Below are 57,435 nucleotides of genomic sequence, written 5' to 3'. Positions count from 1 at the left end.
GCCCGGTCGCCTGGGGCGAGATCTATGGTACTTGGGGCGAGACGGACGGCGACGGCAATGCGGCAAAGCTCGACCGCGCGTCCGGCGGTTTTCTGACGGGCATCGACGGCGCGATCACCCAAAACATCCGGCTGGGGCTTGTCGCCGGCTACGGGCATAGCGCCTTCGATGTCGACGAACGGGCCGCTTCTGGCTCGAGCGACAATGTCCACCTTGGCCTTTACGGCGGCGGTCGGTGGGATGCGCTGCGTCTGTCTGGCGGGCTCGCCTATACTTGGCATGCCATCGAGACGAATCGCGCGGCCGCTTTTTCCGGTTTCGCCGACAACCTGTCGGCCGACTATACCGCAGCTACCTTCCAGGCTTTCGGTGAGGCAGGTTACCGCATCGAAACCGCTGCCACGACCGTCGAACCCTTCGCCGGCCTTGCGCATGTAAGCCTGCGCACGAACGCTTTTGCCGAGGAAGGCGGCGCGGCCGCGCTGTTGGCGGCCGACCGGACCACGGCCACCACCTTTGCGACGCTCGGCGTTCACGCCTCGAGGGATTTTGACCTCCGCGGCATGAGTGCTACGGCGCATAGCACGCTCGTTTGGCGCCAGGCCTTCGGCGACACGGTACCGCTATCCACGCACGCCTTTGCTGGTGGCGACACCTTCACGATCGCCGGCGTGCCGATCGCCAAGGATGCCGCCATCATCGAAGCCGGGCTCGAACTCGACATGACGGACAACGCCACGCTCGGCGTTTCCTATTCCGGGCAGATCGCACGCGATGCCCAGGATCACGGGTTCGGCGCCAATCTGGCCGTGCGGTTTTGACGATCTGTGCAGCATCCATGACCGCTTCGATGGATAAGCTCCCTCTCGCCTGTGTCCATCTTCCGGTGTGCTTCAGTAAGTGAATAGCCCCTAGATTCGTAGACGCCTTCTTTCCTAATTTTGAGGCAAGGAGGCCATGATGGGCAAAGCCAATTTCAGCGATGAGTTCAAACGGGACGCGGTGGCGCAGACCACCGAGCGAGGCCATCCGGTCGCGGAGGTCTCGAAGCGACTGGGCGTCAGTCCGCATTCGCTCTACGCATGGAAGAAGAAGTTCTCACAGCCACCAGGCGGTGATGACATGGACGCCGAGATCAGACGGTTGAAGCGCGAACTGGCAAGGGTCACCGAGGAGCGCGACATCCTAAAAAAGCCACCGCGTATTTCGCCAAGGATGCAAAGTGAGATACGCGTTCGTTGCCGAGCATCGTCAACTGTTCTCGGTGCGGACGATGTGTCGTTGCCTGCGCATCCATCCAAGCGGCTTCTACGCCTGGCTGAAGAACCCGCTGAGCAAGCGGGCGAAGGAAGACGTCCGCCAGACCGAACTGATCAAGAAGGCCTGGAAGGAAAGCGGCAAGATGTATGGCTATCGCAAGCTTCACGATGATCTGCTGGACCAGGGTGAGACGTGTTGCCCGAACCGCGTTGCACGTCTCGCCGGTTTGACAGGCATCAAGGCTCAGATCGGCTGCAAGCGCCGGCCGGGAAGCTATGGCGGCAAGCCGTCACTGGTCGTCGACAATACATTGGACCGGCAGTTCGACGTGGACGCGCCGGATCGGATCTGGGGCACGGACATTACCTATATCCGGACGCTGGAAGGCTTTGCCTATCTGGCGGTCGTGATCGACCTCTACTCCCGCCGCGTCGTCGGCTGGTCGATACAGAGCCGGCAGACGACGGACGTGGTCCTGCAGGCCCTGCACATGGAGGTGTGGAGACGGAAGCCGAAGCACAAGGTACTGATCCACTCGGATAGTCATACGATTGGTGCCAGTTCTCGGGTGGTTTGACTCAAACACCGATCGACCATTCGCTGGGTTGGTGCCGCATGGCTTTCCGGTGTGATCTGCCTCTCACTCCGATCGACCTGACACGTGTCTTTCCCTGGACCTGTCGATCATCCGGGAACGCCCTGCGGCGAGCTTGTCTCAAAGGTGCGCCGTGACCCAAGAAGGGCCTGACCATCCGGTCTCGTGACTGTCCTGTCCCTGCATTCTTCTGAGCGATGCTCGTTCACGTGCCGCAGGAAAGGATCATAGGATGGCCGAACACTCAGAAGCATCTCACGTCGTCGTCGGCGTCGATACCCACAAGGACTTGCACGTGGCTGCGGTCGTAGATCACCAGGACCGCGTCGAAGCCAGGCAGGATGTGTTCGACTACATCGAGATGTTCTACAACCCGAAACGCAAGCATGTCAGGAACGGGATGCTGTCACCCGTCGACTTCGAACGGCAGCAGGAAATGAGGGCCGAGGTCGTCTAGAATACTAGGGCTATTCAGTCTGCTTTCGGATAGGACATGCAACGATCAGTCGTTTCGTTTATTCCGTGATCAATTTTAGGATTTGGCACAAGTTCGACCGTCAGATGAGGGGTCCTTACCTCCGCCGGTTGATCAAACCGCGCCTTATGGCGTAACAAACGGTCGAGGCTCTATCCCAACTGGAGGAAATTACTCGTTGCAGGTCAGTTGAGAGCGGCGGTGTAGGATTCGACCACGGTCGGCGGACAGGGGGGACGATGCGGGGGAAATCCAACGCCTATGCACTCGGTGTGCTGACTGCAGTGTTTGCAGTTAATCAGCTTGACCGCAACATCCTGGCCATCACGCTCGATCAGATCGGCACAGAATTTGCGCTGACGGACACGCAACTCGGCCTGCTGTCCGGTCCTGTATTCGTCGTCGTCTACGTCCTGTTCGGATTTCCGGTCGCCGCACTGGCTGCGCGCGGAAACCGTCGCAACATTGTATCCGCCGCCACCGCCATTTGGAGTTCGCTCACGATTGCGATGGCCCTTGCACAGAATTTCGCGCAACTGGCGATGGCCCGTCTCGGCGTCGGGATCGGCGAGGCGGGCGCCGTGTCCCCTGCCCATTCGATGATTTCCGACCTCTATCCGCCCGAAAGGCGGACGTCAGCGATGGCGACCTTCGCGGCTGGCGCCAATATCGGCGTGTTGCTCGCCTTTCTGGTCGGCGGCATCGCGGGTCAGGCGTTCGGCTGGCGATGGGCCTTCGTGATCGCCGGCCTGCCGGGATTGCTGCTGGCGCTCCTGCTGCGTTTCACGGTGGCGGAACCGCAGCGGACAGACAAAACCACGGCGGTCAGGCGCGGATCGCTTTTCCTCATCACATGGCGAACCATCCGGAACGATCGGGGACTGTTCCACGCCCTGTGCGGACTGGCCGTCACCGGCATCGTCACCTTCGGCGCACTCGCCTGGAACGCCGCCTTCATCATGCGCGCACACGGGCTGAGCCAGTCGCAGACCGGCATCTATCTGGCGCTCGGCGTCGGCGTCCTCGGCGGACTCGGCACATGGGCCGGCGGCGCGATCGCCGACCGGCTAGGCGCGGACAATCCGAGCTGGCGCCTCGGCGTCGTCATCGCGGCGATCCTGATCGCCAAGCCCTTCTCCATCGGTTTCCTCCTGTTTCCGTCGGCCGGGCCGGCGCTCGCCTGTCTGGCGGTGTCGGGCAGCCTCGCCGCCGTGTTCTGGGGGCCGACCTATGCTTTCCTCCATGCGCGCGTCGAGCCGCATATGCGTCCCATGGCGACGGCGATTTACATGTGCGCCTTCAATATCGTGGGCGTCGGCGTCGGGCCGACCGTCATCGGCCTGGCCAGCGACATGCTGTTTGCCGGCCAGGGCGCTCGCTCGCTGGCCTACGCCATCCTCCTCGTCCAGATTGCTGGCGTCTGGGGCGCTTGGCACTACTGGCGGGCAATGCGTACTATTGCGCAGGTTCCGGAGCCTGCGCCGCAGCCTGCCTGACCGCGCTGGCGATCTCCTCGCGCAGCCAACGGTGGCCGGGATCGTTGGTGCGGCTGGTTTTCCAGGTCATGTAGATCTGTTCCTCGGGATAGGCGAAGGGCAGATCGTACAGCGCCAGCGGATGGTTGCGCGAAATCACTTTCGCGAATGCCGTCGGCAGGATCGCTACCAGATCCGTCGTCATCAGGATGTGCGGGAAGGACCAGAACTTGGTCACCGAATAGGCCACGTGCCGCTGGATATCGAGCCTGCGCAGCACTTCCAGCATCCGCGACAGCGCCTGCACGCGCGGCACCAGCGCGACATGCCCGAGCGTCTGGAAGTGATCGAGCGAAAACTCTCCACTGATCGCCGGGTGGTCGTTACGCGCGACCACCGACAGGTGAACCGGGGCCAGGGCTTCGCAATGCGTGTCCCGGCTTTCCGCCAGAAAATTGGCGATCACCAGATCGAGAGAACCGTCGTTCAGCCGGTCGCTCATCGGCGTGTCCACGACTGCCAGATTTTCGATTGTTACCGACCTGTAGGCCTGTATCTGGCGAATCACGTGCGGCATGACGATGGGCTCCATCGCGTCCAGCACCACCACGCGGAAATGACGGGTCGACGTTGCAGGATCGAAGTGAACGTCCGGGGCGACCCCGCTCTCGATCATCTGCAGCGCCTCGCGCACCGGCCCGATCATCTGTATCGCCCGCGGGGTCGGGTGCACGCCGCGTCCCGCACGCACGAAGAGCGGATCGTCCAGACCGTCGCGGAGGCGTCGCAATGCGTTCGAAATCGTCGGCTGGCTCATTCCCAGCCGCCGGGCTGCCTGGGAAATATTGCCGGCCGAATAGACCGCCTCGAAGACCACCAGCAAGTTGAGATCCAGATTTTTCAGCCCGGACATTCGATCACCCGCACCAAATTATTCCCAGTATGAATATATTGCATTCGGATTATTTGGCTATCGATGATTTCCAAGTTTGTAAAGGATTGCGCGCAGCGTCACGCGCCTTGCCGAAGCTCGGATAGCGGCGGTCTGGTGCTGGACGGCCGGAGCGGGAGCATGGGCAAGTAGGAATATGAAAAATCGCGAGATTGTGAAACCGGGCGGCACGAAGCCGTTTTCCGGAGCGTTAGAGTTTCTTGCCCCCGCAATGCGTGCACCCCTGGCCGCATCGCGCCTGCTGGCGCTGACTGCCCTCGGCCTGGGCGCAATGGTGGGGGGCGCGCAAGCCGGCTGGAGCGATCCCTCCGTCAGCCTGTCCTTCCAGTCCGACGGCGCCTGCATCGCAGGCCCTTATGCCAACAATACTGGGACACAGGTACGAATCCAGTGGACGGCCTATAACAATGATGCCAATCCCGGCCGTACGCTACAGCTCATTGTGTGGGACGATTCAGACACTTCGGCGGGGTTTGCCGCCTCCGCGACAAACGTGCCGACCGGGCAGTTGCCACAGCAGACCAACACCTCTTCCGTACATGTGAGCTATCTGGCGAACGGCACCGATATGTATTTTGGTCTCTACGACAGCTGGGATACGGGTAGCATCTGGTCCACGAGCCAGGCACCCTACAATGGGTCGAACGTATCGGCCCCGGGAAACGGAGTGTCCGGCTATAAGATGATCGACATGACGACCGACCCGGACTGCACCGGCGCGCCCGAGATCGCGGTCTCCGGCAACGGCACCGACATCGCCGACGGGGACGCTTCGCCGGACGCTGCCGATCACACAGACTTCGGCGCGAGCGATGTCGGCGGCGGCACTGTCAGCCGCACCTTCACCATCGCCAATTCGGGGACCGACACGCTGACGCTGGGCAGCAATGCGGCCAGCCTCTCGGGGGCCCATGCCGCCGACTTCGCCATCACCGCGCAGCCGGCGGCGAGTGTCGCGTCCGGCGGCACCACGAGCGTGACGGTCCAGTTCGATCCTTCGGCGCTGGGGACGCGGGGCGCCACCCTGTCGATCGCCAACGATGACGCCGACGAGGCGCCGTTCGACTTCGCCATCCAGGGCACGGGCACCGGTGCGCCCGAGATCGCGGTCTCCGGCAACGGCACCGACATCGCCGATGGGGACGGTTCGCCGGACGCTGCCGACCACACAGACTTCGGCGCGAGCGATGTCGGCGGCGGCACTGTCAGCCGCACCTTCACCATCGCCAATTCGGGGACCGACACGCTGACGCTGGGCAGCAATGCGGCCAGCCTCTCGGGGGCCCATGCCGCCGACTTCGCCATCACCGCGCAGCCGGCGGCGAGTGTCGCGTCCGGCGGCACCACGAGCGTGACGGTCCAGTTCGATCCTTCGGCGCTGGGGACGCGGGGCGCCACCCTGTCGATCGCCAACGATGACGCCGACGAGGCGCCGTTCGACTTCGCCCTTTCTGGCGATGGCGTTGCCAGTGCCGAAATCACAATCGTGCAGAACATCACCGGCACTGATACTACGGTTGGTTTTACCTCTCCGACCGGGCCTCTCAATTTTTCGCTGTCAACGGTTTCCGGTACGGCCCAGCGCACGGTCACGGGTGTTCCCCCCGGAACCCACGCCATTGCCGCGCAGGATATGACTGCAGCCGGATATGGCTTGGTGTCGGTCAGTTGTGATGACGGCAATTCGTCCGGTGATATCGAGATCCGCACCGCAACAGTGATGCTCGCCGCCGGGGAGAGCGTTATCTGCAGATTTGAATTGATCGAAACGCGTAGTGTCACCAGTCAGATGATCGCCGATTATCTCGGAGCCAGAAACGCCATGATCCTCAACAACCAGCCCGATGTGGGGCGCCGCCTGGACCGGCTGAGCGGCGGTACACCGGGCGACGGATCGGCGGGCCTGGAAATGTTCGGTCTATTACCCTGGTTTCCTTCGCCCCTCAGCATGCGGATGAGCGACCAACGGTTTGCCTATAGCGCCAGCGCCCGGGAGATGCGTTCCTTCTTCGACAAGCGCTCCGACCAGGGCATCAACATTCCTGATATCGGCAAATGGGACATCTGGTCGCAGGGCAGCTTTGCCCTGTTCAGCGACAATACAAGCCAGAACGGCAATTTCGGCATTGTCCATGCCGGTATCGATTACCTTGCAACGCCCGATGCGCTCATCGGCGTCAAGCTGGAAGTCGACTGGATGGACCAGTATTTTGCCGCGACATCCGGCATGGTGAGCGGCGTCGGCTGGATGGTCGGTCCCTATGGCACCTTCCGGCTGGACGACAATTTCTATATCGACCTCGGCGCATCATGGGGCCGGTCGCGCAACACGATTTCACCCTTCGGGACCTATACCGACCACTTCGACACGACACGCTGGATGGCGTATGGCGCGCTGATCGGCGAGTTCAAGATCGACAGCCTGACGGTCAGTCCGAAACTTGCTGTCGAATATATCTCGGAACACCAGCACGCCTACACTGATAGTCTCTCCGTGGCGATACCTGCACAGACCATTGCCCAGGGTCGGGTCGATTTCACACCGCGCCTTGCCTATGCGTTTGATTTCGAAGATGGCAACGTCGTGTCACCCTGGGTCGAAGCGGGTCTCGTCTTTGCTTTCGGTGACGAGGGCGCCTTTTCAGCCGGCTCATACGCCGCCAATTCGCGCGGATTGTCGGGCAATCTCAAGGCGGGCCTCGGCTGGCGCGTGCCAAGCGGCGCCCAGTTGGACCTTTCGGCGCAATACGACGGAATTGGCTCGACCAATGACAGTTACGGCTGGCGCGTCGGCTTCTCAGTGCCTCTAAACTGACACCAGGAAGCCCACGCCTGGGTTCACCGCTACGCAGGGTCGAACAGTTCAATGGCTATCTCAGGCGCTGCGTGAAGAACCTCGGCAACGAGCCTTGTGACTAAACACCCAGATCGATCAGAGGTTCAGTTTCGACCGCGTGCTGAGGCCTCACGAAAAAGAAACCGCTCGGGAAGCATGCCGAACACATCGCTTCTCGCCGGCAAACTTCGTGATGAGACCGGCGATCGCTTGACGGCGAGCCATGCCGAGAAGAAGGGAAGACGATATCGCTACTATGTCTCGAGCCGGCTGATCTCGGGCAAGGGGCAAACTGCCGAAAGCGTGTCCAATGGCTGGCGGCTGCCGGCCAAGGCACTGGAAGACCAACTCGGCAAGGTCGTTCTTGCGCATCTGCGGAAACATGTTGTGGCCGATCTGTTGCAGCAGCCGTCCACAGACGAGATCGCCCGGATTCTGAGGATACTCGACTGCGATGATGCAACAGGAACTTCCCGCCAGGAGTTGGCGCTGATCCTAGATGGCATCGAGCAGGCGAGGGTAACTCCAGGGGAGATAAAGATCGTGTTGCAGGCAGATGCTGTGGCTGCGATTTTGAATGTTCCGGCCGACAGGCTCAATGCTGAAAGGCTGTGTTTTGCCACCGCCTTCCAGTTCCGCAAGCGCGGTGTCGAGATGAAGCTGGTGGTTGCACATACCGAGCAAAAAGCTGTCGATCAGGTTCTGATCCGCAACATTGCACGCGCGCATCGGTATCATGATGCGGTCAAGGAAGGCTTCACGATCGATGAGATCGCGGCGAGAGAAAACCTCTCCAGAACACGCATCGTGCAATTGATCGATCTCGCTTTCCTCGCACCCGCTGTCCTGCAGTCCATCATTTGGGGTGAACAACCGGTCGGGCTGACATCGGAATGGCTGCAGCGCAACGACCTGCCCATCGACTGGCGGGCGCAACGTCGCCTCATCGCTGCACTCTGAAAAACGCCATCATCAATACGGCGGTGCGTGAATAAGCTTCTGGTGTCTCCGATGCACCGGCTCGACCGATGGTTCCTTGATGCACCCGCTAGCAAACTCTCAGCGTCCAATGAGTCTGGTGAGACTGCGGGCCATTCCAGCCTTGATCTGGACCGGGAACACCGTCTCCGTCTGCCCGACGGCCACGCAAGCCGCTGAAATGTCGCGCAAAATTGCGCGAGAAAGCGGTGCCTATCAATGTTTGGAAAGGAATGGCTGGGGAACCTGGATTCGAACCAGGACTAACGGAGTCAGAGTCCGTGGGTCTACCGTTAACCTATTCCCCAGCAGGCGGCGCAGGCCGCGTTCGCCACGCTATTTAGCGATATGAGTCTTATAGTCAAGGCCGGACGCGGATTCAATTCGGGCAACGGCAATTTTATCGATGGCACACGATCGTCGTGTTTCCGGCAATACCGCTCTTGGTGAAACCGACATGGGCTGTTACTCTGGAGCCAACTAAACGAGATGAGCCGCCTGCTGCGCCCAAAAAAGGCTTGCGCGGCGGCGAAGGAACAGCGGTGGAAAACCACGACCACGGCGAGGTTTCGCCGGTAGAGAAGGTCGTCCGGGATGCCGCGTCGGATGGGGGAACTACCCTCGGCTTCGACGATCGGTCGGCCGGACCCTCTGCCCGCACGGGTGAAGCATCCGCTTCTTCCGCGGGAGCTTCTTTGCGGCCGGAAGCGGGGGCATTCCCGGATGATCCCGCGCCACGGGAAGAATCATCATCTCAGGACGGACCTGCGCGCAAACGAAAGCGCAGAAAACGGCGCAAGCGCCGGGCTTTCGTGCGCGGAGCGGTGGACGAGGCCGCAGGCGCGCAGGAGGCGGTGGCGCAACAGGACGCGACGAAACCGCAACGGCCGCAGCAGGCGCGTCGTCGCGAAGCGCCGCAGGAGAGCCAGCGGGCATCCTATGCCGCGCTCGATCTGGGCACCAACAATTGTCGGCTTCTGGTGGCGGTGCCCACGCGTCCGGGGCATTTTCGCGTGGTCGACGCGTTTTCTCGGATCGTTCGCCTGGGCGAGGGGCTTTCGCTTGAAGGTCGGCTGAGCGACGCGGCGATGGATCGGGCCGTTGCCGCGCTCGGGGTCTGTGCCGACAAGCTGGGGCACCGAAAGCCTAAGCGCATGCGGCTGATCGCGACGGAAGCCTGTCGCTCAGCCCAGAACGGCGCGGCCTTCATCGAGCGCGTGAAACGCGAAACCGGATTGACGCTGGAGATCATCGACAGGCAGACGGAGGCACGGCTCGCGGTTGCCGGCTGCAGCACGCTGGTGGAGCGCGGTACCGAGGGCGTCGTTCTGTTCGATATAGGTGGCGGGTCGTCGGAGATCGCGCTGGTGGACATCTCCCGTCATCGCACGCCGCGGCTGGCGGATCATATCGTTGCCTGGACCTCTTTGCCGGTGGGGGTGGTGTCCCTTGCCGAGCGCTTCGGTGGCCATCATGTAACCCGTGAAAGTTTTTCGGCCATGGTGGACGCGGTGAGCGAGATGCTCGACCGATTCGATGATGGCGGCCGGCTTTCTAAAATCGCCGCCAATGGGCGCTTTCACCTCATCGGCACGTCGGGAACGGTGACGACGCTTGCCGGCGTTCATCTCGGTCTGGCGCGCTACGACCGCCGACAGGTCGACGGACTTTGGATGGAGCGGGACAATGTGGACCGCATGATCGATACATTGCTTTCCTGGGATTTCGAGCAGCGCAAAGCCAACCCCTGTATCGGCGCGGACAGGGCCGATTTGGTATTGGGCGGCTGCGCGATTCTGGAAGCCATACGCCGCCGTTGGCCTTCGCAGCGGTTGCGCGTGGCAGACCGCGGCCTGCGCGAAGGCATGTTGAACGAAATGATGGCCGCCGACGGCGCCTGGCGTCGCCGGCGGCGGACGGGACGGGGTGTATGAGCAAGAAACCGGCAACGAGCAAGGGCGGCGCGCGCGCGCTGAAGACACGCGTCAAGAAGAAGAGCAAGCTGAAAAATTCGTCGCGCCGCTGGCTCGAACGGCACCTCAACGATCCGTATGTGCACAAGGCGCAGGCCGAGGGCATGCGTTCGCGCGCCGCCTACAAGCTGGCCGAGATCGACGATCGTCACAAGCTTCTGTCTCCCGGCGCGCGGGTGATCGATCTGGGTGCGGCTCCCGGCGGCTGGTGCCAGGTGGCGGCGGAACGGGTGAAATCGACGCCCGAGAACCCCCTGGTCGTCGGCATCGATTATCTTGGGATGGACCCGGTGCCGGGTGCAGTGGTGCTGGAAATGGACTTTCTCGACGACGATGCGCCCGAGCGCCTTCTCGAGACGCTCGGCGAGGCACCGGACCTGGTGATTTCGGACATGGCCGCGCCAACCACCGGGCATCGCCGGACCGATCATTTGCGCACCATGCATCTGTGCGAGACGGCAGCGGATTTCGCCCTTTCGGTGCTCAAGCCCGGCGGGCATTTTCTGGCGAAAACCTTTCAGGGGGGGGCAGAAGCCGGTCTGCTCGATCTGCTGAAGCGAAATTTCAAGACGATCCATCACGTGAAGCCGCAGGCCTCGCGCGCTGAATCGGTCGAGCTCTATCTGCTCGCCAAGGGTTTCAAGGGCCGCACGGAAAACGTTTCCCAGGACGACGGGTAAGAGCCTTGAAACGGTCGCCTTACTCGCCCGCCGGGGCGGGTTCTGCAAGTGTGCCCGCCTTGCGCTGCCTGTGACCGGAGACCCGGCTTCCGGCTTCCGGCGGCAGGGTGAGGAAGGGGACGGCTGCCAGCGCCGAGAGGCCCGCGACGATGAGGAAGGCATTGACAAAGGCGTCGATGCCAAGCTCGTTGCCGGTGATGAACGCGGTGGCTTCGAGGATGCCTCCGCCGACGGCGACGCCGAGCGCGATGCTGACCTGTTGCGTTGCGGCCGACATGGTGGACGCCTGACTTGCCTCACGGTCGCTGAGCTCCGCGAACACGAGGGCATTGGCCGAGGTGAAGAACAACGAGCGCAGCAGGCCCGAGGCGACAAGCACGGCAATGATCACCCCATGCGGCGTGAACGGCGTGAAGAAGGCGTTGACGGCAATGCTTGCCGCGCCAAGCAGGGATGCGGCAACCAGGACGACACGAAAACCGCCGAGCCGCAATGCGGTGCTGGCGATGAATTTCATGGCGATGGCGCCGAAGGCCGAAGCGAAGGTCAAAAGACCCGACTGGAACGGCGTCAGGCCGAACACGACCTGAAACATGAGTGGCAGCAGGAACGGGACGGCGCCGACGCCTATGCGAAACAGCGAGCCGCCGATGATCGCCGAGCGGAAGGCACGGTTGGCAAAAAGGTTGAGGTTGAGGATGGGCCGTGGCGCGCGGCGGGAATGACGTACATAGAGCCCCGTTGCGACGAGGCCGACAAACACCGTGCAGATGCCGACGACAGGCGGCAATGCAGGCAGGCTGATGACCGACAGGCCGAACACCAGGCCGGATGCGGCGACGCTGCACAGCAGGAAGCCCGACAGGTCCAGCCGGCCGGTTTCCTCTTTGGCAAAATCGGGCATTACGCGGCCTGAAATGACAATGCCCAACAGGCCGATGGGCACGTTGATGAGAAAAATCCAGTGCCAGGAAAAATAGGTGGTGATGAAGCCGCCAAGCGGTGGACCGGCGATGGGTCCGATCAGGGCCGGGGCGGCAAGCCAGGCCATTGCCGTGACAAGCTGTTCGCGCGGCACGGCGCGCACGAGAACCAGTCGGCCGACGGGCGTCATCATCGCGCCGCCCATGCCTTGCAGGAAACGGGAAAGCACGAACGCGCCGAGCGAATTGGAGAAGGCGCAGGCGATGGAGCCGATCACGAAGACGCCGATGGCGATGCGAAACACGCGTTTGGCGCCGTAGCGATCCGCCATAAAGCCACTGACGGGGATGAAAATGGCCAGGGAGACGAGATAGCTCGTCAGCGCCAGTTTCAGGGTAACGGGGCTTGTGCCGATGTCGGCGGCGATGGCCGGCAGGGAGGTGGCGATGACGGTCGAGTCCATCTGCTCCATGAAGAGCGCGACGGCGAGTATGAGCGGCAATGTGCGGTTCAAGGCTTCTTGTTCCTGTGCCGGTCTGCCGTGCTGGAGGTGCGGGGAGGGAGGAGTGGACAGGCCGGATCAGCATGCGGGCTTTAGCACGGGCAGGCGGGTTTGTCCTGTGGCAGAGGCGGGCTGGTGTTGGTGCTGTCATGTCGTGTGGACGAAACAATCGTCGCGCATGGAATGCACCACCTTTTCAAGCTGGCGCTGACGTGGTACCAGCCAGCGCCAATCCTGAAAGGGAATCAAACAAGCGGGGCCGTGCCATTTCGTGGTGGGGTCGCGCGTCCTCTCATTCCAAAGGGTCGGCCATGGCAAAAATCATCGAGACAGCAACCGGCGCCGAGGCGCTTACTTTCGACGACGTCCTCCTGCAGCCCGGCCATTCCGAAGTGATGCCCGGCCAGACGGATGTGCGCACGCGCATTGCCGGCGACATCGATCTCAACATCCCGATCCTCTCGGCGGCAATGGATACGGTGACGGAAGCGCGGCTTGCCATTGCCATGGCACAGGCCGGCGGCATCGGCGTCATCCATCGCAACCTGTCGCCGGCCGAGCAGGCCGAGGAAGTGCGCCAGGTGAAAAAGTTCGAATCCGGCATGGTGGTGAACCCGATCACGATCGGTCCGGACGCGACGCTGGCCGAGGCGCAGGCGCTGATGCGGGCGCACGGCATTTCAGGCATTCCGGTGGTGGAGAATGGCGGCGCCGGCGGTCACACGACCGGACGTCTTGCCGGCATCCTCACCAATCGCGATGTGCGTTTCGCTTCCGACCCCGACCAGCATGTGCGCGAACTGATGACACATCAGGGTCTGGTTACGGTGAAGGACGGTGTGGCACAGGATGAAGCCAAGCGACTTCTTCATCAACACCGTATCGAGAAGCTTCTGGTTGTCGACGACGCGGGCAATTGCGTCGGCCTGATCACGGTCAAGGACATTGAGAAGTCGCAACTCAACCCCCACGCTTCCAAGGATGCGCAGGGGCGTCTTCGCGCCGCTGCGGCGACCAGTGTCGGCGACGACGGTTTCGAACGTGCCGAACGTCTCATCGATGCCGGCGTCGATCTTCTGGTGATCGATACAGCGCACGGGCATTCGCAGCGTGTGCTCGACGCGGTGGCGCGCGCCAAGAAACTTTCCAGCACCGTGCGCATCGTGGCCGGCAATGTGGCGACCGCGGACGGCACCAAGGCGCTGATCGATGCGGGCGCGGATGGCGTCAAGATCGGCATCGGACCGGGCTCCATCTGCACCACCCGCATCGTTGCCGGCGTGGGTGTGCCGCAGCTTTCGGCGATCATGTCGGCGGTGGAGGTCGCGGACAAGGCGGGTGTCTCTCTGATCGCCGACGGCGGCATCAAGTTTTCCGGCGATCTCGCCAAGGCGCTGGCCGCAGGCGCATCCGCCGCGATGGTTGGCTCGCTGCTCGCCGGCACGGACGAAAGTCCGGGCGAGGTGTATCTGCACCAGGGACGCTCCTTTAAAGCCTATCGCGGCATGGGATCGGTCGGTGCGATGGCGCGCGGATCGGCGGACCGTTATTTCCAGGCTGAAGTGCGCGACACGCTGAAGCTCGTGCCCGAGGGCATCGAAGGGCAGGTGCCTTACAAGGGACCGGCGGGCGGTGTGCTGCACCAGCTTGCCGGCGGCCTCAAGGCAGCCATGGGCTATGTGGGCGCGGCCAACCTTGGAGAGTTCCGCGACAAGGCCACCTTTGTGCGCATTTCCGGCGCCGGTCTTCGCGAGAGCCACGCTCACGATGTGTCGATCACCCGTGAGAGCCCCAACTATCCGGGCGGCGCCTGAGAGAAAGCGCGCATCGCTGTGTTCCGAAGAAGGGCCGTCAGGCCCTTTTTCTTTGCCTCAGGTTCGTTCCAGAAGAGCGGTCCTGGCGACAAGGCCGGCGAGGGAAGCGCCGGCGAGGGGTGCGACGATAAAGAGCCAGAGCTGGTTCATTTCGCGCGCGCCTGAAAAAAGAGCGGGGCCGATCGAGCGGGCAGGATTGACCGATGTGCCGGTGACCGGAATCAGACACAGGTGTATCGCCGTAAGCGTTAGCCCGATGACCACACCGGCCAACGGCGTGCGGTGCTTCTTCGCCGTCACGCCAAGGATCACAATCACGAAGATGAAAGTGCCGAGAGCCTCGAAGGCAAATGCGGTGGGCATGGGGTAGAGGCCCGCAGCATCCCAACCATTTGCGGCGCGGGAGACCGGCGCGACGGCACTCGCACCGCGCGCGAGGCTCCAGAGCGCCGCGGCCGCGATAACGGCGCCAGTTATTTGAGCGACCATATAGGGCACAACGTCTTTTGCCGGCATTCGCCCGGACAAGAAAACGCCGGCCGTGACGGCCGGGTTGAGATGCGCGCCGGAAACGGGACCGATGGCATAGGCCATGGCAACCATCGCGACGCCGAACGATATCGCGATTCCGAGACCGCCAAGCGGCAGGAGATTGCCGTATCCTCCGGCAATCACGCTCGCACAACCCAAAAACACCAGGCAGAACGTGCCGAAACATTCAGCGACGTAGGCTTTCATGATTTCATCCTTGCGATAGGGGCACCCTTGCAAAGCGTCCGTTTTTCATCGCTGATGGGGAAATCAGGATTCAGAGACTATGAGGGAGGCGCCGGCCATGTCCCAAAACGTTATTTTCTGGCCGATGATCGCGCATGTGGCACTCGTTTACGGGGTATATGTCTTGATCGCCATGCGGCGGAAGAGGGCTGTTGCGAGCGGTAGCGCGAGAGTTTCCCAGTTCAGGGAGAACCAGGACGAGCCGGCCGAAAGCCTGTTTGTGCGCAACAATCTCGCCAACCAGTTCGAATTGCCGGTGCTCTTCCACGCCGCTTGCCTTGCGCTGTTTGCGACGGGCGGCGTGGGACAGGCGGCAGTGTGGCTTGCCTGGATCTTCGCCCTGTCGCGTTATGCCCATACCTATGTGCATGTCACCTCGAACCGCATCCGCTATCGCCAGCCGATTTTCACACTGGGTTTTCTGGCTCTGGGCGTTATGTGGGTGCTGCTTGCCATCAATCTCCTGATCGGCGGCTAAATCTCCACCAAGGGGTCAGGCGCGAGCGAGCAGGTTTTCATGCGCTTGCAAGATCGTTTCGCGCAGGGCCGCAAAATCGGCATTGCGCGGGTTGGACTTGCGGCCGGCGAGGCATATGTTGCGGGAAGGGCTGGGGTCGAGAAACGGCAGCACGCTGACGGACGGCAGTCGCTTTGCCGAGGCGCGCGCCATTTGCGGTATGAGGGTGACGCCCATCCCATGCGACACCATATGCAAAAGCGTCGTCAGGCTCGTTGCGCCGAAGGTCTCCATCGTCACCGGTTTGACCCGGCCACAGATTTCGAGCGCCTGGCCGCGCATGCAATGACCGTCTTCCAGGAGCATCAGCCGCTCCAGCGCCATGCTCTCCTGCGCCACGGGCGGAGCGAGGCGTTCGGCATCCCCGCTTGGAACCGCCAGGAAGAATGGATCCGCGAACAGGGTTTCCTGGGCAAGCCGGCTGTCGTCCATCGGTTCGGCAACGATCATCGCGTCGAGGCGCCCGGTTGCGGTGTCTTCAGCCAGCGCATCGGTCACGGCCTCACGCACCTCCAGCCGCAATTGCGGGAAGCGCTGTTTCAAAAGCGGCAAAAGTTCGGGCAGAAGATAGGGGGCGATGGTGGGAATCACCCCGAGGCGGAAGCGGCCTTCAAGCGCCTTGCGTTCTCGCTGCGCCTCGCCTTCAAGCGCGCGAACCTCCGCAAGGATACGCACGACACGGGGCAAAAGTGTCTGAGCCTCCGCGGTGAGGCGAACGGCTCCGCTGCCGCGCTCGAACAGTTTGAAGCCAAGCTGCGCTTCCATTTCGGAAATCTGGGACGACAATGCCGGCTGGGTGACGCCACAACTCAAGGCCGCACGTCCGAAATGAAGCGTTTCGGCGAGCCGCTCGAAATACTGCATCTGTCTGATGGTCAGTCGTATCATAAGCCAAAGTTATCGCATCGAATATGAAAGACAATTGGAATTTATCGAGTGGCGTGACTACCTTAGAATTGTTCCAAGCCACGCCGCGGTTCAGACCGGCAACCGGGCAAGCCCCGGAGAGCAAGCAAGGGAGTATCTTTCATGGCAGACAAACGCACGATGACCACGTCCGCTGGCGCCCCCGTCAGCGACAACCAGAATTCCGTGACTGCGGGTGAGAAGGGACCGGTTCTTCTTCAGGACTATCAGCTCATCGAGAAGCTTGCGCACCAGAACCGCGAACGCATTCCCGAGCGTGTGGTTCACGCAAAAGGGTGGGGCGCGCACGGCGTGCTCAAGATTACCGGCGATATTTCGAAATATACCATCGCCAAGGCGTTGCAGCCGGGCGCGGAGACGCCGATGCTCGCGCGCTTCTCCACCGTTGCCGGAGAGCAAGGCGCGGCCGACGCCGAGCGCGACGTGCGCGGTTTCGCACTGAAATTCTACACCGAGGACGGCAACTGGGATCTGGTGGGCAACAACACACCGGTTTTCTTCGTCCGGGATCCGCTCAAGTTTCCGGATTTCATCCACACACAGAAGCGCCATCCGCGCACCAATATGCGTTCGCCGACGGCCATGTGGGATTTCTGGTCGCTGTCGCCCGAAAGCCTGCATCAGGTCACCATTCTCATGTCCGATCGCGGCCTGCCGGTCGCGCCGATGTATATGAACGGCTACGGCTCACACACCTATTCGCTCTGGAACGACAAGGGCGAGCGCTTCTGGGTCAAATTTCACTTCAAGACCGTGCAGGGCCACAAACATCACACCAATGCAGAAGCCGAGGAGGTGGTGGGCAAGACCCGCGAGAGCTACCAGGAAGAGCTCTACGGCACGATAGAGCGCGGCGAGTTCCCGAAGTGGAAGGTGCAGGTGCAGATCATGCCTGAGGCGGATGCGGAGAAAACCTCCTACAATCCGTTCGATCTGACGAAGGTGTGGCCGCATGCGGAGTATCCGCCGATCGATATCGGCGTGATGGAGTTGAACCGCAATCCGGACAACTATTTCACCGAGATCGAGAACGCGGCCTTCTCACCCTCCAACATCGTTCCCGGTATAGGTCATTCGCCGGACAAGATGTTGCAGGCGCGCGTCTTCTCCTATGCGGATGCGCACCGTTACCGGTTGGGCACGCATTACGAGACCATTCCGGTCAATCAGCCGAAATGTCCTGTTCATCACTATCACCGCGATGGCGAGATGAACACGTTCGGTGGCATCAAGACGGGCAACCCCGACGCCTATTATGAGCCGAACTCGTTCGATGGTCCCGTGGAGGACACTGCCGCGAAGGAGCCGCCGCTCAAGATTTCCGGCGATGCGGACCGTTACAACCATCGTATCGGCAACGACGATTACGCTCAGCCGCGCGCACTGTTCAACCTCTTCGACGAAGGCCAGAAGAACCGGCTCTTCTCCAACATCGCTGCAGCCATGGGCGGCGTTCCAGGTGAAATCATCGAGCGGCAACTGGCGCATTTCGACAAGGTGCACGCCGACTACGGGAACGGTGTGCGAAAGGCGCTGAAGGAAGCTCACGGCTACGAGGCCAATGCAGTGCCGGTGACCGGCAAGACGCCGCAGCACGCGGCCGAATAGGCTGTTCCGAAAGGCTTTGATAAGTGGCGGGCGTGGAGCGATCCACGCCCGTTTCGCTTGTGCAAACGCCCGGTTCCGGCTAGCTGTGCGCCATTCGGGTAACCGGCGAAGGATTCACATGCGACTTGGCGGACGGCTGGCAGCGGCAATCGAGATTCTGGAAGACATCGACCGGCGCTATCGGCCGGCGGCGGACGCGCTCAGAGATTGGGGTCTATCCCATCGCTTCGCCGGATCCAAGGATCGCGCGGCAATCGGCAACATCGTCTACGATGCGCTGCGCCGCAGGCGCTCGGCAACCTGGATTTTTCAGGAGGAAAGCCCGCGCGCACTCGCTTTCGGCGCGCTGATGATCGAAGGCGGATACACATCGCAGGTCCTGAACGAGGCCTTGGCGGAGGACAATTTCGCTCCACCCCCGCTTTCCGACGATGAAGCCGCCTGTCTTCAGGCACATCCGCTGGATGCGGCGCCCGATGGAGTGCGGGCCGAGTGCCCGCCATGGTGCGAACCGCTTTTGAAGCGCGCCTGGGGCGACGGCTGGGTGGGCGAGGCTGCGGCCCTTGCCAACCGACCGCCGCTCGACATGCGCACCAACACGCTCAAGGCGACGCGCGACAAGGTGGCGCGCGCGCTGGCGCGTGCCGGCGCGCGCCCCTGCGAACTGGCCCCGCAGGGGTTGAGGATCGCCGCCATCGAGGGGCAGGGGCGACACCCCAACGTCCAGGCCGAACCCGCCTTCCAGAAAGGCTGGTTCGAAGTGCAGGACGAAGGCTCGCAGATCGTCGCCACACTTGCGGAAGCAGTCCCGGGAATGCAGGTGCTCGATTTTTGCGCGGGAGCTGGCGGCAAATCGCTCGCAATGTCGGCGATGATGGAGAACACCGGTCAGATTCGTGCCTTCGACGCGGACAAGCAACGACTCGCTCCTATCTTCGACCGCTTGAAGCGGGCCGGCTGCCGCAATGTTCAGGCGGTGGCAGACGAAAATGCGCTCGCCCCGGATGAGGCCCGGTTCGATCTGGTCGTCGTCGATGCGCCCTGCACCGGAGCCGGCACATGGCGGCGCAGACCCGACGCCAAATGGCGGCTCGGCGAGAAACAGCTTGAACAGCGTCAGGCCGAGCAGTCCGACATTCTCGCCAAGGCGGCACGCTTCGTGCGCCCGGGCGGGCGGCTTGCCTATATCACCTGTTCCGTCTTTGCCGAGGAAAACGACGATCAGGTGAGGGCCTTCATCGAAGCCAATCCGGAATTCCGCCCGGTGGACCATGATGCGCTGTGGGAGCGCCACTTCCCCGGCCGGGGAGCGAGAGCAAGGATCGACAAGACGACCGGCATTGCTCTTTCGCCCAGCCGCACGGCAACGGACGGCTTCCATTTTGCCGCGCTAGAACGGTGCTGATGGGCGGGAGCTACGGCCAAGGAGGTTTATCCGGCAATGATTGAGGCCAATCCAGTGGATGTCGAGGCGCGGGTGCGTGCCAGCTTCGCCCGCCAGAAAATGATGCGGACCATCGGCGCCGAGCTGACGCTCGTAACCCCGGGTATCGTCGAGATCGAGATGCCTTATGCGGAAGCGCTGACCCAGCAGCACGGTTTTCTCCATGCCGGTGTGATTTCCACTGCGCTCGATTCGGCTTGCGGTTATGCCGCCTTTTCGCTCATGCCCGAGGATGCGGCAGTGCTGACCATCGAATTCAAGGTCAATCTGCTTGCGCCGGGGCGTGGGGAGCGCTTTCTGTTTCGCGGTACCGTTACCAAGCCCGGCCGCACCATCATTGTCGCCGACGGCCAGGCCTATGGATACTCGTCCGAGGGAGATGCAAAATTGATCGCCACCATGACCGGAACCATGATGACCATTGTCGGGCGCGAAGGATTGGAAGGATGACGCGGGCACCGGTGGAGCCGGCCGTCCTGGCCGGAAAGCGCGTCCTTTTCGTCATGGCGGCGGAGGCCGAGTACGGGCCGCAATTGCAAAAGCGTTTCACGCCGTTGATGACCGGCGTCGGCCCGGTTGAGGCCGGTGTCGTTCTTGGAGCGGAGCTGGCCCTTCTCGATGCCGAAGGGCATTTGCCCGATCTCCTCGTCTCGCTCGGTTCGGCGGGGAGCCGGACGCTCGAGCAGACGGGAATCTATCAGGCGACGGCGGTGTCCTACCGCGACATGGACGCCTCGCCGCTCGGCTTCGAAAAGGGGGTGACGCCGTTTCTCGACCTGCCGGCGATCATGCCCTTGCGGCATCGCATTCCCGGCATCCGCGAGGCGACGCTTTCAACCGGCGGCAACATCGTGTCGGGCGTTGCCTATGACGGCATCGACGCCGACATGGTGGACATGGAAACCTTTGCGGTTTTGCGCGCCTGCCAGCGCTTCGGTCTGGACCTCGTGGCGCTGCGCGGCATTTCGGACGGTGCGGCGGAGCTTCAGCGCGTGACGGACTGGACGGATTATCTGCATGTGATCGACAAGAAGCTCGCCGATACGGTGGATCGCCTGGAGCGGGCGATCGCGGATGGTCTGCTCGTCGGGTGATCCTCTATTGCGGCAGGTTTTTCGCATTGCCGAACAGAATGCCGCGCAGCTTGAGGCGCTGCTTTCCATTGCGCGAGATGTAAAACACGCCCTCGGCAGTGGCGTCCAGCATCCAATCGCCTTCCTGACCGCCGTCCCAATGCGTTGCGTAGCCATCGTCGAGAAGGCGCCATGAACCCGAACGGGTCTCGCCGGTGTCCAGCAGCATATGTCCCCTCCCGTCCCGTCCAAGATAGACGAAGGCATCTTCTCCGTTGCGCTCAAGAATATGCGTTGTTCCCGGAATCAAAAACTGCAGGTTCTCTTTGGTGAGGATGGTCATCACATGCTCCAGCGTTTCGGCGCCGATTTGCATCGATGCCATGGCGGTTATATAGTCAAGTATCTTGACGAATAAGGCGCGACGACAGAATGGTCAAGAGTCTTGACAAAAAAGATGAGGATTGGCCCGATCATGTGGGATGGCGCCTCTCGCAAGCCAATAGCGCCTGGCGGGCCGCCTTCGTCGAGGCGATGCGCGCGGCCGGGCATGGTTGGATGACCGATGCACGCGCCTCGCTTCTGGGGCATGTGGGACGCCGGGGCACGCCGCAATCGGTGTTGATCGAACGGATGGGGATCTCCAAGCAGGCGGTTCAGCAATTGATCGACGGGTTGGAGGGGGAGGGCGTTCTTCGCCGGATGTCGGATCCGCGCGACAAGCGTGCGCGAATCGTTGCCCACACACAGAAGGGGCGTTCGGCCCTCCAGGAAGCCAACCGCATCAAGCTCGAGCTCGAGGAACGCTATCGCAATCTGCTCGGGCCGGAAGGGCTGGCCGCACTCAAATCCGCACTCGCGGCGCTGGCGTCGTCGGCCAATGACGATATCCGGGGAGATCGGGAGGGATAGAGGTTGCGAAGCGGCAGGGGTTTCATTAAAGGCTCATCATGACGATATCCAATCCCGACACAGTTCTCATCGTTGATTTCGGCAGCCAGGTCACGCAGCTCATTGCGCGGCGGGTGCGCGAGGCCGGAGTCTATTGCGAAATCGCTCCGTTCCAGTCGGCCGACGAGGCGTTCGTACGCCTTGCGCCCAAGGCGGTCATCCTGTCCGGAAGCCCGGCCTCCACAGTCGATATCGGCAGCCCGCGCGCGCCGCAGGCGATCTTCGATTCCGGTTTGCCGGTGCTCGGAATCTGCTACGGTGAGCAGACCATGTGCGCCCAGCTCGGCGGCAAGGTGGAGGGGTCCGACCATCGCGAATTCGGCCGTGCCTTTCTCGAGATCGAAGACGATTGTCCGCTGTTCGATGATGTCTGGGCCAGGGGCACGCGCCACCAGGTGTGGATGAGCCATGGCGACCGGGTGACGGCGATACCGTCCGGTTTCCGCGTGGTGGGTACATCGACAGGGGCTCCCTTCGCGGCCATTGCCGACGACGAGCGCAAATATTACGGCGTGCAGTTCCATCCCGAGGTGGTGCACACGCCGGACGGTGCGAAACTGCTCTCCAACTTCGTGCACAAGATCGCGGGTCTTCGCGGTGACTGGACGATGGCCGCCTATCGTGAGCAGGCCATCGAGGCGATCCGCAAGCAGGTGGGCGATGGCAAGGTTATCTGCGCGCTTTCCGGCGGTGTCGATTCCTCCGTTGCCGCACTGCTTACGCATGAAGCCGTCGGCGATCAGCTCACCTGCATTCTGGTCGACCACGGGCTGATGCGAAAGAACGAGGCGTCCAAAGTGGTCGCTATGTTCCGCGAGCATTACAATCTGCCGCTCATTCTGGTGGATGCCTCCGATCGTTTCGTCGGCGCCTTGGAAGGTGAGAGCGACCCGGAAAAGAAGCGCAAGACCATCGGCCGCCTGTTCATCGAAGTGTTCGAGGAAGAGGCCATGAAACTCGGCGGCGCGGACTTCCTGGTGCAGGGCACGCTCTATCCAGACGTCATCGAAAGCGTCTCGTTCACCGGCGGCCCTTCGGTCACGATCAAGTCGCACCACAATGTGGGCGGTCTGCCCGAGCGCATGAATATGAGCCTGGTGGAACCGCTGCGCGAACTGTTCAAGGACGAGGTGCGCGTGCTGGGCAAGGAACTCGGCCTGCCCGAGAGCTTCATTGGCCGCCACCCTTTCCCGGGACCGGGCCTGGCCATTCGCTGTCCCGGTGGTGTAACCCGCGAGAAGCTGGAAATCTTGCGCTCGGCCGATGCGATCTATCTGGACGAAATCCGCAAGGCCGGTCTCTACGACGCGATCTGGCAGGCCTTCGCCGTGCTTCTGCCGGTGCAGACCGTGGGTGTTATGGGCGACGGACGCACCTATGAATTCGTCTGTGCGCTGCGCGCGGTGACATCGGTCGACGGGATGACGGCCGATTTCTACCATTACGATATGGAGTTCCTCGGCCGCGCGGCGACGCGCATCATCAACGAGGTGAAGGGCATTAATCGCGTGGTCTACGACGTAACCTCCAAACCGCCCGGCACCATCGAATGGGAATAGCGATTTTCCAAGAGAGGCTGGTGCGAGTAAGCCTGCGCCAGACTTAACTCATTGAATAAATGAATTTCCCAGACTGATCCCGTTTTGATCAGCCCGTGTCGGACTGGGCATGCAAATCGCTCCAACGATGTGTTTGGCGGTATGCCGATGGCTCGGATTGCGACGCTCCAGCGAATACCGTCGAGCCGTTCGGTTCTTGTGACGGTATTTTCCCTTTTGGTGGTGAAACGCTTACGGATGCAGCGCTCAAACAACCGACACCGAATAAGACATACAAGTTCGATGCATGCGCATTGTCTGTGAGCGGTATCGTTTCGTTGCGACCAAGCGTCTACGGCTCCAAGGGAAACCGTCGCCCTAGGGCGATATGGAGGGCCGGGATTCCTCCGACGATTGCGCGCGAGAAGTATTTCGGCACACGGCAATGAGTATCCGGAAGCGAGTTAACCCGCTCAAGAGAAGCAGCGAAAGCGACTGAAAGATCTCTAGAGCTCCGGAGCGCTCGATAAGAATTCGCTTCAGGACGCACGCATGGCTGATAGCACTCGGGCATTGCGAGATCGATTTTCAATCGTGATATTCTGGCTGCGTTCAAGAGCTGCTTTTTTGAGAGACTCGAAAGCAGAAGATGTCGGGCAGCGCTTTGGCAGGTCACGGTTCGCGAAGCACAGGCGACTGTCATCCATGTCCGCGGCATTATCAAACAGATTTCTGCGTTCGCGATTCTACACCGAGGACAGATCAAGAACTCCGCAGATGAGGCAGGGTCTTCCCCGATTGCCACGTTTGAACCAAGAGACGGAATTCTGTCCCGACCGAAATTCGCGTCGTGCTCGCGCTGCTTGATTGAACCGTCGCGCAGGGCAGTTCAGCGCCGTTTGTCGTTGGCGGAGCCGCTCGGGCGCTGCCGCCAGATCATGACGGGACGGAAAGTCATGGAAGCCCTTCGTGAGCAGCGTTGGGCGGACCTCAACGCACTTGTATGCCGGCAACGTGATATCGCCTCGCCAAGACCTGAAATTGTCAGTGAAACTCTTGCTCCGTGATTCACGAGGGCGCCGTGCGTTCGCCTGGACGCACAGGGACTTTCAACCTTTCCGTTTTCCGCGAGAGTCAGGTGATTCCACCTGGCTGTAAAACGCTATCGGGTGTCAGCCGGCAGCGGGGCCTGCCGTGCGGATGTCGAACTCCCGAATGAATTTCTCGTTGTCGGGCACCTGATTTCTAAAGCGTTCGATATCGTAAGCTTCAATTGGCGTATCGCTGTGTCCGGTTCGGATCAGTTCGCTGAGCACGGCGCCTATTCCTGGAGCGATCTGAAACCCGTGGCCGCAGCAGGCAAAGGCGTGGAAAAGACCGTTTTGTTTCCGGCTGGGCCCGATAATCGGGCGCATGTCGGGCAAATAGCCCTCGACGCCCGACCAGACGCGGATGACGTGCGCATCGCGCAGGAGAGGAACGACGGCTCCAAGGGCCTCCATTCCCGCAAGGGTTTTGCCCGGAGGGACGAATGTGTGATTGCCATCCGCTTCGCTCGCCGTGCGCGGATAACCTGCAACAATGACATTGCCCCTCGGTATCTGACGGAAGATGACGCTGCCGTTCACCATTTGCATGGAGGGTTGGATCACATGTGGAAAGGGCTCGGTCACGAATTGCGGCGGCCCTGCGGAAAACACCGGCACCAGCTCGCCGAAACGTGCGGCGATCGCACCGCCCCAGGCACCTGCTGCATTGACCAGCGAACTCGATACGAACGATCCTTTTGTGGTTTCCACCTCGAAACGTGAGCCGGTGTGGAGGGTTGAAAGCGTTTCGCAATGCTCGATGATTCTTGCGCCGAACCGTTGTGCCACGCGCATGACGGCTGGCGTGGCGAGTCGCGGATTGGCGGTTGCATCGCGGCCGCAAAAGGTGGCGGCAAGCGTGTCCTCGGCGAGATAGGGGAAGCGCTTCTTCAAGGCTTTCGTTGCCAGCATTTCGATATTCAGGCCTTGTCCCCGCGCAATTTCCGCATGGTGCTCCAGCTTGGCGAGTTCCGGCTCGTTCCTGGCGATGTAGAGATGACCGGTGCGATCGTATTCGAAGCTCTCACCGGTGGTTTCTTCGAATGTTTCCCATATGGCCTGTGCCCTCAGGGAAAGCGGATATTGATAAGGGTCGCGCCCCTGAAGGCGCAGATTCCCGAAATTCGCTCCACTGGATTGTGCCCCCACGAAGCCTTTCTCGAGCACCGTCACCGGGTGCCCCTCACGCGCGAGAAAATAAGCAGTGAACGCGCCGATCAGACCGCCGCCGATGATGATCGTCTCCGTTTCCTGTGTCATCGGGCGGTGGTTTCCGACGTGGACAATGGCACTGGCTTGACGGGCGCCTGAGCGCGCAGTCGGCCGACTGCATCGATAGGTTTTCCACATGCCGCGGCGGTTATTTCGGCAAGCGCCGCGCTGCAGAAGCGTCCCTGACAGCGGCCCATGCCGCAGCGGGTGATGGCCTTCATGCGGTTCAGCTCGATGGGGCCGAGCGCCTGCTTCGCTGCCGCGCGTATGTCACCTGCCGTTACGTTCTCGCAACGACAGACGATTGTATGGTCGGGCAGGGTCTGTGCTGTTTCATGGGGCCAGCGGAAAGCCTTTGCGAGATGATGCTGAAACCTGCGCAATTTGCAGACCTGCCGTTGCAGGTCCCTTCTATCCTTGCCGATCTGCGACATGCCGAGATCGCCCAGCAATCCCGTGGCGGCAAGCATGCCGCTGGCGATGGCGGCGTCTGCGCCGCCAGTCGCCGCGCCGTCGCCGGCTATGTAAAGGCAGTCTCCGGCGCGCCCGCTTGTGTCGATCTTCGGCAGCCATTGGCGAAGGCCGTGGTCGAACTGGAATTCCGCCCCTGCAAGTTCCGGCAGCTGGGTTTCGGCACGCAGCCCATATCCGAGCGCAACGGCGTCGCAAGCGATACGATGCTTCCTGCCCCATGCATCAGCATATCGTATCGCAGCCACCCGGCCTTGCCCTTCAATTCCTTGCAGTTTGACACCGCTATGGACAGGCACACCGCGCTTTTTCAGCGACCATAGATAAGAGAGACCCTGCACGAAAGTTCGACTGGATTGAAGAAGGCCTGGCGCGGCACGGAGTTTTTGACGCAGCGGGGTCGTATCGAGCACGCAAAGCTGTCGTGCGCCAAGCTTGTGATATTGCAGGGCGGCCAGCAGGAGCAGCGGCGAACTGCCGGCGAATACGATCCGGCGACCAATGAAACAGCCCTGGTCCTTAAGCGCGACCTGGGCGGCGCCGAGCGAGAAAACGCCGGGAAGCGTCCAGCCGGGCAGGGGCATCAGCCGGTCTGTGGCGCCGGGGGCCAGGATAAGACCATCAAAGGCAATTTCGGAGAAGCCTTCCGCATTGAGTGTATGCGCCTTGCCGCCATGAATGGCCCAGACAAGTGTCGATGGACGATAGTCGATCTTGTCGAGGCATCCACGAAACCTGGAATGAAGGTTCTGGTGTTTATTGTACTCGTGCCCGTAGATTGCACGGGTGTCGAGTTCGATGTCAGCGTTGGTTTGCCGAAAACCCTGTCCGCCTGCGAGACTGTTCTCATCGATGACGGTGGGGCGAACGCCCGCCTCCGCCAGTGCGACGGCGGCACTCATTCCGGCCGGACCTGCGCCTATGATCAGGATTTGGCGCAAGGTCTGTTTCCCGTCAGCCGCGCGGGAGGCGATGTCAAGAGATCCAACTCAGGGGAAGCCGGTGTCGAACACGCTCGAATGCGCTTTCCCTCGACGCTCCAAACCCAGCAATCCTGACAGGCTCGCATCAGGCAGAATCCCGCACGCGGCTCTTCGGTAAATTCCGAGTACCGCAACACATGACGGTTCTGGAGCACGGCGGAAAGTACGCTTTCTCCCGCATTGGCCGATATGACGTGCCCGTCGATGCGAAACCGTAAGGGTGTACCGATACGACGCCCCACCGCTACAAATTGGGCTTCACTGGCGCTTGCTCGATCGCTGGAAGACATATCTATTGAATAGCAATAATTATTATCGTTATGAAAATGATTGAATCCAATCGATGAATTGTCAACAGGCTGCGTTCAGAGTTTGGAGATTGACCTTGCAGCGGCAACGACAAGTGGAGCGAACCGCTCGACGAGTTCGGAGTGGGTGTAGCGCGCCAGCGAAGTCGCGATGTTGATTGCCGCAATCGGGCGACCGACCGTATCGAGAATGGCTGCGGCAACGGAGCCGTCGCCGTGGTAGATCTCCTCGCACGCGACAGCAAAGCCGGATTGGCTGGCCTCGGCGACCCGCGCCTCAATCTCAGTCTTGTCCCAGACGGTGTGCGGCGTGAACGGGCGTAGATCCGAAGCCTCGATGATGGCTGTCGCTTCACTCGCGGGCAGCCGTGACAGGATGGCAAGCCCTGGTGCTGTGCAATAGGCGGGAAGCCTCGTTCCCAAAATGACATCGGTATTGAGCACGTGTCGGCTGAGGAAACGTGAGACGAAAACCACCTCAGTGTCATCCGGAATGGTCAGATTGACCGTTTCCTCGGTTTCCTTGCTCAGGTGCTGCAGATAGGGCAGCGCTCTTTCCATAAGGCGGTTGGCGCGCGTGAAGTGATAGCCAAGATCGAGCGTCCTCACGCTGAGTTCGAACTGCCGTGTGGCCGGGCTCTTGTTGAGGTATCCCAGTTTCACGAGCGTGTGTGTGAAGCGTTGCGCTGCGCTCATGTCCAGATCGGTCTCCGCCGCGATCTGGGACAGGTTCATGGTTGAGCGCTCAGCATTGAATGCGGAGAGAACGCGGAAGGCCTTCTCGACGGAACGCACCATCAACGGATCGGATTTCGACGGTTTTTCCCTGCTTGTCACTGGAATGGGTCCTTTTGCCAGAGGTCGAATTACGACCGGAAGCGGTGCAGATGTCGGATAGGCCCTCTAGCCCATTCGGCAAAAAACGGGAAGCGAGCTTGACATAATGAAAACGTTACGTTCAAAATACAATAATAATTATTGCATAGAAATAGCTGGAGTGGCAAATGCGTGAATTCATCCTCACTGAGGTCGAAGGTTCCGTCTTCAAGATCACGCTGAACCGACCGCAGGTGATGAACGCCTGGAACGCGACCATGCGAGAAGAGCTGATGGACGCCCTGGCGGAGGCCGAAGACAATGACGCGGTCCGGGCCGTCATCCTGACTGGCGCGGGGGATCGCGCTTTTGGTGCCGGACAGGACTTGAACGAGACAAAGTCGTTCGATGCGGACCGTGCCGAGGTCTGGATCGGCGAGTGGGAAAAACTTTATGACCGCTTCCGCAGGCTTTCGAAACCGATCATCGCTGCGTTGAATGGCGTTGCGGCGGGGTCGGCGTTTCAGGTCGCCCTGCTCTGCGATCTGCGAATAGGACACGCCGGTGTGCGCATGGGACAGCCGGAGATCAACTCCGGAATTCCCAGCACGACCGGCCCGTGGATCATGCGGGAAATGCTGGGTATGGCGCGCACGATCGACCTGACGCTTACCGGCCGCCTGATGGACGCGGACGAAGCCGAAAGGATCGGTCTCATCAATCGGCTGGTTCCGCAGGACAAGGTGGCCGAAGAAGCCATGAAGCTTGCGGTGGAACTGGCATCGAAGCCACCTGTCGCGATGCGGCTCGATCGTCAGCGTTTCCGCGAGATGACGGAAGCGAGCCTGCAGGATGCGCTCAGCGCGGGCATTCGCATTCAGCGTGAAGCCTACGCGACAGGAGAGCCGGCCCGCATGATGGAGGCTTTTCTCGCGAAGCGCAGGGCCAAAAGCGCGTAAAGCTGCTTAACTGGAGAAAAGGGGAACGAAATGACAAAGCAAAACAACATCTCTTTGACTCGCCGTACCGTGCTTTTGGGAGCAGGCGCGGCACTGGCTGCACCGGCGATCCTGCGCCCGGCTTACGGTTCGACGACTCTTACCGTGGCCGATCCCGGCGGACCGTTCAGCCCGGCTTTCCGCAAGGCGTTTTACGCCCCTTTCGAGAAAGAAACCGGAATGACGATTGCCAATGTGGCGCGGGAGGCGGAGCCCACTGCGCAGTTCAAGTCGATCGTCGAGACGGGAACCTTCATCTGGGATGTGTGCACTCTTACCCTTTCGGCACGGATGATATTGGAGGAGCAGGATCTGCTCGAGCCGACTGGCGTGGAAGCGGCGGATGCTCCAGGCATGATGAAAGAAGCGCTGTTCACCAATTTCGTCGGCACGGATGTCTATTCGACGATCTTCGCCTACCGCACGGACAAGCTCAAGGAGAACGCACCAAAGTCCTGGACGGATTTCTGGAATGTCGAAGCGTTCCCGGGCCGCCGCGCCCTGCGTAAAAATCCTATCGATACGCTGGAACAAGCGCTTCTGGCCGACGGTGTGCCGCTGGACGATCTGTATCCGCTCGATCTCGATCGGGCTTTCGCCAGTCTCGACAAGATCAAACCGCATATTGATGTCTGGTGGACTGGCGGCGCACAATCCACCCAGCTGCTCCAGAGCGGCGAGGTTGACATGATTTCCGGCTGGAATGCGCGTCTTCAGGCGGCCATTGATGGTGGTGCTCCTGCCGAACTTGTCTGGAATCAGGGACTGTATTCGGTCGAGGGCTGGGGCATTCCCAAGGGAAACCCGAAGGCTGATGCCGCGCGCGAGTTTGTCAAATTCTGCACGCGACCGGAACAACAGGCGCTCTACACAAGCGAGCTTGCCTATGGGCCGACCAATCAGAAAGCCTATGACAGCATCGATGCGGAACGCGCCAAGGTCTTACCGACTGCGCCGGCCAACATCTCGCAGATGCGGCTGGCGAGCGAAGACTGGTGGAGCGAGAACCGCGCAGACGTTACCGAGCGTTTCAACGCCTGGCTTCTGATCTAGCAATTGCTTCTCTGGTGAGCGACCGGCTTGCATCGAGCCGGTTGCGCACGGGCACGCCCGACCTCGGGCGTGCGCTTTGACCTATTCAGGATGAACGATGGTGCATGTGGACTCTAAGAACGCGTTGCCGAAGCTGAAGATAAGCGGGCTTGGGAAGCGCTATGGCGAAGTGGTCGCTCTGGAGCCGACCGAGTTGACCGTGAACGCGGGAGAATTCGTGACGCTGCTTGGCCCCTCCGGCTCGGGCAAGACGACACTGCTACAGATGATTTCGGGTTTGACAGAACCGACCACGGGAACGCTGCATGTGGACGGCCGCGACGAGACGGCGACGCCTGTGCACCGGCGCGACATGGGGCTGGTGTTCCAGCACTACGCTCTCTTTCCCCATATGACGGTTGGCGAGAACATCGCTTTCCCGCTGAAAATGCGCGGCGCACCGACGAACGAAGTCCGCGAACGCGTTCGCGAAACCTTGGCCAAGGTGCAGCTCGAACAGTATGGCGACCGTTTTCCGCGCGAGCTTTCCGGCGGTCAGCAGCAACGCGTGGCGCTTGCGCGCTGCTTTGTTTACCGCCCTCAGATCGTCCTTATGGATGAGCCGTTGGGCGCGCTCGATAAAAACCTTCGCGAGCACATGCAATTCGAAATCAAGCGGCTGCATCGGGAATTCGGAACCACCGTTATCTATGTGACCCACGATCAGGAGGAGGCGCTGGTTCTTTCGGATCGGATCTGCCTTATGAACCATGCACGTGTCGAGCAGATCGGCACGCCGCGCGAAATCTATTCGCGGCCCAAGAGCATTTTTTCGGCTCGCTTCATCGGGCTTTCGAACCTTTTCATCGGCAAGGTTTCCGATGCAGGCGACGGCCGCATTGTCGTGGCCAATTCCAATGGCAGTTTTGAAGCGAGGCAAGAAAATTGCGGCCCGCTCGTCAACGGCAAGGCAGGGCTGGTTCTGCGGCCAGAGCAATTGCGCCCGGGTCCCGCGGGGGCCGGGGAAAACGACATCACCGGAACGGTTACCGAAATCATCTATGTGGGGTCGGACACTCGTCTGGTGTTGACCTTGCAGGACGGAGAAACAGTATCGGTGCGTCATGACCCGGCGACCACGCTGCCAGCGCTTGGCGATTCTCTCACCTATCACTGGCCCATCGATGTTGCGGTGGTGGTTTCATGACTGCGGCCGGCCTTTCCGCCTCGCCACGAACCTTTCGCCTGCGCGCCAACGCATTGTGGCTTGCCGCGCCAGCGATTGCGTTCCTGGTCGTTTTTTTCCTCATTCCCGTGGGTCGGCTTCTTTTCCTGAGCATTCAGGGAGATACCGGCAGCCTGACGGCCGAGCATTATGATCGCCTTCTCCATACGGAGGTATATTGGCGCATCCTCATAATCACGTTCCGGATCGCGGGTTTGACCGCCTTTTTTTCGCTGCTGCTCGGTTATCCGCTTGCCTATTGGCTCTCCCAGCTCAAAGAGCAACGACGAAATCAGATGCTGCTTTTGGTGTTGGTCCCGTTCTGGACGAGCTATCTGGTCAAGGCTTTCGCCTGGATGCTGCTGCTTGGCAATCAGGGCGTGTTGAACCGGCTTCTGGGCGGTGCAGGGATCACCGACAGTCCGCTGCCGCTCATGTACAATGAGTTCGGAGTGATCGTCGGCATGGTGCATGCGATGATGCCGCTCGCGGTTCTCACGATGATGCCCGTGATGAGCGGAATAGATACGCGGTTGTCCCAGGCGGCCGGCACGCTGGGGGCCAATGGTGCCCATCGTTTCTGGATGGTCTATTTTCCGCTGTCCATTCCCGGAATGGCTGCAGGCGGCCTGCTTACGTTCATCACATCGCTCGGCTTCTTTATCGTCCCGGCCTTTTTGGGGGGACGACAGCAGACCATGCTCGCGCAGCTCATCATCATTCAGGTGCAGGAATTGGTGAACTGGGCGTTCGCCGGAGTTCTCGCGACCATGCTGCTGGTGTCGGCCCTCATCGCGTGCTGGATCTATAATCACCTTTTCGGCCTGGCATCGCTATCAGCGGGAAGCAGCACGGCCGATAAAACGTCGTCCGCCTGGACACGTCGTTTTGGCTTTGCCCTTCTTGAGAAGCTTGCGTGGATTACGTCGGCGGTAACCGGTCGGTTTTCCCAAGGAGGCCGCGGGAAGATCCTGCCGGGCTATGTCGCGCTGATCGTTTTTTTCCTGGTGGCGCCGACGCTGATGGTGATCCCCATCGCCTTTACAAGCTCGGATTTCCTGGAGTTTCCGCCGCCGGGATACAGCACGCGCTGGTTCAGCCTTTATTTCAATTCGCCGATATGGATTTCCGCGACGGTTCGCTCGTTTGGGGTCGCCTTCGCGACCGCCATCGCGGCGACAGCTATCGGTGGATTGGCCGCCCTTGCCATTGCCCGTTCGCGTTCCCGCTTCGGTGGGGTGGTGTTCGCCTTCATGCTGGCGCCGATGATCGTGCCGCGCATCGTGATTGCAGTCGGATTGTTTTACCTGTTCGCGCAGATGGGGCTGGTGGCGACCAATCTGGGGCTCGTGATCGGCCACACGGTTCTCTCCATTCCCTTCACTTTCGTTGCGATCGCCGCGGTGCTCAAAGGGTATGATTGGCGTCTCGATCAGGCGGCCGCATCGCTTGGCGCGGGGCGGTTCCAGGTTCTGCGCCTGATTACCGTACCTCTGATCCGCGGCGGGGTCATTTCGGCATTCCTGTTCGCCTTCGTCACGTCCTTCGACGAACTAACAATCGCCATCTTCGTGAGCGGCGGGCTGAAATCCACCCTTCCCAAGCAGATGTGGGACGACATGATCCTGCAACTCAATCCGACCCTGGCTGCCGTCTCCGTGGTGGTGCTTGTCATCGTCACGGCGATCCTGCTCGTTGCCGACCGTTTGCGCCGTTGAGGCGCGGGCGGTTGCTTCAGGACAGTGGGGAAGAGGTTATTCAAAATATCCAAGGTAAGAGAATGCAAATGTCAGAAGGTTTCATCGACCTGCTTTGCCGGCACGCGGCTGACAGCCCGGAGAGGATATTCGCCCGGCACGAGGGTATCGGGGTCTCGTTCGCCGATCTCGAACGGGCTTCGGCTCAACTGGCGACGGCGATCCGCGAAAAGGGTATCAAGCGCGGCGACCGCATCGCGGTTGCCATGCGCAACAGCCCGTTCGCGATGGCGACAATCTATGCAATCACCCGCGCTGGCAATGTCTGGGTTCCGGTCAACGTTGCCCTCAAGGGGGAAGGGCTGGAATACATCCTTGGTCACAGTGATCCATCCCTGATCGTTGCAGACGAGGAGTTTGCCGAGCCAATCGCGGGTTGCAGTGCGGCACGCGGCGTGCCTCTTCTGATCAATCGCGAGCGGAACCTGCCCAGCGGCGACGCGACGTTCGACGAGGCTCTCCCTCAGCCCGACGATGCAGCGGCCATCATGTACACCTCTGGGACGACGGGTCCGGCGAAGGGCGTGATCGTGACCCATCGCATGCTGCGTCTCGCTGCAGAGGCAGTCGCCTTGTGTTCTGCGCCACGGGCTGGCGATGACTATTACGTATGGGAGCCCTTCTACCATATCGGAGGAGCGCAGACCTTGTTCCTGCCCCTGGTTCGCGACGTTACCCTCACTCTGGGAAACCGCTTCAGCGCAAGCCGTTTCTGGCAGGATGTCAGCGCTGCGGGTTCCACGCATATTCATCATCTCGGGGGTGTCATCCAGATTCTGCTCAAGCAACCGCCATCGCCGCTCGACAGAGGCCACAATGTGCGGATCGCCTGGGGAGGGGGATGCGCCACGGAAGTTTGGCGGGCGTTCGAACAGAGGTTCGGCATTCACGTCAGGGAATGCTATGGCATGACCGAGGCATCGAGTCTGACGACTTACAACGATACCGGCCTTGTCGGTTCTGTCGGAAAGCCCATGCCTTGGTTCAGCGTGCGCCTGCTTGACGATGACGGCCGGGAAAGTCTCGACGAACGTGGGGAGATCGTCATCACGACGTCCGTTCCCGGCGCCATCTTTCCCGGCTATTTCCGCAATCCCGAGGCAACGGCGAAAGCGCTTTGCCCAGAGGGGTTTCGCACCGGCGATATCGGTTCCTGGGACGACGACGGAAACCTTTTCTTTCATGGCAGGAAATCCGACAGTGTGCGTTGCCGGGGTGAAAACGTCTCGTCGTGGGAGGTCGAGCATGTCGCCGGGCAACATCCCGACGTGGAAGACAGCGCCATGATCGGCGTGGCGACCGATGTAGGAGAACAGGACATCAAGCTGTTTGTGCAGCTCAAGCCGGGCGCGACAGCGGATGCGGATGCCCTCGGCGCTTGGTTGGAGCAACGGCTGGCTGGGTTTCAGGTGCCGCGGTACATCGCTTTCGTGAAGATGTTCGAGCGCACCCCCAGCCAGCGCATCATGAAGCACAGACTGTCAAACTCCACCCATGATTGCTGGGACCGGATGGCCGCGACGGAGCGTGCGTGATGAGCGACACATTCAACACTGACGTCCTGATTTCGGGAACGGGAATCTTTGCGGGCCGCATCGCTTTGGATATTGCTTCGACGGCACAGGAGCCGATCAATGTAGTGATCGCCGGCCGCAACCGCGACAGGCTGGATTGGTTGAGGACCGCGGGCAATGCGCGTGCGTCGATGTTTTCTCGCCCTGCCTCCTTTTCAACGATGGAGGTGGATTTGCTTGAAGAGGGTGCTGCGGAGCGGATGATCCTGAAGACCCGGCCGAAAATCGCCGTCCAGGCGGCATCCGTGCAGACGTCTTCGGTGATTTCAGATTCAGGAAATGCCTGGACAGCATTGGTGGCCGAGGGTGGGTTGAGTGCTACCGCCATCTTCCAGGCGCTTCTGACAAGCCGGGTTGGCAAGGCGATCAGCGAACACTCCCCAACGAGCGCTTTGATCAATTGCTGCTTTCCGGACGTGGTGAACGCGATGATTCAGGCACTGGGCCACAAGGTGCTTTGCGGCACGGGAAACGTTGCAATCCTTTCCAACGTTTTTGCAGGCGCTCGCGGGGCGGCGGGATCGGAACATCTGCGCGTGCTTGCCCATTACCAGAACCTTGGCGCATGGCGCTTGACGCGCGAGCGGAGAAACGGGGCAACGCCGCCGCGTGTCTTTCTGGATGACCGGGAGGTTGAGGACGTGTTCGAGGCGTTTTCAACGGTCAAGCTGACCCCCGAACCGGCCATTGAAGTCTCCGGGGCTTCGGGTGTGACTTTGATCTGCGCTTACGCGGCTGGCCGACCCTGGTCAGGACATGTGCCGGGACCGGGCGGTTTGCCGGGGGGGTACCCGGTGCGGCTCGAGGCAGGAGAACTGCATCTTGACCTTCCTGAAGGTCTCACGCGGAAAGAGGCCATTTCGTGGAACCATGCGTTCGAGGCGAAGAACGGCATGGTTCTGGACGGGCAGCGTGCCCATTTCACGGGCCGGCTGAAGGCTGCCTTCGAACGGGTCGGTTTCGCCCATGCCGGCGGATTCGAGGTCGATCGTCTGGAGGAGGTCTTTCGGGACTTGGCACTTCTGCGCGACAGGCTGAGTGTGCGGCCGTCCTGACCGGGAGGATGTCGTGAGCGATGCGTTGAAGGTGGTCGTCATCGGTGCTGGCATAGTCGGCGCCTTTGCTGCATGGGAACTGGTTCAGAGCGGACACGATGTGATCGTTCTCGATGTCGACCAGCCAGGTGGAAAGCAGGCCGCCAGTTATGGCAATGGCGCATGGATCATGGAGAGTTCCCTTTTGCCGGTTTCGGTGCCGGGCTTGTGGCGGCAAGTGCCGGGTTATCTCATGGATCCCCTTGGTCCGTTCGCCATTCGCCGGTCTCATCTTTTTGCGCTGACGCCATGGCTCACTCGGTTCCTTCTGGCCGGTTCAAGTGTCGGGAAGGTCGAACGGACGGCCAGTTTCCGCCACGCGCTGACGCACGGGGCGTTACAGCGCTACCGGTCGGTCGCGAAAGCAAACGGCCTCGTTTCCCTTCTCAAGCACGATGGGCATCTCTTCCTTTATTCTGATCGGGAGGCCTTCGAGGCCGATGGCCTCGCCTGGCGTTTGCGCCGGCATTACGGCATCGAATGGCGAGAGTTGGAAGACGAGGCGCTGCGCGCCTTCGAGCCCGGATTGGGCGCGCACCACCGGTTCGGCGTTTATGTTCGTGCCGGCGCGAATCTTACCGATCCTGGCGCATTCGTCACCGGTCTGGTCGAAGGTGCCGTTCGGCAGGGCGCCGTTCTGCAAAGGGCGCGTGCAACCGGCTTCAGGCTCGAGGGAAACCGGTTGCGCGCGGTGAAGACCGAAAGCGGCGAGATCTGTTCCAACAGGGCGGTCCTTACAGCGGGCATAGACGCGCGGGACTTGACGATGCAATGCGGCGATCGGGTGCCGCTCGAAACGGAGCGGGGTTACCATGTGGTGGTGCCGGAAGCCGCGGGCGGCCCGCGTCATCCAATCATGTTGATGGACGGTAAGATGGTTTTCACAAGGACGCGCGCGGGTCTGCGCGTTGCCGGTCAGGTGGAACTTGCCGGCCGCGAGGCAGCGCCGGACTGGCGACGCGCAGACATCCTAGTGAAGCATCTGCAACGGGCATTTCCCGAATTTTCGAGGCAATTCGAGGAGGGCGTGGTCGATCGATGGATGGGGCATCGCCCCTCGACACCCGACGGTATTCCCTGCATCGGTCCGTCGCGGCTTTCACCGGATGTGATCTACGGTTTCGGACACGGTCACAGCGGCATCACCATGGCGCCGGCGACAGGCAGGCTTATCGCTGATCTTTGCGGGGGGAGGCATTCTCTCATCGATTCGAAACCTTACTGGGCGGAGCGTTTCCGATGACCGACGTTGAGCCGGTCTTCATCGATGAAGGAGAGATTCGCAGACTCGGCCTGACCCCGAGCGATGCTCGCAATGCCCTCTTGCACGCCTATCGTCTCCAGCATGCAGGGCGTGTCCATGTTCAGCCGAAGATGTCTCTCGACATCGCCCCGGGGCGCAAGTTCCAGGCCATGTGCGCGGCCTGCGAGGAACTGGGGCTGGCTGTCGTGAAATGGCTTGGTGTCGCGCCCCGTATTGCAGGGGATGCTTCGCCCGGTATTCATGCGCTGGCCGTGCTGAACGACTTCAATTCCGGCGTTCCACTTGCCGTCATGGAGGCCAACGCCATGACGGGGTTGCGTACGGCAGGCATGTCTGCGCTGGCGGCGTGGTTTCTCGCCCGCAAAGACAGCAGGACGATTGGCTTCATCGGCTGCGGACTACAAGCGCGCATGCATTTGGAAGCGATGTGCGATCTCTTTCCAAGTCTGACTGTGGCACTTTGCAACAGCCGATCGGAGCAATCTGCCCGGCGTCTGGCGGATTCTGCAGAAACGCTGGGCTTGGAAGGCAGGGTCTACCCCGATCCTGCACAGCTCTTGCGGGAGAGTGACATCGTTGTTACCTCGGTCCCCGCGAGCGCGGATTTCGAGCCATTTCTGGACGCTTCCCACCTTGCGCCGGGGGCTTTCGTTGCAGCGGTGGATATAGGACGGTCCTGGCATTCGGAGGGATTTGCGGCCGTTGACTGTGTGGCGACCGACAGTCGTCTCCATCACGGTATCGATATGAAACCGGGCATTGGAATCGACTGCGATCTGTCGGAATTGGCTGGCGGTGTTCACGCGGGCCGGGAATCGGAAGCCCAAAGGGCTCTTTTCGTGTTTCAGGGACATGCAACCGCAGATCTGGCCATTGCGTGGCTGGTGCGGTCTCGGCTTTAGCCGGCGATCGCATGTCCCTCTTGGTTTGTGAGCCGGTCCGGTTGGCGGCCACGAGTGCTCTCGGCCAGCCTCCTTATAAGTTGATCTTGTGACAAGCTTGTCCGTGGCGTTTCGCTCAATGCGGGCGAGAATGCCTGCATTTCCAAGGAGCACTGGATCAAGCAGCGGGTTTCAACGCCTTGAGGCGCGTATCTGAAGCGTTATGGCAGTTGTCGCGTCAGTTGCTTCACGACCCCCGCTCGCCGTGCTAATCACCTTGCCGAATGAAGAAAAACTTCACAAAGCCGGTCCGTGGGCTCGATAGTGTCTCTGCTTTTCTGCGAGTGGTGGAGCGCCAGAGCTTCCGCGCGGCGGCGAGCGATCTCGGCGTATCTCCTTCCGCCGTCAGTCAGGCTGTCCGGTCGCTGGAAGCACGTGTCGGCGTGGCGTTGGTTTCGCGCTCGACGCGTAGCGTCGGCCTGACGGAAGCTGGCCAGCGCTTTCTCGAGCGGGCGAAGCCGGCCATGGAAAACCTCGACGCTGCATTCGAGGCGGCCCGTTCTCTCGCCGCGCGGCCTTCCGGACTGCTGCGCATTACCGTGCCACGCTCCGTCATGGCGTCTGTGCTCGAACCAGCGCTGCCGGCGTTTTGCACGGCCTATCCGGACATAGACATCGAGATCGTGGCCGATTCCGGATTCGTGGATATCGTTTCGGAGGGTTTCGATGCGGGCATAAGGCTTGGAGAGCTTGTGCACGCCGACATGATCGGCGTCAGGCTGACGCCGCCGTTCCGATATTGTGTCGTGGGCGCGCCTTCCTATTTCGAACAGCATGGCCGCCCCCTGACACCAGCCGATCTCGGCAACCACCGCGCACTCCGCTATCGCCAGCAGAGTTCGGGCGGGATCTATCGCTGGGAGTTCCTCGATAAGGGCCGGGAGATCGAGATCGGGGTGCCCGGTCCGCTGACACTCAACGACGAGACGCTGTTGCCATCGATGGCATCGAACGGTCTCGGTCTCGCCTATCTGGCAGAGCCGCTGGTGCGCGAAAGTCTCAAACGCGGGGATCTCGAAACCGTATTGGATAGGTTTTGTCCGCAAAGCCCCGGCCTGTTTCTTTATTATCCAGGTCGCGCCCAGAGCCTGCCGAAACTCAAAGTCTTCGTCGAACACATGATAAGGCAGCGTCCGTCTCTGGAAGCCCGTATGACGCATTGATCCATTGGATCGCACGCGCAACCATCGTGAAGCGCTGCTTCACGGTTCGTGCAGATCAAGCCGGATTGTCGTTCGCATGCGCCGCAGTCTAGCTTCTCCAAATTCAATGTGATCCCGAAGACGGCGGTTGGCGCGGCATGATGGAACAAGAAAACGAAGAACCGGCAAATCCCGGAAGGCGGCGTGTGCTTGGCGTGGCGGCAGCCGGTTCCCTCGCGGGAGCGGCGATGGGGGTTACGGGAGGCATGGCCCTTGCCGGGGTAGGGCGTCCGCCAGCTTCGCCGGTCTTCGAGGGCAGGCGTCGTTTTGCCGATCAGGTGGTCATGATCACCGGCGCGACGTCAGGGATCGGACGGGCGGCGGCGGAAGCCTTCGCGGCCGAGGGCGCGCGCGTCGTGTTTTGTGGACGGCGCGAGGCGCTGGGAGCGGAAGTGGAGAAGACGATTCGCGAGACAGGTGGCGAAGCGCTCTACATAAAGGCGGATGTGCGCGAGGCAGAAGAGATCGACAGTTTCGTCCGGCGCGCGGTGGCGCGTTTCGGCGGAATCGACCTGGCGCTCAACAATGCCGGCATCAGTTTCAGCAAGCCGCTGCACGAGATCGAAGCAGACGACTGGGACGACCTGCAAAGCACGAATGTGCGTGGCGTCTTCCTGTCGATGAAGGCGCAGATTCCACATATGCTCGATCGCGGGGCCCAGATCATCGTGACGGCCTCGGTCAATATTGTCGGGGCGCGACCCGGTCTTGGCGCCTACAATGCCAGCAAGCGCGCGCTGGCCGGGCTCGTGCAGACTGCGGCGTTGGAATATGCCGACAGGGGCATCCGGGTGAACGGTATTTGTCCGGGTGCGACCGATACGGAGATGATCCGCCGGCAGGCCGGTTTCATCGATGCGCCGGATGCCGCATGGAACGCTGCGATCGGCCTTTGGAGCCGCAGCAATGTTGCGGGCTTGCAGCGGGTCGCGGCGCCCCGCGAGATTGCGGCAGTGATCCTGAATATGGCTTCCCCGGACATGAGCTATCTGACCGGTTCGATGATTTTTGTCGATGGCGGAATGACCGCTTCTCTTTGACCACGGCAAAGGGCCGATGCCGAGCCTGACGATTTGCGATCCACTGGCTTCAACATGGAAACGAAAGCGGATTCGCTATGCACATACTCTTAAATCATCACGCCGTCTTTTAACTCGGCCACGTTGAGACGTCGCTGTTCCGCGGTTTCAGCCAGAACGGATCGCGCCACCGGACAGTGACAATGACGGGAGCGGATGGCAGCGGTGCGCATGCCGAGACGCGTCGGATGGAGCCAAATTGCATTAATCTGATCATTTAGCATGATCAAGATGATGTAAATTCTATCACTTTAGAAGTTCGAAGTTTGAGTGCAGTTTCCGCTCCATCTGAAGAGCTGAAGCGAGAGCATTGATGACTGAGGTTCCGACATTCTTTCGTCCCCTATGCCAGGGTGGAGGTCGTGGTCCCAGCGGTAGAGGAAAAGGTTCACGAAAAATGCGTCGAGTTGTGAAGCCATGGCGTTGATGCCCGCAATACCTTCCATCTCGAAAGGCGAAGCTTTGCAGCCACGCGGGTAATCGTCAGCTTCTGCCTACGGTCGCAGGGGGCTCCGGCCGCCGACGCGCGGCGTCGTGCGCAAGCGACCGGTTCGGCAAAATGTCGCTCGGTTGGAGGCGCGTGCAATAGGCGCCGTTCGGCTGCTGCTTACGGGCGAGACTGCCGCCTCGATACTGAATACAGGCTTATCGCTTCGATGTCGGGCGATATCAAACTTTGGCCGACAAACTCGCCTGCGGTGCACGCAGCGGAAAAATAAATGCTTGCACATACACATATATTGACAATGCTGCTCTCGCTATATAAGTGCATGTGCATGCATATAAATGGAGGCCGCCGATGAGAACCGTAACTGTCTACTTGGACTATGTTTGTCCGTTCTGCCTGCTTGCGGAGCAGGTTCTGTCTGATGCCATAGGGAACCGGAACATTCGTATATTCTGGCGTGGCTTCGAGTTGCGGCCTCAGCCTGTGCCGACGCTGCGGCCTGAAGATCCATATCTGCCCGCGATCTGGAAGAGATCGGTTTATTCGCTGGCGGAAAGACTTGGAGTGCCAATCAAGCTTCCGTCGATTTCGCCGCAGCCACGGACGGAAAAAGCATTTGAGCTGTTGGCGCTGGCACAGGATAGGGGGCTCGACCATCCGTACTCCATGCAGGTGTTGCGCGCCTTCTTTCAGGAGGATCGCGATATCGGGAATCCCGAAATCTTGATCGAACTGGCGGCTAAGGCGGGGATCGATCCCGGCGAAGCGCGTCAGGCGCTCGAAACCGGTGCTTATCTGGAACGTCATCGCGAGGCGCTGCGCTACGCGCGGGAAGACATGGCGATCACATCAGTTCCTACAATCATTGTCGGTGCACAGGTCTTTCGGGGCACGCCGTCAAGGGACGAACTGCTGCAGGCACTCGAACGGCTTGAAAGAGCTAGCGGCGACTAGAGCCGGTGTGATCCGGCGAAACCGCCGAACGGTCGGCACGTGCGTTCACGAACTCACCACTCAAAAAAGGATAGTTGCAATGAGTTGGCTTTATCTCGGAATCGCCGTGATCTTTGAGATCGCGGTTGCAATCAGTGCGGGCAATGCAAAGGGGTTCACCCGCTTCTGGTGGACGATCGCGACGCTCGTCAGCGGAACCATCGCTACCTTCTTCCTCAGCCTGGCGCTGCTCACCTTCGACGTGGGTGTCGGATACGCGATCTGGACCTCCGTCTCCGGCGTCGGGATCGTCATTCTCGGCGCGCTGTTCTTCGGCCAGCAACTGGGCTGGAAGAAGGCGCTGGGCATCCTCTTGGTCATCGGGGGCGTCGTCGGTCTGCGTCTCAGCGGTGCCGCATGACAGACCGACACGTGACACGCATACATCCATTCCTCCAATTTTCATCCTGACCAAAGGGAACTGAACAAATGGACACAATCCAAAAACACCAGAGCAGCGGTGCTGCATGGGGCATGCTGCTTCTCGCCAGCGCTTTCGAAATCGGCTACGCGCTCAGCGTAGGGGGCAGCCAGGCATTTACGGTGCTGAGCTGGTCGGCCGCCGCCGTCGTTTTCTTCCTGCTCACGCTTTACTTTCTCAGCGCCGCCCTGCGAACCATCGACGTCGGAATCGGCTATGCCGTTTGGGCCGGTGTCGGCTCGGTCGGAGCGGCCGTTCTGGGCAGCATCCTGCTCGATCAGCCGTTGACGCTGATCCAGGCCTTCTGGCTGGGTGTCATCATTGCGGGTGTCGTCTGGTTGAAGCTCGCCGACAGCGCCAAGCTTCATGGGCAAGCCTGATGGTCGCCGAACCTTCCGCTCGGTTGGCACGGCTCATGGAGGAGGCGGTCGCCTTCTCCGTGAACCATGTTCATGAAGGTGGCATTCCCTTCACCGCTCTCGTCGTCGATCGGCGTGGCATCGTTCTCGGTCGCGGCGTCAACCGCGTCCGGGAGCTCCTCGACCCGACCGCGCATGCCGAAGTCGAAGCGATACGTGATGCCTGCCGCATGCATGGGAAAACCGATCTGAGGGGCGCGACCCTTCTGGCTTCGGGAGAGCCCTGCGCTATGTGCTATATGAGTGCGCTTTTCGCCGGTATCTCGCATGTGTTATTCGCCGCCGACCGCGACGAGGCGGCCGCGCATGGCTTTGATTATCGCGACTCATACCGCGTCTTTGCCCAAGACCCGATAACTTGGCGTTCTCCTTCCGCCAAGAAGTTTCCCGTCCCCGGCAGGTTGCACCCATTTCTCGAATTCGGCGCCAAACTTCGCTTCCCATAGTGAAGGATATCGACTTGTCTAATTTCTTGCATGAACATACATGTTCCAAGGCAAGGATTGTTCTCACTAGAGGTAATGCTGCTGATGTCCAAGAGAAGTGATTCCTGGCTGGCGTTGGTCCAGGCCGTGGCGAATGTCGAAATCGAGCTGGGGAGGCTCCTCCAGGAACAACACGGCTTTGGCTTGTCGGACTATCGTGCGCTTGAAGTCCTCTCCAGATCCGCAAACAGCGAATTGCGAATGCAGGAACTGGCTGCTTACCTGCAACTGAACCAGAGTTCTGTATCGCGAATGGTGGAGCGTCTGGAGCGCGGTGGCCTTACCATCCGAGACCTTTGCCCGGATGACAAGCGGGGCGTCTACACTGTACTCACCGAAAAGGGGCGCACACGTTTGGAGGCGGCACGGCCCGATTACGAGAAAGCGTTGGATGAGGTTTCAGGCAAGCACCGAAGCTCTGGCGCACTGTCGGCTGTTTTCAACGCCGCAAGTGACCTGCCACTGAAATTTGATCCGGCATTGAGCCAGCCCTCGACGGGTTCAAGCGCCGCAGATGGCGAAGTTTGAGCAAGCGGTGCAATTGCAGTCGAACAGCACGCGGAAGCTCTGGAACTGGCTGCGGTGACAGTCGCGTTCAAAAAATTGTCGTGTATGCCGCCTTTGAAGGATTCGACGTGGCCGCTCAGGAAAGAAATTTTCCCACGCGCCTGGACACCAATCAAACAATTCTTCCGCCACAAATTCTCGATTGTCGGCCATTTTCCTGATCGGCATCGAGAAGGCCGGTCTGGAATACGGGGTAAACCCGGGCTGATCGACGCCCCATTTGAACCGGCACGATGGCGGCTGGCAACACAGACGCATCGCACCAAAAACAGGGTGAGCTCCGGTCTCGGCTGCAGCCGCAGTCTCACCAGAGGTGTTTTACGGGGCAGGTCACAAATCGGCGGGCTGGATCGTCACGGTGATACAACGTTCAGATGGAGCTTTCGATGACAACCAATCCCGTAAACCACTACAAGAACGTCCCCGCTGTTTTCGCGACGCTGGAGAAGGTTCACGGCGCGATCGACGAGCATGGCCTCGACCGGATGCTGCACCATCTCGTGCAATTGCGGGCGTCGCAGATCAACGCATGCGCCTATTGCGTCAAGATGCATACGAGAGAAGCGCGCGATGACGGGGAAACCAACGAACGCCTCGATCGCCTGACGGTGTGGGCGCATGTCGGCGATTTCACTCCGAAGGAACGCGCGGCGCTCGCCTGGACCGAGGCTCTCACACAGATTGACCGCAAGACCGACTACGGCCCCTTGCGCGCCGAGTTGCGCGAACATTTCAGCGAAGCCGAGATCAGCGCGTTGACCGCGACAGTCGCGATGATCAACCTGTGGAACCGCATCCAGATATCCGCCCACTGACATGCAGCAGCCCGAGACAACGATGTTCGAAGACCGTCGTCCGTTCCTGACAGGGCTGGCTTACCGCATTCTCGGTTCGCTGGCAGAAGCCGAGGATGCGGTTCAGGATACCTATCTCAAATGGCAGGCATGCGAACGCGGGACCATATCGAATCCAGCCGGCTGGTTAACCGCCGTTTGCACACGCCGCTGCATCGACATGCTGCGATCCGCCCGCCGGTCGCGGGTCGATTATGTCGGCGCGTGGCTGCCGGAGCCGATACAAACGATGACCGGGGATACCCCGGAAGGTGCGGCTGAGCTGTCGTCAACGCTCTCGCTTGCCTTCATGCTCGTTCTGGAGCGGCTCGCGCCGAAGGAACGGGCCGCCTATCTCCTGCGGGAGATATTCGACCAGCCCTATGAAGATGTGGCGGCGGCACTGGACGTGACGGAAGCCGCGTGTCGAAAACTGGTCTCGCGCGCACGCGGACGCATTGGACGCGAGGAGCCGGGCGCGGTCGTTCCGAGAAAAAGACAGGATGAACTGCTCGCAGCCTTCCAGGCGGCGATCGCGACTGGAAGCACCGTGCAGCTTGCGGCCCTGATGAGGGAAGACATCGAGTTGCGGGCGGACGGTGGCGGCAAGGCGTTGGCGCTTCTGCATCCGCTGTTGGGCAAGGCCAACGTGCTCGGTTTTGTTGGCGGAACCCTCAACCGGTCGTGGTCCGGCTACAGGTGGCAGCGTGTCGATATCAACGGCACCCGCGGTGCCCTTGTTTTTGACGGTCCGAACATCGTCGCCTCCGTTGGCCTCGCCTGGGACGCTCAGGGCGAACTCATCGGCATCTACATCATGCGCAATCCGGACAAACTGGCCCGTCTCGGTGATACGGAAAGCAAGATACAATGACCGATACGCGCGTAATCTCGCGCCCGGGATGGGCGGATTTGATCTCTGGTGGAAATCTCCTGCGTTCGCTCGCGTTGAGCGGCGGTGTCGCCCTGCACGCGGTCAACCTCTATGTTTCGACGACGATCCTGCCTTCGGTGGTGCGCGAGATTGGCGGGCTGGACTATTATGCCTGGAACACGACCCTTTTCGTGATCGCATCAATCCTTGGAGCGGCGCTGTCTTCACCCGTACTGACACAGGCCGGACCCCGTGCAGGCTACGGCATCGCCGCGGTCATTTTCATGGCAGGCAGCTTGATCTGCGCGGGTTCAAACGCAATGCCGATCATGCTTGTCGGCCGGTTCGTGCAGGGGTTCGGTGGGGGAATCCTGTTGGCCTTGGCTTATGCGATGGTTCGAAGGGTCTATGCCGAACCGCTCTGGCCACGCGCACTGGCGCTTCTGTCCAGTATGTGGGGCATGGCCACCCTGTTGGGGCCGGCCGTCGGCGGCGCCTTTGCGGAACTTGGCTTGTGGCGCGGTGCGTTTCTGGCCCTGCTGCCGTTTGCGGGGCTGGTTGCCATCGCCGCATTCTTCGTTCTGCCGCGACGCGATGTCGACCGAAAGATCGCGGAGCCGCTACCCGTCATTCAGTTGGGACTGTTGACGCTTGCCGTGTTCGCCGCCTCGTGGGGCGGAGTCGGCGACGGCGTTGCGTCGACCGTTGCCGGCATGCTTGCCGCCCTCATTCTGATCGCTGTTCTTGTCGTGGTGGAGCGGGCCTCAAAGAAAAGGCTGTTGCCCGCGGATACTTTCAAGCTCCCGGGGGCGCTGGGAAGCCTCTATGCAACCTCGGCACTTCTTGCCGTGACAGTGACGTGCACGGAGATTTTCCTGCCATTGTTTCTTCAAGAGCTGCATGGTCGCTCCCCGCTCGAGGCCGGCTACATCGCGGCTGTCATGTCGGCGGGCTGGACCGCGGCGGCAATCTTCGCATCCGGATTTCAAGCCGAACGTCGCGATATTGCGGTGCGCGCGGGACCGGTACTTTCTCTCGCTGCGATGGCCGTCCTTGCGGCCGTTCTGCCTGTGGCTGGACCTGCTGGCGATTGGCTGCCCCTGGCCTTCATCTGCGCTGCCCTAGTCGTCGGAGGGGCCGGCGTCGGTCTTGCATATCCGCATCTGTCGGCGATGGTCCTGCGCGTCGCGCCTCCGGGCGAAGCCGACAACGCCGCTTCGTCCATAATGACAGTGCAGCTGTGCGCAACGGCATTCGGCGCCGCCATCGCGGGCCTGGCTGTCAATCTGGCCGGAGCGAGCTCGTCCTCCGCAGATATGAATGCCGCGCATGCGGCGCGATGGCTGTTTGTCACTGTCGCGGCCGCTCCGTCGCTTTGCATAATCGTCATGCGCGGTCGTTCATTCAGGAAAGCCACCTCCCATTCCCGTTGAGGCCGGTAGGTAGCCCGTTGAATATCAACTAGATTGCGCCTTCTTGTATGATAAGCGTTCCGCCCTGCATGTCCGACAGGATTCCTTTGCGGTTCGGTTTCCGAGCGAACGAACTCTGATAACGTGGAGAGCATCAACCACCAGAGGTCCGCGACGATGGAGCCGTCTGCAGCCAGTTACTCCCGCTTCGCTCTCGAATATTTAATTTGACGCTCGTCGTCGGTCAGGGCACCTGCTGAATGCTGCCGCTGCCTCTAATCTCGGAGCGACGCATAACGGGGCCGCCCGACAATTCGACATCGCCACTTCCGGACACGAAAACGTCGGCGTCGACCTGCGCGGTCAACCTGGCATCACCGCTGCCATGAATATTCACCCGCACAGTTCTGGCGGTCAGGTCTTTCAACTCGGCCTCGCCGGAACCTGAAATGTTCACATCAAGCGCATCTGCTGTTCCGTTGGCGGCGACGCTGCCGCTGCCATGAATTTCCACCTGTACCGACCTGGCGATCAGGTCGCGCAACTCCGTCTCGCCCGAACCCGAGATTTTGACTTCGACGGCATCGGCGGCTCCCTCGACGTAAGCACTGCCGCTGCCCTTTATACTCAAGGCGAGCTGCGTCTGGTTGATTTGCGACAGGATCAGATCGCCGTTGCCACGCAGCTCCCAGTTGGAGATCGACGGTCCCGAAAGTTTCACGTCGAGCCGGGAGGCAAACCAGCCGGGATTGCAATCCAGGCGGAGTTGTCCGGCTTCCAGCCGTACATGATCGAGCAATGCCGGATCACCGCTGATAACCGCTACGGCCCTGCCTCCTGGTTGATAGCGGACCGTGGCCGGTATGTGGATCGCGAAGCTGTCATGCGCCGCCAAGGGGAGCGTTATCTCCCGACCGGCAGAGCTGGTCGGCCCGCAGGTCGATTCTCCCATACCCAACAAGCGTGATGCATCGCTCCAGTTCGATCCTGCAAGAGCGATCCCGAGCGTCAGAAAAACTGCGGCTCCCAGAGAACCCGCGGTTGCCACAAATGCCAATTTCCGAGTCATTTCGGTACTCTCCGTGTTCGTAAAATGACGCGAGCCTCAGACGTCGTGCCGGGCCGGCTGGACCGCACGAAAATGCAATCGGGCATAGTGGCCGAACATACGGATGCCGGCACTCACGCCCATCAACAACAATGCGCCGCCTCCGAAGAAGCCGCTCACAAATCCTATTCCGATGAAGAGGCGCCCAAATAAGTCCGGCATCGTCTGACTCTGGTCGAAGAACAGAGCCATGAAGACAATCTTCAAGCCGACCGCGCCGATGGCGATCAGCACGATGGCAAAGGCCATTGCCAATACGATTGCCACGACCAGCAAGGGCAGGAAGACAACGAGATCGACAAGCGCAAGCCCGGCTAGCGCCATGGTTGCGACCGCAAGGTTGGAAAGGCTCCATTGGGTCTCCAAACGCCGTAGTCCTATGTCGGCGCGCAGTTCCCGGGCAATCCTTGCCGGGTCGCCAAGAGCGGCGGCAACTTCCACCTCACTGCGGCCATGGGCGTCGGATTCGGCAAAATGGGCGGAATAATCGGCAAGAATCTCTTCGATCTCTTCGGGTGCAAGGCCAGTAAGCCCCCGTTTCAGCTTCTGCAGAAATGCATCCCTGGTCATCATACATCCTCAAGAAGTTTGTCGACCGCCGCTGCAAACGTGCGCCAATCGCTACGATACGCCTCGAAAACCGTCCGACCGAGCGGCGTGAGCCGATAATATTTGCGGGGCGGTCCGCTGCTGGATTCCACGAGGCGCGTGGCAACCAGACCTTCGTTCTGCATCCGGCGCATCAAAGGGTAGATCGTGCCTTCCCCCATTCCGACAGCGGAGACCAGGGTGCTCGCGATTTCGTAGCCATAGTTCTCCCCTCGCGACAACACCGCCAGGACGCAAAGGTCGAGAGCGCCCTTGCGCAGTTGGATTTGGATTGAGTCAGTCATGGAAGCTCCGAACCTAATGCATAGATATAACAAGCTACCATGTTATGCAAGATAGAGAGCTAAAGATGATCGAGAGGATTGCCGAACATCATGCGACCTACGGGTTTCCGGTCGAGATAGTCAACGCATAAGCCCTCCGACTCGCCGCCGCTTCCAGCTTATTGGAACGCAATCGGGCAAGGCTCCATCGTCGATGAAATCGCTGTCAGGTATAACCTCACTGGAGTTCGGATCGCCCAACTGAGCGATCTCGTCTTTCTGACACTCGATATCCTGCTGGATGCCGTATCCGTGCGACCGGCGGTCCGGACTGAGGTCGCAAGGGTTGTGGCGCGACGATCTGCCGAGTGGCTCCGCAGAACCGACCGATTGCAACGCCTTGGCAAAATCATGCGCTGTTCGACAGGTGTGTGCCTGATCAGTGATCCGTTGGCTTCTGTGTCATTCACGCTGATGCACCGAGAATGTTCTCGTCCACAAACCTCAAACGTCAAACCGGAGTGGCGTGATCGGGCGTGATTGTGCCCGTGATTTGGATGGCGCGTGCCATCGCTGCCTGTCGGGGAATAGCCAAATCGCGGAAACGGCTCGCGAAAAACGAAGGCGTTCGAATGTAAGGAGAAGAATGGCCGTGGAATTCCCACAAGAGAAAAATGGAAGGTGGCTGGTGAGACTTTTATCGCAACGGGATTTTATTCCCGATTTCGGCGCACTTTAACCGGTGCTGAGGCGCACAGCCGTGCGTTTGCCGACGATCGGGCCGGTTGGAAGCCCCGTGGATACAAGCCGCCGATCTGCTCGATCAATCCGAGCGAAAGAGGTTGTTTGCCTGGCAGGTTCGGTATTGTCCAGACGTGCAGACACCTGCATCCCGAAACCGGTGGCGGTCAACCAATCGCGTGCATCGAACAAGTAGCGCTTGGCCGCCTTCTGGCCCTGGAATTCAGAGCTTCCAGCCAACGGTTGTGGCTGGAAGTTTTTTCTCAGGTCGGAACCGGGAAACAATTTGTTTCAGCGCGCCGCGGAAACAACCACTTCGATCAGTGTATCCTTGCCCAGTTCAGCTACGCCGATCGTCGCTCTCGTCGGCAAATGTTCCGCGGGCATCCATTCCAGCCAGGCCGCATTCATACCTTCCTTTTTCGAGAAGTCCGAGATGTAGATCATGGCCGTGAGAAGGTTCTCCTTCGATGAACCGACCTCCGCCAGCAGTGCATCGATTTTTGCGCAGATCTGTTCGGTTTGGCCCTTCATGTCGAGCGATTTGTCATCGGCGACGAGGCCTCCGAAATACAAAACGCCATTGTGTTCGACGACCCGGTGGTTGATGCGGGTCTGGATGTGTCTCTTGATCATGAGAGTTCCTTATGTGCTCTGGTTGGATTTTGTGGAAAGCGCTCGATTGAAAATGGAGTGATCGGGGCCTGGGTCCTGCCGGTCGCGATCAGCTCGGCCATGACGTCGCCGACACCCGGTCCAAGCTGAAAGCCATGAGCGGAGAAGCCGAAAGCGTGGAACGCACCCTGCGCATGGGCCGCAGGACCGATAATCGGTATGCCATCCGGCATCAGCCCTTCGATTCCCGCCCATGAACGGACGATCTGTGCAGCGCGCATCACGGGGAAAATATCCATCGCCGTCTGCGCGGAATGGCGCAATTCAGCCATCTGCATATGCGTTCGATTGCTTGCCGGTTCGGGAACCCCCGGTCGGCCGCCGCCGATAACGACGGTGCCATTCGGCATCTGCTTGAAGGAGAGTGGACGTCCTGTCGCTCCGACGACGGCGGTACAGAACGGGCGCAGTCGTTCCGTGACAATCATCATGGGGGCATAGGCCCGGACAGGTGCATGGTCGCCGATCTGCCGGGCAATTTCGCCTCCCCAAGCTCCTGCACAATTCAGCACGAAACGTCCTGTGAACTCCTGCCCCCCTGTACTGACCTTCCAGTCCTTGCCTGATTTGAACACACGCTCGACCGGGGTGTTTTCCAGGACGCGCACGCCTGTTTTCTGGGCCTTGCGCTGAAAGGCGAAGGTGGTCTGGTAGGGCTGGGCAAATCCGTCATCCAGTGACGCAATGGCACCGACACAGTGCTCGGCAACACCTGGCAGGTGCTCGCGCATGGTCTGCCGATCGAGAATCCGCTCATGGGTGTAGCCCAGACCATTGAGCTCCGCGACGCGCCGGCGCAATGTTTCAAGCTCCGCTTCGGTCTCTGCGACCTTAATTTGCGGTGCCGGCTGAAAGCCGCAATCATCGTCGACAAGGTCGGCGATGTGACGCCATATGGACATGGAATGCAGAGAAAGCGGAATTTCCGCGATGTGCCTGCCGAGCTTCCGTACGCCCCCGGCATTCACGCCGGAAGCGTGCCGTGCCACGGTGTCCTTTTCAAAGACGATAACCCGGAGCCCGCGCAGCGCCGCATGCAGCGCTGCCGAGCAGCCGTGTATGCCACCACCAATCACCAGGAGGTCGGCTGTCATTTGCCGGGTAGATGTTGCAACCATCGTCCGGCCTCAGAGCGGTTCGTCACGTGTTGGTTCTCGTTCAAGCTGAGCCAGTTCTGAAAGGAGGAGTGGCTTCAGCGGGGGGCGCAGGCGATAATAGCCGATGGAGCCCGGATCCTCGCTGCGCCGTTCCGCAATGATGGTGCTGACTGTCAGTCCGCACATGCGACCTTGGCAGGGACCCATGCCACTGCGCAGAAAGGACTTGACCTGGTTCGGGCCGGGGGCACCGAGATCAACAGCCTCCCGGATGGCTCCTGCCGTTACTTCCTCACAGCGGCAAACGAGAACATCGTCGCCAGGCACCATGACCTCGTCTGAAGGTGCATACAGCGTCTCGAGAAAGGGCCGAATGGCTTCATCGCGTCTCAGCTGCCGCTGAAGAGCCCGAATTTCCGCGTCCGTGTCGCTCCCGAGTCTCCCGGCAACCCGGAGGGCGACGAGCCTTCCTCGTATCTCCGCCGATTTCGCTCCCGCGACACCGGCTCCATCACCCGCAACGAAGACGTTCTCCACGCTGCTTTCCAGGAATTCATCCAGTTTGGGGACGAAACAACGCTGGCTCTCATTCCACACGTGATCGCAGCCAAGCAGGCGCGTGGCCTGTTGATTGGGAACGACCCCCTGATGCAGGGCTACGCTGGATGTTTCGATATGATGTGCCCTGCCGTTTGCAAAGAAACGAACGGCGTCGGCGCGTTGCGATCCCTCTATCCGGATATCGTGAGCACCGGAATAGCGCGGGACACCAGCACGCCGGATCTGTCGCATCATCGACATACCCTTGCGCAGATAAGGAAGTGCGGTGAGGGCGCTGCAAAGGTGTCGGGCCGCCTTGATGTAACGCTCCCTGTCAACAGTTTCGACAATGGCTTTCGGCGGGACACCCGCCACGATCATCTGTTGCGCAAGCAGATAGAGAAGTGGCCCGCTTCCAACGAGGACCACGTCGTCGCCGATGCCACCGTGGGCTTTGAGCAAGATTTGCAATGCACCTGCTGTCGTAACACCGGGCAGGGTCCAACCGGGCATCGGCGTGGGGCGCTCTACCGCGCCTGTCGCAATTAGGAGGTGTCGTGTGGAAACCTGCGCGGAGCCGCCATTGCGCGAATAATCGATGCTCAGATCGGGATTGATGTTCCAGACAGTCGCCTCGGGAATGTAAGTGGCCTTACAGGCGCGAAACGCCTCAGCGATTCCGATACCCTTTTGATAATCCGGTCCCAGTATTTTCCGCCGCTCTTCCGGAACCGTTTCGATGGCACGATAGACCTGACCGCCAGGAACGGGCTGTTCGTCAAGAAGGATGACGGAAAGGCCGGCATTTGCGGCCTCCGTCGCTGCCGCCATGCCGGCGGGGCCGGCGCCGATAATGGCGAGGTCACAAGCGTTCATTCGATTTCAACTCCGATGGCGCCTTTCTGGCGGCGCACTTTCATGCCTTCGCGCACGGACACCATGCAGGCCTGGCGGTTCGGTATTCCGTCGACTTCAACAAGGCATTCAAAGCACACCCCCATCAGGCAGAAGGGGCCGCGCTCGCTCTGGGAAACAGGCGTATTGCGAAAGTGGGTTTCGCCCGCGAGCATGAGCGCAGAGGCGATCGTGTCGCCAGCAGCGGCATCTATGGAACAGCCCTCGAAGGTGAAAGAAACCCTTGGGGACTTGATGGCGTTATTGCGCTTGAACATGCAGTCTCTCTGTTGAAAAAGCAGACATGGGATCTTCCAGTCGACCGCGGGCGATCATGGGGGCGAGCGTGCGCGCGTGCGCACCAGCCAGCGTGACGCCCGAGTGACAATTGACCGAGAAGACGCCCGGGTGACTCTCGGACTGTTGGTAGATGGGGAACCCGTCCGGGCTCATGACGCGCAATGCAGCCCAGGAGCGCACGAGCCGCAGGTCTTTCAGGAAGGGGAAGGAACGGATCGCCCGTGTCGCAATATCCGCCATGATGCCTGGACGCGAGGTCAGGTCGAAACCGGCATCCTCGTGGCTGTCGCCGAGAAGGAAAGATCCCTCGTCGGTCTGGCGTATGAACACAGTGGGCATGGAGAACTTCATCTCCGTGCGCTCCGTCACCAGGATTTGCCCTTTTTGTGGGAACACCGGCACGTTCAATCCTGCGAGAGGCCCCAGCGTGCGGTTTCCGAGACCCGCTGCGAGCACGACCTTGGTGCCCGTGAAGACACCGGCTCCAGTGGTCAGGCGGTAGCCGTCGCCATCCTTTGCAAGAGTTTCGACACGGGCTTCATTGCGGTAGGCGCCGCCGGAACGCACGATGCTTTCGTGCAGTGCTCTCAAAAGATAAAGCGGGCTTGCATGGCCGTCATGCGGCGACCAGCTCGCGCCCACGACCTCCGGGCCGATCCCGGGCATCATCTTCTCAAGCTCATCGCGTTCGATCATGATCGCCCCGTAATCGGACCCGTGCACATTGTGCATGCGCTTGATGAGGGCGGACTGGCGTACCCAGGCTTCTTCCGAAAGACACAGATGAACGCCGCCGGCCTTGTGATAGGCTGTGTCGATGCCAGTCAGCTCCTGGAGCTCCTGGGAGAAGTCCGGCCAGACATCAGCCGAGTGGCGGCTCCAGCGCGCATATTCGGGCATGGCCTCGCCCTTGGACTGTACCCAGACAAGGCCGAAATTGCCTCGTGAAGCCCGGAATGCCACGTCGCCTTCGTCCAGCACCAGAACCTTCTCGCCAAGTCTGCCGAGACCATGCGCAAGGGCGGCGCCGACCAAACCCCCGCCGACAACAATCGTGTCGTAGTTCATCGCGCCTCTCCTCCGATCAGCAGCCTGTCCAATCCGTAGAGCCTGTTGACCGCGAGCATGAGCAACACCGTCAGGAGGATCACCATCGTCGAGATGGAAGCGACCAGCGGATCTGTCGTCTGGGTGATATGCGAGAAGAGCCGTACGGGTAGCGTGGTCGTCGACGGGTTCACAATGAACACCGTTACAGTCAATTCGTCGAAACTGGTGATGAAAGCCAGCACCCAGCCACCCACCACACCCGGCAGAATAAGCGGCAGGGTCACACGGCGAAACACCGTCCAGTGCGATGCGCCGAGCGAGGTTGCGGCCATTTCGATGGACCGGTCGACCCCCGTTACGGAGGCAAGCACCAGACGCAGGACAAAGGGCGTAACGATTACGGCATGACACAGAACGAGTCCGACAAACGTGCCATTGATGTCGAACAGACTGAGAAAGCGCAGAAAAGCGACACCAAGAACCACGGTCGGCACGGTGAGCGGGGACAGGAAGAGCGCTTGCAATGCGTCGCGTCCACGGAAACGTTCCCGCCCAATGGCGAGCGCAGCGGGTACGGCAAGAACCGTCGAAAGCGACGCCGATGCCAATCCCAGCTCCAGGCTGATCCATGCCGCGTCGATGAAGTCGGGATTGTCGAGGATCGCCCTGAACCAGCGAAACGAAATTGCGCTTGGGGGAAACTCCAGATAGCCGGTCGGTGTGAAGGAGACTCCGATTACGACAATCAACGGCCCCATCATGAAAAGCGCGAACAGAGCGTTGAAGCAGAGAGCGAAAAGGCCATTGCGGTTCATTCGAAGACCCCCGAATAGCGGCGTTCCACCAATTTGTTCCAAGCGATCATGATGGTCAGGACCGACACCAGAAGCAGCATCGCGATGGCAGCACCCAACGGCCAGTTGAGTGTGTTCAGGAATTCGTCATAGACCGTCGTCGAGACGACCTTGATACGCCGTCCGCCCAGGACTGCCGGCGTCGCGAAAGCGCTGGCCGAGAGGGAAAACACGATTAGCGAGCCGGAAAGAACGCCGGGCATCGCCTGTGGCAGAACGATGCGCATGAAGACAGTAAGGGGGGCGGCGCCAAGCGATTCTGCCGCCCTTTCGGTTGCCGGGTCCTGGCGCTGGAGGGCCGCCCAGACCGCCAAGATCATGAAAGGTATCATCACATGAACCAGGGCCACCACGATCCCGGTAGACGTGTACATCATCCGGATGGGCGACGTGATGAGTCCAATATCGCGCAGGAATTCGTTGATCACACCCTTGTTGCCCAGAAGGATCGCCCAGCCCAGCGTACGCACCACGACGGATATCAGGAGAGGTCCGAGCACGACGAGCAACATAAAAGAGCGCCAGGCAGGTTTCATGCGAAAGAGAATGTATGCTTCCGGCAGGCCGAGCACGGCACAGATGGCCGTGGTGATGAAGGCAATCAGGAAAGTTCGGCCGAATATCTCATAGAAATAGAGGTCGCTCAGCACCTCGATATAGTTCTCCGGGCCGAACGTATTTTCTATGCCCCCATAGAATGAGAAACTGTTGAAACTGAGTAGAAAGGTCATCGCCAGGGGGGTGAGCAGCAATGCCGCGAAAAGCGCCAGTGCCGGAGCGCTGAGGAGCCAGGGAGTCGTTCTGCCGGACGCTGTCATGAGACATCTCCGCGCGGCAGGAGACGCATGGCCTCCGGCTCCCAAAAAAGGTGCAGGCGCTCACCTATTTCGGCTCCGCGTCGCCCCAGATTACGCTGCATTACGAGAAGTTTGCCGATGGGCGTTTCGACCCGGAAGAGCCAGTGATCGCCCAGGAAAACCCGCTCGATCACGTCACCGGAGAGCGTTGCCTTGTCGATATCGGTCAATTCGATCCGCTCAGGGCGAAGCGAGAGTTCGACAGGACCGTTTGCCAGGACCGTTTGCGGGCCTGCGAGGCGTACATCGTCGATGACGATCTGCGTCCGCTTGCCCGCACGTTCCAGAAGTGCAGGGAGGCTGTTCGTCTTGCCAAGAAACGTCGAGATGAAGGACGTCGCCGGCTTCTCATAGACATCGAAAGGACTGTCTTCCTGAATGAGTCGCCCGCTTTGCATGACGGCGACCCGGTCGCTCAACGCCATGGCTTCCGACTGGTCGTGCGTAACAAGCAATGTGGTAACCCCGGCTTCTTGCTGAATCCGGCGAAGTTCCAATTGCATTTCCTCACGCAGCTTCGCGTCGAGGTTGGAAAGTGGTTCATCGAGCAGAAGGAGTTCCGGTTCGATGACGAGGGCGCGGGCGAGTGCCACACGTTGTCGCTGACCGCCGCTCATATGACGCGGAAAGCGGTCTCCCAGGTGCGAAAGATGAACAAGGTCAAGTGCATCAGAAACGCGTCGGCGGCGTTCGTGAGAGGGCACATTGCGCATCTCGAGACCGAAGCCGACATTTTGCTCGACTGTCATATGCGGGAAAAGCGCGTAGGTCTGAAACACGATGCCAAGGCCCCGTTTGCGGGCCGGGATTGCGCCGAGGTCGCGACCATTCAGCATGATCGAACCTGAAGTGGGCTGGGTGAAGCCCGCGATCATCTGCAACGTTGTCGTCTTGCCGCAACCCGAAGGCCCCAGAAGCGAGACGAATTCCCCGCGCTGGATGCTGAGATTGAAATCCTCGACGGCGACGACTGCGTTGTAGCGCTTGTTTAATGCCTGAAGCTCAAGAAAAGCCATTGTCTGCCCGTGATTGAAAGCCGGTTGATCCATCATCGCCCCGCCCGCGGGACAGTGTCTGTCCCGTGACGACGTTACCCCGGGTCCGCGATGGTGCGGTGCGGGAAGCATCGTCCAGGACGGGCGTGGCGATTTTCAGTGTCGCGATCAGCGTTCGATTTCACGAGCCCAGCGTTTGGTCCATTCCTCGCGAGCCGGGTTAATGGTGTCCCAGTCGACGGCGATCAGCTTGCCAATCTGTTCGGGTCCGTAAGGGAGCCATGCAGCGAGTTCGTCTGGCAGTTCAGCATTCTTGTTGACGGGACCTGAGCCCATGGCATCGGCAAGGCGTACCTGGATCTCCGGCTCTAGCAGAAAATCAACAAAGGCGTTGGCCAGGTCGGTAACGTCGCTTTCTACCACCGGGCAGGCGGCAAGCATGAGCGCGACGGCGCCTTCCTCAGGATAGGCAAATTTTGCCGGGAAACCGGTATCGGCAAGCGACTTGGTGCGACCCGAACCCCAGATTGACAGAGCGATCTCTTCCGACTGAAAGAGTTCGGACATCTTGCCCGAAGAGGGTTCGAACACCAGGATGTTGGGAGCGACCTTCTCCGCCATGGTGCTGAAGCCGGGGTCGATCTCCTTTTCGCCGCC

General features: G+C 60.6%; 53 protein-coding genes, 1 tRNA gene and 2 pseudogenes (2 of these 56 running past the window's edge). 34 read left to right on the top strand and 22 right to left on the bottom strand.

Going from position 1 to position 57,435, the window contains the following annotated elements; all coding sequences use genetic code 11:
* The 4 genes and pseudogenes from QZ638_RS00555 to QZ638_RS00540 all read left to right on the top strand — a co-directional run.
* On the top strand, positions 1–821 hold the 3' portion of the coding sequence (locus QZ638_RS00555; RefSeq protein ID WP_295805726.1) for an autotransporter domain-containing protein. 106 nt of this gene lie to the left of the window's left edge; 821 of the gene's 927 nt are visible here — the last part of the coding sequence; the start codon falls outside the window, past its left edge; it ends in the stop codon at positions 819–821.
* A gap of 139 nt (positions 822–960) precedes the next feature.
* A pseudogene (locus tag QZ638_RS00550) lies at positions 961–1,801 on the top strand (IS3 family transposase); the annotation flags it as partial.
* 367 nt (positions 1,802–2,168) lie between these two features.
* A pseudogene (locus QZ638_RS00545) lies at positions 2,169–2,312 on the top strand (IS3 family transposase); the annotation flags it as partial.
* A gap of 257 nt (positions 2,313–2,569) precedes the next feature.
* On the top strand, positions 2,570–3,826 hold the full coding sequence (locus QZ638_RS00540) for an MFS transporter (RefSeq protein ID WP_295805724.1): 1,257 nt from the start codon (positions 2,570–2,572) through the stop codon (positions 3,824–3,826).
* Here QZ638_RS00540 and QZ638_RS00535 read toward each other — a convergent pair.
* Positions 3,786–4,718, bottom strand: a complete 933-nt coding sequence (locus QZ638_RS00535; protein ID WP_295805721.1) for a LysR family transcriptional regulator — start codon at positions 4,716–4,718, stop codon at positions 3,786–3,788. The two genes, QZ638_RS00540 and QZ638_RS00535, sit on opposite strands and share 41 nt — an antisense overlap.
* A gap of 250 nt (positions 4,719–4,968) precedes the next feature.
* Here QZ638_RS00535 and QZ638_RS00530 point away from each other — a divergent pair, with 250 nt between their 5' ends.
* Together QZ638_RS00530 and QZ638_RS00525 are read left to right on the top strand one after the other, a co-directional pair.
* Positions 4,969–7,572 (top strand): choice-of-anchor D domain-containing protein, encoded by a 2,604-nt coding sequence (locus QZ638_RS00530; RefSeq protein WP_295805720.1) that lies wholly within the window; start codon positions 4,969–4,971, stop codon positions 7,570–7,572.
* A gap of 408 nt (positions 7,573–7,980) precedes the next feature.
* Positions 7,981–8,553, top strand: coding sequence for a hypothetical protein (locus QZ638_RS00525; protein ID WP_295805718.1), 573 nt, complete (start codon positions 7,981–7,983; stop codon positions 8,551–8,553).
* Between the two features lie 252 nt (positions 8,554–8,805).
* Here the strand turns inward: QZ638_RS00525 and QZ638_RS00520 are convergent.
* Positions 8,806–8,879: transfer RNA gene (locus QZ638_RS00520), tRNA-Gln, on the bottom strand.
* Positions 8,880–9,113: 234 nt separating this feature from the next.
* Here QZ638_RS00520 and QZ638_RS00515 point away from each other — a divergent pair.
* Positions 9,114–10,505, top strand: coding sequence for a Ppx/GppA phosphatase family protein (locus QZ638_RS00515; RefSeq protein WP_295805717.1), 1,392 nt, complete (start codon positions 9,114–9,116; stop codon positions 10,503–10,505).
* Entirely contained in the window at positions 10,502–11,224 is a 723-nt protein-coding gene (locus tag QZ638_RS00510) for an RlmE family RNA methyltransferase (protein WP_295805716.1), read from the top strand. Before QZ638_RS00515 ends, QZ638_RS00510 begins: the two co-directional genes overlap by 4 nt.
* A gap of 19 nt (positions 11,225–11,243) precedes the next feature.
* Here the strand turns inward: QZ638_RS00510 and QZ638_RS00505 are convergent, their stop codons facing one another.
* The gene (locus QZ638_RS00505; RefSeq protein WP_295805715.1) at positions 11,244–12,662 is read right to left on the bottom strand and encodes an MFS transporter; all 1,419 of its coding nucleotides are present in this window, start codon (positions 12,660–12,662) and stop codon (positions 11,244–11,246) included.
* 299 nt (positions 12,663–12,961) lie between these two features.
* On the opposite strand from QZ638_RS00505, the gene guaB reads away from it, so the two are divergent.
* Positions 12,962–14,464, top strand: coding sequence for an IMP dehydrogenase (guaB, locus tag QZ638_RS00500; protein ID WP_295805714.1), 1,503 nt, complete (start codon positions 12,962–12,964; stop codon positions 14,462–14,464).
* 57 nt (positions 14,465–14,521) lie between these two features.
* Here guaB and QZ638_RS00495 read toward each other — a convergent pair whose 3' ends face one another.
* Complete coding sequence (locus tag QZ638_RS00495; RefSeq protein ID WP_295805713.1) at positions 14,522–15,202, bottom strand: aquaporin; 681 nt, start codon at positions 15,200–15,202, stop codon at positions 14,522–14,524.
* A gap of 97 nt (positions 15,203–15,299) precedes the next feature.
* Between QZ638_RS00495 and QZ638_RS00490 the strand changes: the two genes are divergently transcribed.
* On the top strand, positions 15,300–15,719 hold the full coding sequence (locus QZ638_RS00490) for an MAPEG family protein (protein ID WP_295805712.1): 420 nt from the start codon (positions 15,300–15,302) through the stop codon (positions 15,717–15,719).
* A gap of 15 nt (positions 15,720–15,734) precedes the next feature.
* Here the strand turns inward: QZ638_RS00490 and QZ638_RS00485 are convergent, their stop codons facing one another.
* The gene (locus QZ638_RS00485) at positions 15,735–16,646 is read right to left on the bottom strand and encodes a hydrogen peroxide-inducible genes activator (RefSeq protein ID WP_295805711.1); all 912 of its coding nucleotides are present in this window, start codon (positions 16,644–16,646) and stop codon (positions 15,735–15,737) included.
* A gap of 141 nt (positions 16,647–16,787) precedes the next feature.
* On the opposite strand from QZ638_RS00485, the gene katA reads away from it, so the two are divergent.
* The 4 genes from katA (at position 16,788) to QZ638_RS00465 (ending at position 20,831) form a co-directional block, all read left to right on the top strand.
* Entirely contained in the window at positions 16,788–18,293 is a 1,506-nt protein-coding gene (gene katA / locus QZ638_RS00480) for a catalase KatA (protein WP_295805709.1), read from the top strand.
* Positions 18,294–18,411: 118 nt separating this feature from the next.
* Positions 18,412–19,698 carry an RsmB/NOP family class I SAM-dependent RNA methyltransferase gene (locus QZ638_RS00475; protein ID WP_295805708.1) on the top strand — a complete coding sequence of 429 codons (1,287 nt, stop codon included), beginning with the start codon at positions 18,412–18,414 and terminating at the stop codon, positions 19,696–19,698.
* A gap of 36 nt (positions 19,699–19,734) precedes the next feature.
* Complete coding sequence (locus tag QZ638_RS00470) at positions 19,735–20,187, top strand: PaaI family thioesterase (protein WP_295805707.1); 453 nt, start codon at positions 19,735–19,737, stop codon at positions 20,185–20,187.
* A complete protein-coding gene (locus tag QZ638_RS00465; protein WP_295805706.1) occupies positions 20,184–20,831 on the top strand; it encodes a 5'-methylthioadenosine/S-adenosylhomocysteine nucleosidase in 648 nt (215 codons plus the stop codon). Before QZ638_RS00470 ends, QZ638_RS00465 begins: the two co-directional genes overlap by 4 nt.
* Before the next feature lie 4 nt (positions 20,832–20,835).
* Here the strand turns inward: QZ638_RS00465 and QZ638_RS00460 are convergent, their stop codons facing one another.
* Entirely contained in the window at positions 20,836–21,153 is a 318-nt protein-coding gene (locus QZ638_RS00460; protein WP_295805705.1) for a hypothetical protein, read from the bottom strand.
* Between the two features lie 89 nt (positions 21,154–21,242).
* Between QZ638_RS00460 and QZ638_RS00455 the strand changes: the two genes are divergently transcribed.
* Both QZ638_RS00455 and guaA read left to right on the top strand, forming a co-directional pair.
* A complete protein-coding gene (locus QZ638_RS00455; RefSeq protein ID WP_295805704.1) occupies positions 21,243–21,722 on the top strand; it encodes a MarR family transcriptional regulator in 480 nt (159 codons plus the stop codon).
* A 35-nt stretch (positions 21,723–21,757) separates the two neighbouring features.
* The gene (gene guaA, locus QZ638_RS00450; RefSeq protein ID WP_295805749.1) at positions 21,758–23,320 is read left to right on the top strand and encodes a glutamine-hydrolyzing GMP synthase; all 1,563 of its coding nucleotides are present in this window, start codon (positions 21,758–21,760) and stop codon (positions 23,318–23,320) included.
* Between the two features lie 1,151 nt (positions 23,321–24,471).
* Here the strand turns inward: guaA and QZ638_RS00445 are convergent.
* The 4 genes from QZ638_RS00445 to QZ638_RS00430 form a co-directional block, all read right to left on the bottom strand.
* A complete protein-coding gene (locus QZ638_RS00445) occupies positions 24,472–25,647 on the bottom strand; it encodes an FAD-binding oxidoreductase (protein WP_295805703.1) in 1,176 nt (391 codons plus the stop codon).
* Positions 25,644–27,011 (bottom strand): NAD(P)/FAD-dependent oxidoreductase, encoded by a 1,368-nt coding sequence (locus tag QZ638_RS00440; protein WP_295805702.1) that lies wholly within the window; start codon positions 27,009–27,011, stop codon positions 25,644–25,646. Before QZ638_RS00440 ends, QZ638_RS00445 begins: the two co-directional genes overlap by 4 nt.
* Entirely contained in the window at positions 26,996–27,343 is a 348-nt protein-coding gene (locus QZ638_RS00435; protein ID WP_366936188.1) for a (2Fe-2S)-binding protein, read from the bottom strand. Before QZ638_RS00435 ends, QZ638_RS00440 begins: the two co-directional genes overlap by 16 nt.
* 75 nt (positions 27,344–27,418) lie before the next feature.
* Positions 27,419–28,198 (bottom strand): IclR family transcriptional regulator, encoded by a 780-nt coding sequence (locus QZ638_RS00430; protein WP_295805700.1) that lies wholly within the window; start codon positions 28,196–28,198, stop codon positions 27,419–27,421.
* 167 nt (positions 28,199–28,365) lie between these two features.
* On the opposite strand from QZ638_RS00430, the gene QZ638_RS00425 reads away from it, so the two are divergent.
* The 18 genes from QZ638_RS00425 (at position 28,366) to QZ638_RS00340 (ending at position 46,816) form a co-directional block, all read left to right on the top strand.
* Positions 28,366–29,136: an enoyl-CoA hydratase/isomerase family protein gene (locus QZ638_RS00425; protein ID WP_295805698.1), complete on the top strand. Its 771-nt coding sequence runs from the start codon at positions 28,366–28,368 to the stop codon at positions 29,134–29,136.
* 30 nt (positions 29,137–29,166) lie between these two features.
* Complete coding sequence (locus QZ638_RS00420; protein WP_295805697.1) at positions 29,167–30,228, top strand: ABC transporter substrate-binding protein; 1,062 nt, start codon at positions 29,167–29,169, stop codon at positions 30,226–30,228.
* Between the two features lie 97 nt (positions 30,229–30,325).
* Positions 30,326–31,414, top strand: coding sequence for an ABC transporter ATP-binding protein (locus QZ638_RS00415; RefSeq protein ID WP_295805695.1), 1,089 nt, complete (start codon positions 30,326–30,328; stop codon positions 31,412–31,414).
* Positions 31,411–33,150, top strand: coding sequence for an ABC transporter permease subunit (locus QZ638_RS00410; RefSeq protein WP_295805693.1), 1,740 nt, complete (start codon positions 31,411–31,413; stop codon positions 33,148–33,150). The genes QZ638_RS00415 and QZ638_RS00410 overlap by 4 nt, the downstream gene beginning before the upstream one ends.
* Before the next feature lie 68 nt (positions 33,151–33,218).
* The gene (locus tag QZ638_RS00405; protein ID WP_295805691.1) at positions 33,219–34,724 is read left to right on the top strand and encodes an AMP-binding protein; all 1,506 of its coding nucleotides are present in this window, start codon (positions 33,219–33,221) and stop codon (positions 34,722–34,724) included.
* The gene (locus tag QZ638_RS00400; RefSeq protein WP_295805690.1) at positions 34,724–35,818 is read left to right on the top strand and encodes a hypothetical protein; all 1,095 of its coding nucleotides are present in this window, start codon (positions 34,724–34,726) and stop codon (positions 35,816–35,818) included. The genes QZ638_RS00405 and QZ638_RS00400 overlap by 1 nt, the downstream gene beginning before the upstream one ends.
* Positions 35,819–35,831: 13 nt before the next feature.
* Positions 35,832–37,100, top strand: a complete 1,269-nt coding sequence (locus QZ638_RS00395; RefSeq protein WP_295805688.1) for an FAD-binding oxidoreductase — start codon at positions 35,832–35,834, stop codon at positions 37,098–37,100.
* Positions 37,097–38,023, top strand: coding sequence for a Gfo/Idh/MocA family oxidoreductase (locus QZ638_RS00390; protein ID WP_295805686.1), 927 nt, complete (start codon positions 37,097–37,099; stop codon positions 38,021–38,023). The genes QZ638_RS00395 and QZ638_RS00390 overlap by 4 nt, the downstream gene beginning before the upstream one ends.
* Before the next feature lie 263 nt (positions 38,024–38,286).
* Positions 38,287–39,225 carry a LysR family transcriptional regulator gene (locus QZ638_RS00385; protein WP_295805684.1) on the top strand — a complete coding sequence of 313 codons (939 nt, stop codon included), beginning with the start codon at positions 38,287–38,289 and terminating at the stop codon, positions 39,223–39,225.
* 140 nt (positions 39,226–39,365) lie between these two features.
* On the top strand, positions 39,366–40,304 hold the full coding sequence (locus QZ638_RS00380) for an SDR family oxidoreductase (protein WP_295805682.1): 939 nt from the start codon (positions 39,366–39,368) through the stop codon (positions 40,302–40,304).
* An 838-nt stretch (positions 40,305–41,142) separates the two neighbouring features.
* The gene (locus QZ638_RS00375; RefSeq protein ID WP_295805681.1) at positions 41,143–41,745 is read left to right on the top strand and encodes a DsbA family protein; all 603 of its coding nucleotides are present in this window, start codon (positions 41,143–41,145) and stop codon (positions 41,743–41,745) included.
* A gap of 79 nt (positions 41,746–41,824) precedes the next feature.
* Positions 41,825–42,145: a multidrug efflux SMR transporter gene (locus QZ638_RS00370; RefSeq protein ID WP_295805679.1), complete on the top strand. Its 321-nt coding sequence runs from the start codon at positions 41,825–41,827 to the stop codon at positions 42,143–42,145.
* A 68-nt stretch (positions 42,146–42,213) separates the two neighbouring features.
* Entirely contained in the window at positions 42,214–42,585 is a 372-nt protein-coding gene (locus QZ638_RS00365; RefSeq protein ID WP_295805678.1) for a multidrug efflux SMR transporter, read from the top strand.
* Positions 42,585–43,070 (top strand): nucleoside deaminase, encoded by a 486-nt coding sequence (locus QZ638_RS00360; RefSeq protein WP_295805676.1) that lies wholly within the window; start codon positions 42,585–42,587, stop codon positions 43,068–43,070. Before QZ638_RS00365 ends, QZ638_RS00360 begins: the two co-directional genes overlap by 1 nt.
* 75 nt (positions 43,071–43,145) lie before the next feature.
* A complete protein-coding gene (locus QZ638_RS00355) occupies positions 43,146–43,637 on the top strand; it encodes a MarR family transcriptional regulator (protein ID WP_295805675.1) in 492 nt (163 codons plus the stop codon).
* Between the two features lie 425 nt (positions 43,638–44,062).
* Entirely contained in the window at positions 44,063–44,491 is a 429-nt protein-coding gene (locus QZ638_RS00350; protein WP_295805673.1) for a carboxymuconolactone decarboxylase family protein, read from the top strand.
* A gap of 1 nt (position 44,492) precedes the next feature.
* Positions 44,493–45,383 carry an RNA polymerase sigma factor SigJ gene (gene sigJ, locus QZ638_RS00345; RefSeq protein WP_295805672.1) on the top strand — a complete coding sequence of 297 codons (891 nt, stop codon included), beginning with the start codon at positions 44,493–44,495 and terminating at the stop codon, positions 45,381–45,383.
* Positions 45,380–46,816, top strand: coding sequence for an MFS transporter (locus QZ638_RS00340; protein ID WP_295805671.1), 1,437 nt, complete (start codon positions 45,380–45,382; stop codon positions 46,814–46,816). Before sigJ ends, QZ638_RS00340 begins: the two co-directional genes overlap by 4 nt.
* Positions 46,817–47,039: 223 nt before the next feature.
* On the opposite strand, the gene QZ638_RS00335 is transcribed toward QZ638_RS00340, so the two are convergent.
* From QZ638_RS00335 to QZ638_RS00280, 12 genes are all read right to left on the bottom strand, one after another.
* Positions 47,040–47,864, bottom strand: coding sequence for a head GIN domain-containing protein (locus QZ638_RS00335; protein WP_295805669.1), 825 nt, complete (start codon positions 47,862–47,864; stop codon positions 47,040–47,042).
* Positions 47,865–47,900: 36 nt separating this feature from the next.
* A complete protein-coding gene (locus QZ638_RS00330) occupies positions 47,901–48,473 on the bottom strand; it encodes a DUF1700 domain-containing protein (RefSeq protein WP_295805668.1) in 573 nt (190 codons plus the stop codon).
* Positions 48,473–48,796 carry a PadR family transcriptional regulator gene (locus tag QZ638_RS00325; RefSeq protein ID WP_295805667.1) on the bottom strand — a complete coding sequence of 108 codons (324 nt, stop codon included), beginning with the start codon at positions 48,794–48,796 and terminating at the stop codon, positions 48,473–48,475. Before QZ638_RS00325 ends, QZ638_RS00330 begins: the two co-directional genes overlap by 1 nt.
* Positions 48,797–49,807: 1,011 nt before the next feature.
* The gene (locus tag QZ638_RS00320; protein WP_295805666.1) at positions 49,808–50,152 is read right to left on the bottom strand and encodes a RidA family protein; all 345 of its coding nucleotides are present in this window, start codon (positions 50,150–50,152) and stop codon (positions 49,808–49,810) included.
* The gene (locus QZ638_RS00315) at positions 50,149–51,309 is read right to left on the bottom strand and encodes an FAD-dependent oxidoreductase (protein WP_295805664.1); all 1,161 of its coding nucleotides are present in this window, start codon (positions 51,307–51,309) and stop codon (positions 50,149–50,151) included. The genes QZ638_RS00320 and QZ638_RS00315 overlap by 4 nt, the downstream gene beginning before the upstream one ends.
* Before the next feature lie 9 nt (positions 51,310–51,318).
* Complete coding sequence (locus QZ638_RS00310) at positions 51,319–52,704, bottom strand: NAD(P)/FAD-dependent oxidoreductase (protein ID WP_295805661.1); 1,386 nt, start codon at positions 52,702–52,704, stop codon at positions 51,319–51,321.
* On the bottom strand, positions 52,701–53,000 hold the full coding sequence (locus QZ638_RS00305) for a (2Fe-2S)-binding protein (protein WP_295805660.1): 300 nt from the start codon (positions 52,998–53,000) through the stop codon (positions 52,701–52,703). Before QZ638_RS00305 ends, QZ638_RS00310 begins: the two co-directional genes overlap by 4 nt.
* On the bottom strand, positions 52,984–54,090 hold the full coding sequence (locus QZ638_RS00300) for an FAD-dependent oxidoreductase (protein ID WP_295805659.1): 1,107 nt from the start codon (positions 54,088–54,090) through the stop codon (positions 52,984–52,986). Before QZ638_RS00300 ends, QZ638_RS00305 begins: the two co-directional genes overlap by 17 nt.
* Complete coding sequence (locus QZ638_RS00295; RefSeq protein ID WP_295805657.1) at positions 54,087–54,887, bottom strand: ABC transporter permease; 801 nt, start codon at positions 54,885–54,887, stop codon at positions 54,087–54,089. Before QZ638_RS00295 ends, QZ638_RS00300 begins: the two co-directional genes overlap by 4 nt.
* On the bottom strand, positions 54,884–55,744 hold the full coding sequence (locus tag QZ638_RS00290; protein WP_295805655.1) for an ABC transporter permease: 861 nt from the start codon (positions 55,742–55,744) through the stop codon (positions 54,884–54,886). Before QZ638_RS00290 ends, QZ638_RS00295 begins: the two co-directional genes overlap by 4 nt.
* Positions 55,741–56,799, bottom strand: coding sequence for an ABC transporter ATP-binding protein (locus QZ638_RS00285; protein ID WP_295805653.1), 1,059 nt, complete (start codon positions 56,797–56,799; stop codon positions 55,741–55,743). Before QZ638_RS00285 ends, QZ638_RS00290 begins: the two co-directional genes overlap by 4 nt.
* 147 nt (positions 56,800–56,946) lie before the next feature.
* Positions 56,947–57,435: the 3' portion of an ABC transporter substrate-binding protein gene (locus tag QZ638_RS00280; protein ID WP_295805651.1), read on the bottom strand. The gene runs 561 nt beyond the window's last position; 489 of the gene's 1,050 nt are visible here — the last part of the coding sequence; the start codon falls outside the window, past its right edge; it ends in the stop codon at positions 56,947–56,949.

This window comes from uncultured Nitratireductor sp. (assembly GCF_913053745.1).
Taxonomy (GTDB): Bacteria; Pseudomonadota; Alphaproteobacteria; order Rhizobiales; family Rhizobiaceae; genus Nitratireductor.
The sequence above is the reverse complement of the archived record's forward strand: the minus strand, read 5'-3'. Positions and strand labels throughout refer to the sequence as shown.

Bases quoted from the DNA above. Each gene is read 5' to 3' on its own strand.
- QZ638_RS00310 (WP_295805661.1), bottom strand. From the start codon at position 52,704: ATGAACGCTTGTGACCTCGCCATTATCGGCGCCGGCCCCGCCGGCATG.
- QZ638_RS00475 (WP_295805708.1), top strand. From the start codon at position 18,412: ATGCGACTTGGCGGACGGCTGGCAGCGGCAATCGAGATTCTGGAAGAC.
- QZ638_RS00540 (WP_295805724.1), top strand. From the start codon at position 2,570: ATGCGGGGGAAATCCAACGCCTATGCACTCGGTGTGCTGACTGCAGTG.
- QZ638_RS00495 (WP_295805713.1), bottom strand. From the start codon at position 15,202: ATGAAAGCCTACGTCGCTGAATGTTTCGGCACGTTCTGCCTGGTGTTT.
- QZ638_RS00360 (WP_295805676.1), top strand. From the start codon at position 42,585: ATGGTCGCCGAACCTTCCGCTCGGTTGGCACGGCTCATGGAGGAGGCG.
- QZ638_RS00315 (WP_295805664.1), bottom strand. From the start codon at position 51,309: ATGGTTGCAACATCTACCCGGCAAATGACAGCCGACCTCCTGGTGATT.
- QZ638_RS00530 (WP_295805720.1), top strand. From the start codon at position 4,969: ATGCGTGCACCCCTGGCCGCATCGCGCCTGCTGGCGCTGACTGCCCTC.
- QZ638_RS00335 (WP_295805669.1), bottom strand. From the start codon at position 47,864: ATGACTCGGAAATTGGCATTTGTGGCAACCGCGGGTTCTCTGGGAGCC.
- QZ638_RS00295 (WP_295805657.1), bottom strand. From the start codon at position 54,887: ATGAACCGCAATGGCCTTTTCGCTCTCTGCTTCAACGCTCTGTTCGCG.
- QZ638_RS00300 (WP_295805659.1), bottom strand. From the start codon at position 54,090: ATGAACTACGACACGATTGTTGTCGGCGGGGGTTTGGTCGGCGCCGCC.
- QZ638_RS00320 (WP_295805666.1), bottom strand. From the start codon at position 50,152: ATGATCAAGAGACACATCCAGACCCGCATCAACCACCGGGTCGTCGAA.
- QZ638_RS00445 (WP_295805703.1), bottom strand. From the start codon at position 25,647: ATGACACAGGAAACGGAGACGATCATCATCGGCGGCGGTCTGATCGGC.
- QZ638_RS00285 (WP_295805653.1), bottom strand. From the start codon at position 56,799: ATGGCTTTTCTTGAGCTTCAGGCATTAAACAAGCGCTACAACGCAGTC.
- QZ638_RS00365 (WP_295805678.1), top strand. From the start codon at position 42,214: ATGGACACAATCCAAAAACACCAGAGCAGCGGTGCTGCATGGGGCATG.
- QZ638_RS00390 (WP_295805686.1), top strand. From the start codon at position 37,097: ATGACCGACGTTGAGCCGGTCTTCATCGATGAAGGAGAGATTCGCAGA.
- QZ638_RS00370 (WP_295805679.1), top strand. From the start codon at position 41,825: ATGAGTTGGCTTTATCTCGGAATCGCCGTGATCTTTGAGATCGCGGTT.
- QZ638_RS00410 (WP_295805693.1), top strand. From the start codon at position 31,411: ATGACTGCGGCCGGCCTTTCCGCCTCGCCACGAACCTTTCGCCTGCGC.
- QZ638_RS00455 (WP_295805704.1), top strand. From the start codon at position 21,243: ATGGTCAAGAGTCTTGACAAAAAAGATGAGGATTGGCCCGATCATGTG.
- guaB (WP_295805714.1), top strand. From the start codon at position 12,962: ATGGCAAAAATCATCGAGACAGCAACCGGCGCCGAGGCGCTTACTTTC.
- QZ638_RS00290 (WP_295805655.1), bottom strand. From the start codon at position 55,744: ATGACAGCGTCCGGCAGAACGACTCCCTGGCTCCTCAGCGCTCCGGCA.
- QZ638_RS00510 (WP_295805716.1), top strand. From the start codon at position 10,502: ATGAGCAAGAAACCGGCAACGAGCAAGGGCGGCGCGCGCGCGCTGAAG.
- QZ638_RS00325 (WP_295805667.1), bottom strand. From the start codon at position 48,796: ATGACTGACTCAATCCAAATCCAACTGCGCAAGGGCGCTCTCGACCTT.
- QZ638_RS00415 (WP_295805695.1), top strand. From the start codon at position 30,326: ATGGTGCATGTGGACTCTAAGAACGCGTTGCCGAAGCTGAAGATAAGC.
- QZ638_RS00490 (WP_295805712.1), top strand. From the start codon at position 15,300: ATGTCCCAAAACGTTATTTTCTGGCCGATGATCGCGCATGTGGCACTC.
- QZ638_RS00435 (WP_366936188.1), bottom strand. From the start codon at position 27,343: ATGTCTTCCAGCGATCGAGCAAGCGCCAGTGAAGCCCAATTTGTAGCG.
- QZ638_RS00465 (WP_295805706.1), top strand. From the start codon at position 20,184: ATGACGCGGGCACCGGTGGAGCCGGCCGTCCTGGCCGGAAAGCGCGTC.
- QZ638_RS00535 (WP_295805721.1), bottom strand. From the start codon at position 4,718: ATGTCCGGGCTGAAAAATCTGGATCTCAACTTGCTGGTGGTCTTCGAG.
- QZ638_RS00385 (WP_295805684.1), top strand. From the start codon at position 38,287: ATGAAGAAAAACTTCACAAAGCCGGTCCGTGGGCTCGATAGTGTCTCT.
- QZ638_RS00425 (WP_295805698.1), top strand. From the start codon at position 28,366: ATGCGTGAATTCATCCTCACTGAGGTCGAAGGTTCCGTCTTCAAGATC.
- QZ638_RS00405 (WP_295805691.1), top strand. From the start codon at position 33,219: ATGTCAGAAGGTTTCATCGACCTGCTTTGCCGGCACGCGGCTGACAGC.
- QZ638_RS00330 (WP_295805668.1), bottom strand. From the start codon at position 48,473: ATGACCAGGGATGCATTTCTGCAGAAGCTGAAACGGGGGCTTACTGGC.
- QZ638_RS00380 (WP_295805682.1), top strand. From the start codon at position 39,366: ATGGAACAAGAAAACGAAGAACCGGCAAATCCCGGAAGGCGGCGTGTG.
- QZ638_RS00460 (WP_295805705.1), bottom strand. From the start codon at position 21,153: ATGACCATCCTCACCAAAGAGAACCTGCAGTTTTTGATTCCGGGAACA.
- QZ638_RS00340 (WP_295805671.1), top strand. From the start codon at position 45,380: ATGACCGATACGCGCGTAATCTCGCGCCCGGGATGGGCGGATTTGATC.
- sigJ (WP_295805672.1), top strand. From the start codon at position 44,493: ATGCAGCAGCCCGAGACAACGATGTTCGAAGACCGTCGTCCGTTCCTG.
- QZ638_RS00355 (WP_295805675.1), top strand. From the start codon at position 43,146: ATGCTGCTGATGTCCAAGAGAAGTGATTCCTGGCTGGCGTTGGTCCAG.
- QZ638_RS00420 (WP_295805697.1), top strand. From the start codon at position 29,167: ATGACAAAGCAAAACAACATCTCTTTGACTCGCCGTACCGTGCTTTTG.
- QZ638_RS00470 (WP_295805707.1), top strand. From the start codon at position 19,735: ATGATTGAGGCCAATCCAGTGGATGTCGAGGCGCGGGTGCGTGCCAGC.
- QZ638_RS00375 (WP_295805681.1), top strand. From the start codon at position 41,143: ATGAGAACCGTAACTGTCTACTTGGACTATGTTTGTCCGTTCTGCCTG.
- QZ638_RS00305 (WP_295805660.1), bottom strand. From the start codon at position 53,000: ATGTTCAAGCGCAATAACGCCATCAAGTCCCCAAGGGTTTCTTTCACC.
- katA (WP_295805709.1), top strand. From the start codon at position 16,788: ATGGCAGACAAACGCACGATGACCACGTCCGCTGGCGCCCCCGTCAGC.
- QZ638_RS00350 (WP_295805673.1), top strand. From the start codon at position 44,063: ATGACAACCAATCCCGTAAACCACTACAAGAACGTCCCCGCTGTTTTC.
- QZ638_RS00485 (WP_295805711.1), bottom strand. From the start codon at position 16,646: ATGATACGACTGACCATCAGACAGATGCAGTATTTCGAGCGGCTCGCC.
- QZ638_RS00400 (WP_295805690.1), top strand. From the start codon at position 34,724: ATGAGCGACACATTCAACACTGACGTCCTGATTTCGGGAACGGGAATC.